The organism is Massilia phyllosphaerae (genome assembly GCF_034659755.1).
Lineage (GTDB): Bacteria > Pseudomonadota > Gammaproteobacteria > Burkholderiales > Burkholderiaceae_D > Telluria > Telluria phyllosphaerae.
This window is the reverse complement of the sequence record NZ_JAXSQX010000005.1, coordinates 286,247-343,542: the sequence shown is the minus strand read 5'-3', so window position 1 is coordinate 343,542 and position 57,296 is coordinate 286,247. Positions and strand designations below refer to the sequence as shown.

Sequence of the window (57,296 nt, the reverse complement as noted above, 5' to 3'; positions counted from 1 at the left end):
CTGTTCGTGATCAGCCATAACCTGGGCGAACAGCGCTACATGCTGCACACGGTGCCGGTGAGCCCGGAGACCTTCGAGGCCCGTGCCGACCTGCCGGCAGCATGGGCCGGGCTGCGCGACGCCGAGCTGGCAGCCGTGACCGGCGTGCCGGATGCGGGCTTCTGCCATAACGGGCGCTTCATCGCGGCGGTGAAGTCGTATGAAGGCGCACGCGTGATGGCGCGGCAGGCGCTGGCGGCGGTGGAAGCCGAACGCCAGCCCTAAAAACCGCCCGGATAGGTCTCCGGCGGCTCGTCCGAGTGCCAGCCGCCGCCCGGATCGAGCGGCTGTACCGCCGTGGTCCGGTCGATATGGATCACCGCATCGAACTGGCACGCCATCTGGGCCGAGAAATAATGGCTGTGGCGCTCGGTCCGCGGCAGGTAGATGACGCCGATGGCACGCTCCAGCCGGCGCTGCATCAGCGCGTCGTGCGCCGGGCCTTCTTCGCGCAGCGGCAGCAGGAAGCGATCGACGCCGACTTCGTGCAGCAATGCTTCGTAGCTGCCCGGCATGCCCGGACGCACGCGCTTGTGCTCGGCCGGGGCATCCCATTCCGACGCCGCCGTCACGAAACCCTCGTAGGTGGAAAAGCCGATCAGGCGGGTGTCGCCGTCATAGGCCTTGCGCGCCAATTCGCCCACGTTCCATTCGCCGAGCTCGCCGACCTCGGTGGCACGCGCATCGCCGATGTGGGAATTGTGTTCCCACACCACGATCCTGGCCGGTTCGCCATCCTTCGACAGGTGCCGGGCCAGCGCGTCGAGCGTCTCGGCCATGTGGCTGTCACGCAGGTTCCAGGACGACACACGGCCCCGGAACATGGTGCGGTAGTATTCTTCGGCATTCTTGACCAGGCGCGCGTTTTGCTGCGCATGGAAAAGCGCTTCGTCGACGCCGTCCTTCTGCATATATTCTGCCGCGCGCTGCTGCAGCTGGTGCAATTGTTCGATCACGCCTTGTTCGCAGGACTCCGACAGGCTCAAGCTGGCGGTGTAGCCGTAATGCTGGCTGTCTTCCTGGTAGTGGTCGAAGCAGGCATAGCGTTCGCGCGCCACCTTGGCGGCCTGCGGGTCGACCTTGTCCAGGTAGGCCAGCACTTCACCGATCGAGGTGAACATGCTGTACAGGTCGAGCCCATAGAAGCCGACCTTGTGGCTGGCCGTCTTCTGGTTATGCCCGCGCAGCCACTCGACAAAGCTTTGCACGTCGGTGTTGCGCCACATCCAGTTCGGGAAGCGCTGGAACCCCGACAGCGCAGCATCGGCACTGTCGTCCTCGCCCTGGCCGCGCACGTAGCGGTTGACGCGGTAGGCATCCGGCCAGTCGGCCTCGACGGCCACCGCGTGAAACCCCTTTTCTTCGATCAGGCGCCGGGTGATGCGGGCACGCTCTTCGTGGAACTCGTGGGTGCCGTGGGTGGCTTCGCCCAGCAGCACGAAGCGCGCATCGCCGACCAGGTCGAGCAGGGCATCATAGTCGCGCTCGCCGCCATCGAGCCTGATGGCGGCGGCGCGCAGGGCAGTGAGCGTATCCTGGTCCGCCATGATCAATGCAGGAAACGGCTGGAGGAACGCGAGCGGCCGGCGTCGTCCGCTGCCCGCGACGGGGCGGCGCCGCGTTCGATGAAGGCTTTCATGCGCGCCAGGTCGTCGTCCATCTGCGCCCTCGGATCGGCACCGAGCAGAGTCGCCAGGCCGTGGCCGATGACGCCGGCCGGCGGGGTGTACGACATGCGCACCGTCACGTGGGTGCCGCCGCGGTGGGGCTCGAACTGGATCGAACCGCTTTGCGGAATCTCGGCGCCCGGCTCGCTGCGCCAGGCCAGGCGCTGCGGTCGGCTTTGTTCGGTGAGCACGGAATTCCAGGCGAACTCGCTGCCGCCCGGCCCCTTGACCACCCAGTGCGAACGGCGCCGGCCCAGGTCTTTCACCTCGACCACGTGCGACATGAAGCGCGGGAAGTTTTCGTAGTTGTTCCAGAGGTCGTATACCTCTTCCGGCGCGGCGTCGATATGGATCGATTTCTCGAAATCGATCGTCTGGCTGAGACCGCCGCTCAGTTTGCCGCCAAGGGAGCTGCCCAAGCGCTCGCTGAGCTGGCGCGTCGACAGCAGGCTGCGCAGCGGTTGCCCGGTCACGCCGCGTGCCAGCAGGGCGGCACCGGCCAGGCCCAGGACCAGGCCCAGCGGCGAGCGGCGAGCCAGTCCATACAGGCCGAGCAGACCGCCGCCGAGCACCGCCGGGTTGCGTGCTTTCGCGCGCCAGTCGGTCGCATGGAGTGTGTTGCGTAAGCCCATGCGGACGTCGTCGATGCCGCTGCTGGCGGTAGTCCTGGCGAGATCGGCGGCGCGGCTGGCGCGGCTGGTCACCCTGGATGCGAGGTCGCCGGTCGTGTCGCCGCCGCGGCCAATGGCGCTGCCGGCCTTGGAGACCACGTCACTGGCGGCATCGCCGGCGCGGCTGGCCACGCTTTTTGCCTTCGAAATCGTATCGTCGAGCACCTCGCCGGCAGCATGGCCGAGGCGCGACAGCGAGGACTTGATCGTGTCCGCCGTGCCGTCCGGCTTGGCGGCAGCGGCCAGGTCGGGGGCACGGTCGCCGGCCGCATCGGTCATGCTGTCCGCCGTTGCGCCAAGGCGCGCACCGGCGCCACGCCAGACGTTGCCGAGGGCATTCGAGGTGCGGTTGCCGGCATGGCGCACGGCTGCCACCGAGTGCGCGCGCCGGGCGCCGCCGCGGTCCGGGTCGAGTATGTACATCAACAGGGCCCCCGCGGCCGCGCCGCCGAGCAGCTTGGCAAGGTCGAGACCCAGTTCGTTATCCGTCATCTGTGTTTTCATGGTTCTGTCCTCCTGTTGGTGGATGGGACGCCCCCTGCGGCCGCCCCGCGGCCGTCAACAGCGCCTGTACTTGTTCGTCGCTGGTCTGCTCGAACGCGTCGTACCACTGTCCGACCGAGCGGAACAGCGGCGGCGCCGACAGGCAGACCAGCTCGTCGACCTGGGGCGCAAGCTTGTGCAGCGTCGCCGGCGGCGCGACCGTCACCGCCAGCACCAGCTTGCGCGGCTGCAGGCGGCGCAGCACCTGGATTGCCGCTCCCACCGTCGAACCGGTCGCGATACCGTCGTCGACCAGGATGGCGGTGCCGCCGCGCAGGTCGGGCGCGGTGCGCGTGTCGCCCGCTGCATCGTCCCCGATGCCGCGGTAGGCCCGTTCGCGGCGCTCGAGCTCGGCCAGCTCGCGCGCCGTGACCGCTTCGATATCCTGCGCCGTCACACCCATCAGCCCGGGCACGCCCGGCTGCAGCACGCGCACGCCGCCACTACCGACCGCACCCATGGCGTATTCCTCGTGGTGCGGCATGCCCAGCTTGCGCACGACCAGCACGTCGAGCCTGATGCCGAGCCGCTGCGCGATCGCGAAGCCGACCGGAACGCCGCCGCGCGGCAGGGCCAGCACGATGGCGTCCGGCGTGTGCGCATAGCCGCGCAACTGCCGTGCCAGCAATGCGCCCGCGTGCGCGCGGTCCTTGAAACGATGGATCTCCGCCATGCGGCAGCCGCTCCTGATTGCGTTCGATTGCCAATCGAGAGCGGCCAGCGTACACCACCTGTTCACCCTGGCGGCGTACGTTTCTGCAGGGATACCCGGCCACGCTGCAAGCGCATGGCCTCATTTATAAGACGCCTTACAGCATGGTTCAAGCGTGCGCGCGCGCCGCGGCGGGCCTGCCGGACGCGGGGTTGACGCAGGCCAGAATGCGAGCCGGAGCGGGGAATTCTCAGAACCGGACGCACTCTGAGGAGAGAAGGAAAGTTGGCCGGCGAGGCGGGCGCGCCGCACAGGACGTGCGGGCGCCGGCAGCAGTCAGCCTTCAGCCCTCAGCCCTCAGCCCTCAGCCGAGCTGACGGTAATGGAAGCGCAGGTGGTCTTCGACGAAGGTCTGGATGAAGTAATAGCCGTGGTCATAGCCGGCATGGCGGCGCAGCTCGAGCGGCTGGCCGGCCTTGCGGCAGGCTTCTTCGAAGGCCTCCGGGTAAAGCTGTTCGGCCAGGAATTTATCGGCCAGGCCCTGGTCGACCAGGATGCCTTTGGGGAAAGGCGCCCCCGTGCTGTTCGCCATCAGCTCGGTGGCATCGTAGGCACGCCAGGCGGCCTGGTCGGCACCGAGGTAGCCGCCGAAGGCTTTCTGGCCCCATGGGCAGCGTACCGGTGCGGCGATCGGGGCGAAGGCCGAGACCGAATGGAACAGCGTGGGGTTGCGCAGCGCCAGCATCAGCGCGCCGTGGCCGCCCATCGAGTGGCCGAAGATGCCGACGCGTGCCGGGTCGGCGGGCAGGCGGGCCAGCACCAGTTCGCGCAGTTCCAGGATGTGGCTGTACATGCGGTAGTGGCGCGACCACGGTTCCTCGGTGGCGTCCACGTAGAACCCGGCGCCCACGCCGAAGTCCCAGCTGTCGGCTTCGCCGGGAACGCCGGCGCCGCGCGGACTGGTATCCGGCGTCACCAGGATCACGCCGAGTTCGGCGGCCACGCGCTGGGCACCGGCCTTGATCATGAAGGTTTCTTCGGTACAGGTCAGGCCGGCCAGGTAGAACAGCACCGGCAGCTTGCCGGCATCCGTGCCGGGTGTGGTATCGGCGGCCCCGGGCGGCAGGTAGACCGAAAACCGCATCGGCAGGCCGATGGCGGCGGAGTCGTATTTATAAAAGCGCTGCACGCCGCCGAAGCAGGCGTGTTCACTGAGGAGTTCGGGCATGGCGGAATCCATCGGAGCTCGCAGGGACAAGTTAACGATAGCGCAAGTATGCCCGATCCGCGCCGATGGCGTCGACTCAGCGCCAGGCGCGGGCTTAGCCGCCGCCGATGCCGCGCATCACGCGGCCGGTGCCTTCGCACTCGGGGCAGGTCTTGCCGTTGTCGAGCTTGCCGCTGCCGCCGCAGCTTTCGCACAAGTCTTCAGCGGCACCCGGCGTGCCCGGTTCGGCTTCGTCGCCAGGTTTCAGATCGGGATCGGGGGTCATGCTCATGGGCGGCCTCGCTGCTGGGTGGTTGAAAGTGGACATCACTTCGATGACGCAACCATTCTAGGCTCACCCATCCGATGATGGCGCACGGGCGGCATTGCGTCGCCATTCATGCAAGGAGCATAGCTTGTCATCGAGATTTCACGCAGCCATGCGAAATTTGCTTGACTTTGGCAAATGCTGGCAAATACTCCCTAGGGCTTAACCCGTAACCATCTTAATCCTCATCAAAACCAGGAGTTGCGATGCCCCAAGATAACCTCGACCACAGCGGCAGCGACTTTGTCGTGCCTTACCAGCGACGCGATGCGCGTCAAAAAGACATTGTCGACCTCGGCATCGCGCTCCAGCAGCGCAGCAATACGATGTCCGCGCTCGAATACCTGCGTTCCCAGGATGTGGGTAACGACGTCATCGAACGCGTGCTCACCGAGCCGGGGCGCAGGCGCTCGTGGAGCGTATAATGGGGACGCAAGTCGTATGCGGGCGGCATGAACGGCATGCGGCGTGCTCGCACATGGTGGGGTGCCGGATGTGCTTTCTCCACCAGGCAGTGACGGCGTCGATTTTGCCTAGCTCACAAGTTGCCCACGCAACGGGCAACTTGTTGAAAGCCGCATCTGCGCTTGTTTCCAGCTTGTCAAGGGGGTATTTTTCCACAAACTTATGCACAGATTTTGTGGATATCTGACATATATCAATGTCTTCCTTGAGCTAGCGCAAATTGGGCCTACTAGGGCGTGCTAGTTAGCGTTATCGATGTGATTTTGCTACAAGCGCAGCTTGGCCTGGCGCGACTGCCTCTTGCGTTCGGCCACTGGATAAATGTACAGTTGAGCATCTGATCCAGTCCGCCAATGACCGCCGCCCACGCTACCGCTGGTTTCGCCGCCGTTTCCGCATCCGCCATCGCTGCTGCGGACTCTGCCGTGCCCGATCCTTTCGGCAGCCTGAACCCGGCGCAGCGCGAGGCGGTCGAGCACGGTATCGGCGCGGCCTTGCCCCAGCCGCTGTTGGTCGTGGCCGGTGCCGGCTCGGGCAAGACCAACACGCTGGCGCACCGGGTGGCACGCCTGATCCAGTCGGGGGCGGATCCGCAGCGCATCCTGCTGCTGACGTTTTCGCGCCGTGCCGCCAATGAAATGGGCCAGCGTGCCGCCGCCGTCCTGCAGCGCCTGTTCGGCACTGCGGGCGCGCCGGGCCTGATGGCCAGGCTGCCGTGGGCCGGGACCTTCCACAGCATCGGCGCGCGCCTGCTCCGTGAATACGCCGGCAACATCGGCCTGGACGCTGCTTTCACGATCAACGACCGCGGCGATTCCGAAGACCTGATGGGCATGGTGCGCCAGGAAATCGGCCTCGGCCACAATGGCGGGCAGGGCAACCAGAAACGCTTTCCGCTGAAAGGGACCTGCCTGGCGATCTATTCGCGCGTGGTCAACAGCCGCGAACCGCTGGATGCCGTGCTGCAGACGACCTTCCCCTGGTGCGCCGAATGGGAAGAACAATTGAAACGCCTGTTCGGCGCCTATGTCGACGCCAAACAGGCGCAGAACGTGCTCGACTACGACGACCTGCTGCTGTTCTGGGCCGAGATGGCCGCCGATCCCGAGCTGGGCCCGGCCATCGGCGCCCAGTTCGATCACGTGCTGGTCGACGAATACCAGGACACCAATCGCCTGCAGGCGGCCATCCTGCACGGCATGAAGCCGGACGGTGCCGGTGTGATGGTGGTCGGCGACGATGCCCAGGCCATCTATTCCTTCCGCGGCGCGACGGTGCGCAACATCATGGAGTTCCCGCAGCAATTCTCGCAGCCGGCGCGCATCGTCACGCTCGACCGCAACTACCGCTCGACGCAGCCGATCCTGGATGCCTCGAATGCCGTGATCGCCGCGGCCGTCGAGCGCCATGCCAAGACGCTGTGGACCGACAAGGCGGGCTGCGGCAAGCCGCAACTGGTGCTGATTCCCGACGAAGCCGAGCAGGCGCGCTGGGTCTGCAACCGTGTACTGGAGCAGCGCGAAGCCGGCATCAAGCTGAGCCAGCAAGCGGTGCTGTTCCGCGCCGCCAGCCACAGTGCGGCCCTGGAGCTCGAGCTGGTGCGACGGAATATCCCCTTCGTCAAATTCGGCGGCCTGAAGTTCCTTGAGGCGGCCCACATCAAGGACGTGCTGGCCGTGCTGCGCTTCGTCCAGAACCCGAGCGGGCGCCTGGCCGGGTTCCGCGTCGTCCAGCTGATTCCCGGGATCGGGCCGGCGACGGCGGCCCGTTGCATGGATGCGCTAGCGGAAGCGGCCGAGCCGGCTGCTGCACTGGCAGGCTTTGCCGTGCCGGCGCGGGCGCGCGACGACTGGGATGCCTTCGTGGCGTTGTTCGCCGCGCTGCGCGCGCCCGGCCTGCGCTGGCCGATGGAGATCGAGCTGGTCAGGAACTGGTACCAGCCCCACCTCGAGCGCCTGTACGACGACGCAACGGTGCGCGCCGCCGACCTCGAGCAACTGGTGGCATTGGCCGGCGGCTACGGCTCGCGCGAGTCGTTCCTGACCGAGCTGACCCTCGATCCGCCGGAGGCGACGAGCGACCGGGCCGGCGCGCCGCTGCTGGACGAGGATTACCTGATCCTGTCGACGATCCATTCGTCCAAGGGCCAGGAATGGAAATCGGTGACGCTGCTGAACGTGGTCGACGGCTGCATCCCATCCGACATGGCCACCGGTTCCCTCGAGGACATCGAGGAAGAGCGGCGCCTGCTGTACGTGGCAATGACACGCGCCAAGGAAAACCTGCAGCTGGTGGTGCCGAACCGCTTCTTCATCAAGCAGCAGGCCCAGTTGGGCGACCGTCACGTCTATGCCCAGCGCACGCGCTTCATCAGCCCGGCGATGCTGAAGCATTTCGAGGAAGCGGTCTGGAACGATGCCGAGACGCTGCATAGCCGCAAACCGGTGCCGGATTCGGTCCGGATGCTGGTACGCGAGCGTGCGCGCAATGCCTGGAAATGACGAGTTTTAAATCCCAGTGGAAATAAATCGTGCCCTGGATGCGCGACATCGCGATTACCGTTGGCGAGTTATCCCCCAACGCATGATTTTGTAGGAATTTACCCTACTACTACGTCCTGCTGAAAACATATGCAATCGTAAGTCATTGATTGTAAAGGATTCAGTTTTTGCCTGTTGAACGAGCATTTTGTTGAAACCCGCATCAATACTGCGCTTCCGGCTTGTCAAGAGGCGCTTTTCCACATAGTTATCCACATTTCTTGTGGATATTAGAATAAAGGCCGTGGAATCAAGAGTTTAGGCAAAGCTCCTCAAAAACGCATTAGCATTTTCGTAACGTTAATTATTGCTCAAGATTAAGGCAGACGATGCCCCGCGCATAAAGCCTTTACTAAACGAAATTTCTCTCGACTGCTATTCGTGAAATAAAATTTCACCTAGAAAATATTCGTTCAGTTGCCAAGGGCAATGCGCAGGCGCCGCAATGCTTTCAGTGCACCTGCCGCAATACCGACTCCGTTGGCGGCTGCTATCGCCGGTTCGCGCGGATTGATACGGATCAGCGGGGCACGCTGTGTCTCGCACAGGCGCCGCACCGAGGGAATGTCGGTGCCGGCGCCCAGTTCGATGACGACCGGCCGCTGCGTCCGGGCACGCCAGGCCGTGAAGCGCTCATACTGTGCTTCGCTGCGCGCTTCCAGCCAGCGGCTGTCGTTGAACATCAATATGTTGGGGCGGGCCAGCGCGCCGCAGCGCGGGCAGGCCGGCAGTGGCGGCGCCATCGTGCAGGTCGATGGGTCGACCTCGGGACTCACCGCGTCTGCCGCCCAGATGGCGTCGCGGCAGGGCCGCGTGCATTGCAGGTGGTGGATCGAGCCGTGGTATTCGACGATATGGCCGGGGTCGAAGCCGGCGCGCTGGAACTGGCCATCGACGTTGCTGGTAAATACGAAGGCGCCGTGCGGCAGGGAAGCGCCCAGCGCCTTCAGGATCGCGAAGCCCTCATGCGGCACGGTCGCCCGGTACAGCGCCAGCCTGTGACCGTAGAAACCCCATGCCAGCGCCGGATCGGCTTCGAAGCTGTGCGGGTTGGCGATCTCGGCGAAGCGGATGCCGCGTGCGGCCAGCGGCGGATAGGCGCGCCAGAAACCATGGTCGCCGCGGAAGTCGGGCAAGCCGGAATCGACCCCGATGCCGGCGCCGGCGCCGATCAGCAGGGCGTCGGCATCGCGCACGAGGTCGGCCGCGCGGGCGATTGCGGCGTCGAGGCCGGCCTCATCGTGACCGGCATGGGGATCAGGAGGCATGCGGGTTCTTTTCATCCGTAAGTCGTTCTTGCGCATCGATGCGCTGCTGCAGGCTCTCCAGCGCCGCCAGGAAACGCTCGGCGGCCACGGCCGGCTTCCACGGTTCCCACGGCCGGCAGTCGTAGACCGCGGCCAGCGGATCGTCCTGCAGCACGGCGGCGCGGATGCGCAGCGTGTCGCGCACTTCCTTGGCCGACCAGCCGGCGACGTGCACGGCTTCGCTGGCCGCGGCCAGCCGGTCGGCGCGCTTGTGGCGCTCGTGCTCGGCCGGGGTCCAGGCCGGCAAGCCGTAGCGCAGGAACACCGTCTGTTCGAGGCGCCGCGTCAGCGCGCGGAAACCGTCGCCGAGGAAAGGTTTGAGCGGCGATACGGCGTCGAAGCCGAGCAAGCCTTCCTCGGCGTCGTGCAGCAGTTCGCGCAGTTCGATGACCGGCGCCAGGGGCGCGCCGGCCGGCGCGGCGGCGCGGCGCAGCAGCATCACGCTGATAGAGTGCTGGGCCACCGACAGCGGCAAGGGCCAGGCGGTGTGGCCGCCCCAGCGATAGGTGCGGGCCAGACCGAGCGCCAGGTCGGCATCGTCCCAGTCGAAAGGGGTCGGGTTCAGCAGGTCAAGCCGCTTGCCGGAAGGCATGCGGACCCAGGCGCGCATCTCGGGCGCCATCTCAGTGTGCGATGTTCGGAAAGCTCATGCGCCGATTTTACACACGCCGTGGCGCGTTCCCCGCGAGATTGATTTGGCCGAACACCGTCCTTGCGCGCGCCACTAGACTAAGAGCGCCTAACAAAACCTCCATGGCGGCGTTGCATCGTCTCGCCGTACTAACGTACTGTCTTCGACAATGCGCCTTGCCCTGAAGGTCTTGTTAGGCGCTCTATGCAAAATGGCATGCAAAGGAACCGACATGGGCGAGCATCCGAAACGCATCGATTGCGACGTGCTGGTGGTGGGAGGCGGCATCAACGGCGCCGGGATCGCGCGCGATGCCGCCGGGCGCGGCCTGCGCGCGGTGCTGTGCGAAAAGGACGACCTGGCCCAGCACACCTCGTCCGCGTCGAGCAAGCTGATCCATGGCGGCCTGCGCTACCTCGAGCAATACGAATTCGGGCTGGTGCGCAAGGCGCTGGCCGAACGCGAGGTCCTGCTCAAGAGCGCGCCCCACATCATGCATCCGCTGCGCTTCGTGATGCCGCAGCGCAGCGGCGGCGAGGCGCGCGAAGCGCGCCTCGGCAACATGCAGGGCGAGCGTCCGGCCTGGATGATTCGTGCCGGCCTGTTCCTGTACGACCACCTGGCGCGGCGCGACTTCCTGCCGGCATCGAGCAGCATCGACTTGCGCAATGATCCGGCCGGGGCCGCGCTGCAGCGCCGCTTCGCGCGCGCCTTCGTGTATTCCGACGCCTGGGTCGACGACGCGCGCCTGGTGGTGCTGGCCGCCGTCGATGCGCGCGAGCGCGGCGCCACCATCCTCACGCGCACGCGCTGCACGGCACTGCGGCGCGCGGCCGCGCGCTGGACGGCGACGCTGGCCGGGCCCAAGGGTGAACTGGCGGTGCAGGCGCGCTGCGTGGTGAATGCGGCGGGACCGTGGGCGGCGCGCTTCCTGCAGGAGGCGGTCGGCGGGCACATGGGCGCGCTGCGTCCGCTGCGGCTGGTGAAGGGGAGCCACATCGTGGTGCCGCGCCTGTTCGAGCACGAGCAGGCCTACCTGCTGCAGCAGCCGGACGGCCGCATCGTGTTCGCGCTGCCCTACGAAGGCGCGTTCACGCTGGTCGGCACCACCGACGTCGAGTACACCGGGGATCTCGACCGGGTGGCCATCAGCGCCGCCGAGACTTTATATTTGTGCGAGGCCGCCAACCGCTGCTTCGAACGCCGCATTGGCCGCGAGGACGTGGTGTGGAGCTATGCCGGCGTGCGTCCGCTGATCGCCGACGAAGGCGCCGGTAGCGCTTCCAGCGCCAGCCGCGACTACCGGTTCGAGACCGATAGCGACGGTGCGCCGCTGTTGTCCGTGTTCGGCGGCAAGGTGACGACCTTCCGCAAGCTGGCCGAGCAGGCTGTCGACTGGATCGCGCCGGCGCTGGGGCGGCGCGTGCCGGGCTGGACGGGCCACGCCTGCCTGCCGGGCGGCGACCTGTTCGGCAAGGAGCCGGATGCGCGCGGGGTGCTGGAATTCGACGCCTGGCTGCGCACCCGCCAGCAGCAATACGCGTGGCTGGCGCCGGCGCTGCTGGCGCGCTATGCTCGCGCCTACGGCACCCGCCTCGGTACCTTGCTGGCGCATTGCCGCACGCGTGCCGACCTCGGCGCCGAAGTCGTGCCGGGGCTGTTCGAAGTGGAACTCGATTATCTGCGCCGCCAGGAATGGGCGCAGTGCGCGGACGACGTGCTGTGGCGGCGCACCAAGCTGGGCCTGCACGTGGCGCCCGGGGCGGCGGCGCAGGTCGACGGCTGGCTGCAGGCGCGCGAGGCGGCGCAGGCCCTGGCGCATGCATCGGCACAGACGTCGGCGCCTACTTCGGCACACAAGGCAGCGCCGGCTGCAACGCGGACAGCGCCGGGACCGGGCAGCACCAATCCAGTCTGACCCGGCAAGACGCTGCCGGTTGGGCGCGGGCCGCGGCACGAATCAGCGACGCGCCTGCTCCATCTTCGGCAACAGCGCCGCCAGGATCCCCAGCAGCGGCAGGAAGGACGCAATCCGGTACACCTGCGCAATACCCGCCACGTCGGCGATATGCCCCATCGCCGCCGCGCCGATGCCGCTGACGCCGAACATCAGGCCAAAGAAAATGCCGGCGATCATGCCGACCTTGCCCGGTACCAGTTCCTGCGCGAACACGACGATGGCCGAAAACGCCGACGACATCACCAGGCCGATGATCACCGACAGCACGCCGGTCCAGAACAGGTCGGCATAGGGCAGGGCCAGCGTGAACGGCGCCGCGCCCATGATCGAGACCCAGATCACGCGCTTGCGGCCGATGCGGTCGCCGATCGGGCCGCCGGCAAAGGTGCCGAGGGCAACAGCCGCCAAAAACATGAACAGGTACAGTTGCGCGGTGCCGACCGCCACGTGGAATTTTTCGATGAGATAAAAGGTGTAATAGCTCGACAGGCTGGCCATGTAGATGTATTTCGAGAACACCAGCATGGCGAGCACGGCCAGCGCCTTGACCACCTTGTCGCGCGGCAGACCCGGGCCGGCCTGGGGTCCGCTCTTGCGCGGCATGTTGCGCAGGTGGCTGCCGTACCAGCGGCTGACGCCGACCAGCACCAGCACCGCCACCAGGATGAACAGCGTGAACCAGCCGATCTTGCCCTGGCCGCGGCCGACGATGATGGCGGCCGCCAGCAGCGGCCCCAGCGCCGAGCCGAGATTGCCGCCGACCTGGAACAGCGATTGCGCGAAGCCGAAGCGGCCGCCCGAGGCCAGCCGCGCCACGCGCGAGGCTTCCGGGTGGAAGGTCGAGGAGCCGATGCCGATCATGGCGGCCGCCAGCAGCAGCACGGTAAAGCTGCCGGCCACCGCCAGCAGTCCGACCCCGGCCAGGGTCACGCACATGCCGACCGGCAGCAGGAAGGGGATCGGGCGCTTGTCGGTGTATAGGCCGATCCAAGGTTGCAGCAGCGAAGCCGTGCACTGGAAGGCGAGGGTGATCAGGCCGACCTGGGTAAAGCTGAGCGCGAATTCCTGCTTGAGCAGGGGATAGACCGCGGGCAGCACAGCCTGGACGCAATCGTTGAGCAGGTGGACGAAGGCCACCGAAAACAGGATCTGCAATACGGTGCCGGGCTGGGCGGACACGGCTTTGGAAGAAGCGGATGTGGACATGGAATGATTGTCATGGGCTCGGCCGCCCAGTGTAACAATTCAGTGACCCGGCCGCCAGCGCCTGGCCTGGCAACGCTCTCATGCACGATGGGCAAGCCGGACGCCGTCCCCGCCCGCTCTGTGCCAGACTGGATGCACCGCACTATTTTGCAAGGAGCATCGCATGAGCAACGATCAGCACACCCAGGACCGGCAAGCCGACGCGCCCAAGGCGCAGGACACGCAAGCCAGCCAGCAGGAAGCCGCCCAGGCCTTGAACGAGGTCGACGGCCTGGCCGACAAGAAACCGAGCGAACTGACGCCGGAAGAACTCCGCCTGATGGCCGACACCATGCCGGGCGAAGGGCCGGGCGACGATTGAAAGCGCGCTGTCTGTCTCTGCAATAAACGTTTTGACGCCGGTATTGATTCTGGATAATCTTCTGGCAATAAAACAAAAAGGAGACAGCATGGCAAACCCTCTATATGGTTGGGCGGCCAATTTGCGCCGCCTGGTCCTTCCTCTGGCTGCTGGCGCTGTCATGACAGCCATGACAGCCCAGGCTGCCGAACCGGTCGACGTCCAGCTGGCCGGCCGGCCCGCCGGCGCCAAGACCGCCAGCAGCCTGATGGCCCCGGTCCAGAACATCTACGGACGCAGCCACATCAGCCTGAACGGCCGCTGGCATTACATCGTCGATCCCTACGAAAACGGCTACTACGACTACCGCCACATGCCCTTCGACCAGTCGCAGACGGGCAAGGGCGGCTATTACGACGACCGCCAGCCGAAGGACAAGACCGACTGGGTGGAATACGACTTCGACCGCGCCCCGACCATGAAGGTGCCTGGCGACTGGAATTCGCAGGCCGAAAAGCTGCAACTGTACGAAGGCACCGTCTGGCTGCGCCAGCGCTTCGAAGCCGCTCCGAAGCCGGGCCGGCATTACGTGCTGTCGTTCGGTGCGGTGAACTACGAAGCCCACGTCTACCTGAACGGCAAGAAACTGGGCATGCACAAGGGTGGCTTCACGCCCTTCCAGTTCGACGTGACGGGCAAGCTGAACCAGGGCCGCAACACGGTCGTGGTCAAGGCCGACAACAAGCGCTACCAGGACGAAATCCCGACCGTCAACACCGACTGGTGGAACTACGGCGGCATCACGCGCGACGTGCTGCTGGCCGAACTGCCGGCCAGCTATATCGCCGACTACAAGGTGCAGCTGAAGAAGGGCGATCCCGGCCGCATCGAAGGCTTCGTCCAGATCGGAGGCGACGGCAAGTCCCAGCGCGTCACCCTGCGCATCCCCGAAGCCGGCATCGCCACCACCGTGCAGACCGACGCCAACGGCCGCGCCGCGATCGCCATCCCGGCCGGCAAGCTGGAGCGCTGGTCGCCCGAGCATCCGAAACTGTATGCGGTGGAATTGTCGGCAGGCGAAGACAAGGTCCAGGACCGCATCGGTTTCCGCACGATCGAGACGCGCGGGCGCGACATCCTGCTGAACGGCAAATCGGTGTTCCTGCGGGGCGTTTCGATCCACGATGAGAATCCGCTGATCCCGGGCCGCTTGCGCGGGCAGGGCGACATGCGCATGCTGCTGCAATGGGCCAAGGACATGAACTGCAATTATGTGCGCCTGGCCCACTACCCGCACAGCGAAGAGATGATCCGCCTGGCCGACGAGATGGGCCTGATGGTATGGGCCGAAGTGCCGGTGTACTGGACGATTTCGTGGAACAACCCGGACACCTATGCCAATGCCAGTACCCAGCTGAACGACCTGATCGTGCGCGACAAGAACCGCGCGAGCGTGGTGATCTGGTCGGTCGGCAACGAAACCCCGATCAGTGCGCCGCGCAACGCCTTCATGGGCAAGCTGGTGAGCACCGCGCGTGGGCTCGACGATACCCGGCTGGTGGCGGCGGCGCTGGAAATCCACCGCAGCGGCAACGACATCACGGTCGAAGATCCGCTGGCCGAGCGCATCGACCTGATCAGCTTCAACGAGTATGCCGGCTGGTACTGGGCCAGCAATGCCGAGATGCTGAACTACCGCTTCAATATCCAGCAGGACAAGCCGGTGATGATCACCGAGTTCGGCGCCGACGCGCTCGGCGGCTACCACGCCGACGCCGACACCCGCTGGAGCGAGGAATACCAGGACACGCTGTACAAGAACCAGTTCAAGATGCTGGCCGGCATTCCGGGCTTGCGCGGGCTGGTGCCCTGGATCCTGGTGGACTTCCGTTCGCCGCGCCGCCAGCATCCTTATTTCCAGGACGGCTGGAACCGCAAGGGCCTGATCTCGGACGACGGCAAGAAGAAGCAGGCGTTCTGGACCATGAAGTCCTACTACGACGAGGTCCGCAAGCGCTACGAGTCCAAATGATCGATCAGTACTCCTGCTGGGTCGGCCGGAACAGGATCTCGTTGATGTCGACGTCGTCCGGCTGGCCGATCGCGTAGGCGACCGCGCGCGCGAACGCCGTCGGCGAAATCGCGATCTCGTAGAACTTGCGGATATTGTCGGCGATGTCCGGCTCGGTGATGCTCTCCGGCAGCTCGGTATCGACGGCGCCGGGCGAGATGATGGTGGTGCGCAAGCCGTGCGCCTTGACTTCTTGGCGCAAGCCTTCCGAAATCACGCGCACCGCATGCTTGGTGGCCGAGTAGACGATGCTGCCGGGGCGCACCTTGTGGCCGGCCACCGACGACACGTTGATGATGTGCCCGGCGCGCTGGGCGATCATGTGCGGCAGCACCGCCGCGATGCCGTACATCACACCCTTGATGTTGACGTCGATCATGCGGTCCCAGTCTTCGACCTTGAGGCGTTCGAGCGGGGAGTGCGGCATCAGGCCGGCGTTGTTGAGCATGACGTCGGCCCGGCCGTATTTTTCAAGGGCAGCGTCGACCAGCGCCGTGACCTGGGCACGGTCGGTGACGTCGGTCTTGACGGCCAGCGCCTGGGCGCCGCCTGCTGCCAGCGCGGCCGCCAGCGCGTCGATGCGCTCGACGCGGCGCGCACCCAGTACCACGATGGCACCTTGCGCCGCCAGGTGGCGTGCGGTCGCTTCGCCGAGGCCGCTGCTGGCCCCGGTGATGACGACCACCTTGCCCTGGATATTGTTTTGCGTGTCCACAGTATGATCCTTTCACATTGTCGCGCTTGAGGGATGGAGCCCGAGGCGCGAGCATAGCGCATTCATCGATAAAGACCGGATGCATTGCCGCGCCGGATTTTCTCCGGGTGCGCTAGCTTGGTGCCATCAAATAGCTGGCAGATTTTTATGCAGAAAATCGCTGTCATCGGCGGCTCGGCCGGCAGTATCGACGCCCTGAAAGTGATCCTGGCAGGTTTGCCGCGCGATTTTGCCGCGGCCGTGCTGGTGGTCGTTCACATCGGGGCACGCGAAAGCGTGCTGGCGAATGTGCGCAAGCGGCATTCGGTCCTCCCGGTGCAGACCGCGCTGCAGGGCGAGCCGATCCGCGCCGGGCGAGTGCTGGTCGCGCCGCCCGATGTGCACCTGGCAATTGCCAAGGATGGCGAACGCCTGTTTGTCCGACTGTCACGCGGCCCCAAGGAAAACCATTCGCGGCCTGCCATCGATCCCTTGTTCCGCTCCGCAGCGATGCACTGCGGCGCCGGTGCGGTCGCGCTGGTACTGTCCGGTTTCCTCGATGACGGCACCATCGGCTTGCAGGCAATCAAGGCTTGCGGCGGCATCGCCGTGGTGCAGGACCCGGATGAGGCCGAAGTGCCGGACATGCCCGCCAGTGCAGTGCAGCACACGGCCGTCGATTTCGTCCGGCGGTTGGACGAGATCGCGCCGACATTGGTCGAGCTCGTACAGCGTGCGCCGGCTGCGGCGGCAAGCACCCCCACGGAACTCCCCGACTGGCTCGCCGTCGAAGACCGCATGTTTACCGAAGGTGCGGAGATGAAGGATCTGGATCAGATCGGGGCGCGGTTCGGCCTGACCTGCCCCGAATGCGGCGGCGCCATCTGGGAGATCACCAACGCCAAACCCTTGCGCTACCGTTGCCATACCGGGCACGCGTTCACCGCCAGGGTGCTCGAATCGTTACAGGGCGGCGAAGCCGAGGAGGCGCTGTGGGCCGCGGTACGGGCGCTGCACGAGCAGGAGCAGCTGTATCGGGAAATGCACCGCAAGGCGCCGCAAAAGGATGCCGGCGGGGAGTATCTGCTCAAGGCCGACCAGGCCAGGGAACATGGGCGATTGCTGCGCGACCTGATCGCCATCCGCATGGCGCTCGGACCGCCGTAACGCCGCCGGCCTTCTCATCGGCTCGTCGTTTCCTGCACGTACGCTGCGCCGCACCATTTTCGAATTGGCTAGACTGTCCAAAGGCAACGACCAATCGTGAAGGAACTCCCTTGGATTTCAAGACCACACCCGCAGCGAGGCCGGTGAGCCTCGGGCTTCAAGGCGGCGGTACCTATGGCGCATTCACCTGGGGCGTGCTCGACCGCCTGCTCGACGAGGAAAGCTTCGCCTTCGATAGCCTCAGCGGCAGCAGTTCGGGCGCCGTCAATGCGGTGGTGCTGGCCGACGGCTGGGCCCATGGCGGCGGCCGTGCCGGCGCGCAGCAGGCCTTGCGCCGCTTCTGGACCACGCTGGGCACGCTGTCCAGTTTCAGCCCGCTGCAGCCGACGCTGGCGGACCGCATGGCCGGGCGCTGGACCATGGAACGCTCGCCCATCTATCAATTGATGGAAATGGCGGGCGCCGTGATCGGTCCGGTGATGCAGCTGCCGGTCACGCTGAATCCCTTGCGCAACCTGCTGCAGACCCTGGTCAATTTCGAGCGCGTGCGCGCCTGCGAGGACCTGGAGCTGTTCATCGCCGCCACCAACGTGCGCACCGGTACCGGCCGCATCTTTACCCGCACCGAACTCGATCCGCAGAAGGTGATCGCCTCGGCCTGCCTGCCGACCGTGTTCGCCGGCGTGGAAATCGATGGCGAGACCTATTGGGACGGCAGCTACGTCGCCAACCCGCCGCTGGCGCCGCTGCTGAAGCGTCCCGCGCGCGACCTGATCGTGGTGCAGAACAACCCGATCGCCCGCAGCAACCTGCCGCGCAGCCTGGCCGACATCAGCAACCGCTCGAACGAGATCGCCTTCAACATCAGCTTCGTGCGCGAGATGAGCGCGCTGAAGCACATCAGCGCCTTGCCGGACGAGGAACGCGGGGCCGGCATGACCCATGTGCCGACACGCCTGCACCTGATCAGCGGCACCGATATCCTGACCGGGTACGCGCTGTCGAGCAAGTTCAACTCGGAACTCGCCTTCCTGACCCACCTGCACGATTGCGGCGTCAAGGCGGCCGATGCCTGGTTGCGCGAGCATGGCGCGGACGTCGGCACGCGCTCGACCTTCGACGAGATACCGGTGTTTTATCCGGACATGGTGGCATAGGCCGCGCTGTGTCGACCCCTGCGCGGCCTCACGGCCGTTCGTGCACCGGCCCGTATTCGGCCGGCACCCAGCGGTAGGCGCCGTCGGCACCCGAGCCGATCCGCCCCAGCCCCGGGAACGGCAGGTGGGCGCCGGCCACCCACCAGCGGTTCGACGCCGCCTCGCCGAGCAGGGCGCGCCGGGTCGCGATCGCGCGTGCCTGGTCCGAGTCGAATTCGATCGACACTTCCGGATGCGGGAACTGGACCGCGGCGTTATGCACGATGTCGCCCCACACCAGCAGGCGCTGCGTCGCCGATGAAAACAGATAGGCCGTGTGGCCCGGCGTATGGCCCGGTGCCGGCAGCGCGCGCACGCCCTCGCGCAGCGCGGCGCCAGGCTCGAACACTGTGAGCCTGCCCGCCGCCAGATAAGGCGCGACGGCGTCACGCGACATCCCGAACAGCGCCTGCTTGTCCTTTGGCGCCGCCGCGGCCGCCGCCGGGCTCAGCCAGTAATCCGCATCGGCCTTCGGCACGAACACCTGCGCATTCGGGAACGCCATCCTGCCGTCGGCGGTGAGCAGGCCACCGGCGTGATCCGGATGCAGGTGGGTCAGCAGGATGGTGTCGATGTCCGCCGGCGCATGCCCGGCCGCCTGCAGGTTCTTCAACAGGAAACCGAGATGGTCGCCGAACAGTTTCGCGGTGCCGGTATCCACCAGGATCAGGTGGGCGCCGGTGCGCACCAGATAGCCGTTCACGGCGGTCTGCAGCGGCATGGCGCGCGCCTGGAATGCGCCGGCCAGCGCGGCGTCGATGGTCGGGCGAGCGGCGCCGCCCAGCAAGGCGGCATCGAGATCGACGTGGCCGTCGTACAGGGCGGTGACGTCGAAGCTGCCGAGCTGCATGCGGAAATAGCCCGGCACCTGGGGGGCGTCAGATGCTTCGGGCACGGCGCCGTGTGATGCCGCCGCGCTGCCCAGCGCCAGTGCGGCGAGTGCGATCCAGCGCCGCAGGCGCGCGCCGGTAGTATTGATGCCATGGTTTCTCATGCTGAAGAGTCCTCCTGAGTCGTGGTGCCATCAGGATAGGTGAGAACTTATGTCGCCAGTGGAGAATGTATTATTCTTAGTGGCGACATTTATTCACCAATCACGGAGGCGCGATGGGAGATCAGTTGAGCGGCATTGCCGCATTCGTGCGGGCGGCGGAAGCGTCCAGTTTTGCGGTGGCGGCGGAGCAGTTGGGTTTGTCGCGTTCGGCCGTCGGCAAGGCCATCGCGCGGCTCGAGGAGCGTTTGGGTGTGCAGCTGTTTCACCGGACAACGCGCAGCCTGCGCCTCACCGACGAAGGCGCCGCCTTTTACGAGCGCTGTGCCGGGGCATTGGCGGATATCCGCGATGCCGAGGAGGGCTTCGATACGGCGAAACGGCATCCGGTCGGCCGGGTCCGTATCAGCGTGCCGGTGCTGTTGGGACGCCATTGCATCGCGCCGATCCTGGTCGAACTCGCGGCGGCGCATGCGCAGCTGGAACTCGAAGTCGCGTTTACCGATCGGCCGGTGGACCTGCTGGCGGACGGCATCGACCTGGCCGTGCGCACCGGCGCGCTGGGCGACGAGGGCGATTTGAAGGCGCGCCGCCTGGGCGTGCAGTCGATGCTGCTGTGCGCGGCGCCGGCCTACCTCGACAGGCGCGGGACGCCGCAGGGGCTGGAAGAGATCGGATCGCACGCCATGCTGGCCTACGGCAAAGGCCAGCGCGTGGTGCCCTGGCGTTTCGACGACGGCGGGCGGCGGCATGAGATCAAGCTGGCCGGACGGCTCCGCTTCGACGACCTGGAAGCGATCGCCGATGCGGCGGCCTGCGCCGGCGGGCTGGCGTGGCTGCCGTCATGGCTGGTGGCCGCGCGCCTGCGGTCCGGGCAACTGGTCGAAGTGCTGCCGGCATTGCGTGGACCGGGCTTCGAGATCCACGCCGTGTGGCCGCTCGGCCGCTACCTGCCGATGCGGGTGCGCACCGTGATCGACGCGCTGGCCGGACAGGTGCCGGCCATGCTCGACCACGGCTGACAGCGCGCGCCGTGTCGCTTATTTCGCGTTCTGCGCCAGCCAGGCATCGATCTCCGGCAGGCGCGCCGCATTCACCTTGACGCGGTCCTGGATCGACGCGATCGCCGCATCGACGTCGCCGCGCGCGCTGGCGGCCAGGTTGGCGCCGGCATAGGCGTTCAGCTTGCCGACCATGGCCGGGTCGGACGAACCGCCGGCCAGGCGCGCGAAGTAGCGGCTGCGCGAGGTGGCGTCGATACGCTGGTTGATCTTCTCCTGGTTGGCCAGGGCGAAGTCGAAGGCCATGTCCGGATGCTGCTGCGCCACCGCCGAGATCATGCCGGCGCTGGTGGTCAGGTCCGGCTCGTCGGTCAGGGCCAGCTTGAGCGCGCGTTCGGCCAGGGCGCGGTCGTCGGCGATGCCCAGCAACTGGTACAGGTTGGCCTTCAGCAGCGGCGTCTTTTCCGCTTTGGCGCGGGCGTGGAGGCTGTCCCAGGTGGCGGCGTCGGCGTGCTGCGCGACCACCGCCAGGATGGTCTTGCGCAGCGGGCCCGGCACGGCGGACGGGTCCTTGTCCATGGCGGCGTAGCGGCGGCGCGCTTCGGCGATGACCTTGGCGTCGCCCAGGTCGCTCAGCACGGCGATCAGCTGCGAGCGCAGGTTGGTGACGGTCGACGGCTCGCCCTGGCGTGCGCTCCAGCCGACTTGCGCCATCACCGGCGCCAGGCGCGCGATGGCGAAGGCGTCGAAGGCGCGCTGGCGTTCATTCCCAGCCGAATTCGTGCCCTGGTAGCGGCTGTGCAGGCCGGCGAACACGCCGGCGATGCGTGCCCACACCTGCGGCTCGGCGCCGGCCGGGGTAGCCTTGGCCAGCTCGAGCACGCTCGATGCCGGCTGCATCCCGGCCATGCCGAGCGCGGCGCTGTCGGCCAGCAGGCCGATCTGGTCGATCGGGGCCAGGGCCGCGAAGTTCTGTGCCAGCTGGGCGAATTCCTTGGGCGCGTACAGGGTGCGGTAATAGCCGCTCTGGCCGGCGTTGATGACGACGGCGCCGCAGCCCGGCACCGTGATCGTGCCTTTGCCGCCCGAAACGAGCGTGCGCGCTTCCTTGCCGTCGCCACCGATGCGGGCGATCACCGGCACGCGCCAGGCCAGCGGCTTCTTCTCCGGCCGGTCGCGCGAGAATTCTTCCTGGGTCAGGGCCACGCTGGTGCTGCCGTTGCTGCAGACCGGCGCGTCGACGCGGATCAAAGGCACGCCCGGCTGCAGCGTGAAGTCGTGGGCGATCGCGGTGACCGGCTTCTTCGCCGCCTTTTCGATCTGCTGCCACAGGTCGTCGGACACGGTGTTGCCGTAGGCATGGGCCTTCATGTAGGCACGCACGCCGTTGCGCCACGCGTCTTCGCCCACGTAGGCTTCGAGCATGCGGATCACCGCTTCGCCCTTCTGGTAGGTGATGACGTCGAAGGCCTGGCTGGCCTGCTCGACGGTCTCGATGTGCTGCACCACCGGGTGGGTGGCGGCGACCGAGTCGCGGCCCATGGCGGCATCGCGGCCGCCGACGGCATCCAGGTAGGTCTTCCATTCCGGGTGGGCGCGCGCCGTCATGCGGCTTTCCATCCAGGACGCAAAACCTTCGTTCAGCCACAGGTCGTCCCACCAGCGCATCGTGACCAGGTCGCCGAACCACTGGTGCGCCATCTCGTGGGCGGCCGTGGCGAACACTTCCTGGCGGTCGTGCTGGGTCGAGATCTTCGGATCCAGCAGCAGTGCGTATTCGAAGGTGAAGATCGCGCCCCAGTTTTCCATCGCGCCGAAGAACTGGCTCTGGCCCGGACCGGCGATGTTGTCGAGCTTGGGCAGCGGATAGCGCACGCCGAAGTAGTCGTTGTATTCGCGCAGGACGGTCTTCGAGGATTCCAGTGCGAAGGCGGCCTGGTCGAGGGCGCCGCGGCGCGTGATCACGCCCAGTTCGGTGTTGCCTTCCTTGGCGGTGGCGCGCTCGAAGTCGCCGACGCCCAGGAACAGCAGGTAGGTCGACATCTTCGGCGAGGTCGCGAAGGCGATGCGCTGGCGGCCGTCGGGCAGGGTGCCGGTGGTCGCCGCCGGCATGTTGCTGACTGCCATCTGGCCGGCCGGCACCGTGACCTCGAGCGAGAAGGTGGCCTTGTAGGCCGGCTCGTCCCACGACGGGATCATGCGGCGCGCGTCCGAGTTCTCGAACTGGGTGTACAGCGCGCGCTGCGGCTTGCCATCCGTGCCCGCATAGTCGAGCGAGAACAGGCCGACCGCCTGGGTGCCGATGGTGCCGCTGTAGTCGAGCGCCAGCTTGTACTGGCCGGGCGCCAGCGGACGTGCCAGCTTGAAGGTCGCGGTCTGGGCCTTGTCGTCGACGCTCACCGTGGCTGCCAGCGGGATGCCGCCGGCGGCCGGAGTGACGCTGGCGCCGGCGAACTTGAGGTCGGCCGCGTTCAGGGTGATGCTGTCGGTGGCCTTGGTGACGGTAAGCGTGATGGTGGCCTTGCCGCCGAAGCTGCCGGCGGCGGCGTCCGGGGTCAGGGCGATCTCGTAGTGGCTCGGGATGACGCCGCGCGGCAGCTGGGTGGTGGCTTCCACGCCGGCTTTGGCGGCGACTGGCGCGGCATGGACCTGGAGGGCGGGGACGGCGGCAAAGGCGAGGGCGACGGCTGCTGGGATGAGACTGCGATGCATGGGAAAGACCTGTCTTCTAATATGTATGTACGTCGAACTTGCACGGGCAGCGGCAAGGCCAACCTGCGAATCTAAGCGCTTCGTGCCATGGTGTCAACGCAGGCTTGCGTTATCATCGGCGCGCATCCAACCATCGACAAGACGACAGCAAGAGGAGACCCCCATGAAGCTTTACACCAGCGCCAGAGCCCCGAACCCACGCCGCGTGCTCATGTTCATCGCCGAAAAGAACATCGCCGGCATCGACCTGGTCCAGGTCGACCTGGGCCGGGGCCAGCACCGCAGCGACGCCTTCCTGGCGCTGAACCCGCTGGGCCAGGTGCCGGTACTGGAACTCGACGACGGCCGGCTGCTGTCGGAAACGCGCGCGATCTGCACCTACCTGGAGGGCCTGCAGCCGCAGCCGAACCTGATGGGCGAGGGCTTCGAGGAGCGCGCCTTCATCGAGATGATGGACCGGCGCTGCGAACTGCAACTGTTTCTCAGGATCGCCAACAGCGTGCGCCATTGCCATCCGGGCCTGGCGGCGCTGGAGCAGCCGCAGTTCGGCGAGTTCGGCGTGGCGCAGGGCCAGAAGATGCGCGAGACGGCGCGCTGGCTGGATGGGGTGCTGGCGAACCGGCCTTTCGTGGCGGGGGAGCGGTTCACGATTGCCGACATCACGGCGTTCTGCGCACTGGAGTTTGCGCGGGGCTTGATGAAGTTCCGGCCGGGGGACGAGGGGATGGGATGCTTGCAGAGCTGGCGGGATAGGGTGGCGGGGCGGGCTAGTGCCAAGGTATTCTGAGGGTTCGCCAACCTGAAACAACGTCGCCCCTGCGCAGGCAGGGGCCCAAGTTCGAGGCATAGCGCAAAACTTGGGCCCCTGCCTTCGCAGGGGCGACGTTCAATGGCAGCGGGCCAAAATAGGGAACGCTAGCCCACCCGCTTGTACCAGGGCCGATCCCCCTCGACCGCCTGGTAAGTCCGCGCATGCGCATCGGTCACCGACAAGGGCCGGTCCAGGCACAGCACGCCGAAGCGCGCCAGGCTGTCGTGGAACAGCCGCAGCACGCGCTGGCGCAGCACCGGGCCGAAATCGGCCAGCGCGTTGCAGCACACGATGGCCTGGAACTCGTTGAACGAGGCATCGGTCACCAGGCTGTACTGCGACCAGGTGATGCGCCGCCGCAGCTCGGGCTTGAGCCGGGCCTGGCCGTCGCGGATGTCGAAGTAGGAAACCAGGGACGCGGAGCCGCCACTCGCGGCGTATCGTCCTTGCGCGGCTTCAATTTCCGCGACCGGGATCGCGGCATCCAGCATCTCGGACACCATCTCTTCGTTGGCCAGCGTGGCGTGGATGTCGAGCCGGCCCAGGATGCCTTCCTCGGCCAGCAGGATCGCCAGCGTCCACGCCTCGCCCACGCCCGCGCATTCGGCCAGCCACACCCGCGGCACCGGCCAGCCGCGCAGCGACGGTGCCAGCACGCCGCGCAGGCGCGCCGCGTGCTCGGCATTGTCGAACAGCGCCGCCGGCGGCACCGACAGCGCGCGCAGCACGGCGCCGGCGGCATCGCCGTGGTGCAGCACCTGTTCCTGCAGCCCGGACAGGGTGGCGGCACCCTGGGCCGCCATGGCCATGCCCAGCTTGCGCCGGAGGGCAGGGCGGTCGTAGGCGCGGAAATCGTGGCCGAAGCGCTGGAACACCGCTTCCAGCAGCAACTCGGTTTCCAGCTCCTCGATCGCCAGCCCGGCCGCGAGGCCGGTCCAGCTGCCCACCGCTGACGCCGCCGGCAAGATTGCCGCAGTCATCGATGCAGCCATCAGTGGAGCCAGACCCGCATCATCGACAGCAGCTGCGCCACATCGACCGGCTTGGTGATGTAGTCGGAGGCGCCGGCGGCGATGCACTTGTCGCGGTCACCCTTCATCGCCTTCGCGGTCAGGGTGATGATCGGCAGCGACTTGAACTTCGGGATACGGCGGATGGCGCGCATGGTGTCGTAGCCGTCCATCTCCGGCATCATGATGTCCATCAGGACGATCTCGATGGTCGGGTCCTTTTCCAGCACCTCGATGCCGTCGCGGCCGTTCTCGGCGAACAGCACCTGCATCTGCTGGCGCTCCAGCAGCGAGGACAGGGCGAAGATGTTGCGCAGGTCGTCGTCGACGATCAGCACCTTGCGGCCGGCCAGGCCGCCATCCAGCGCGTGGATCTCTTCCAGCATCTTGCGCTGCGCGTCCGGCAGGCTGGCCTGCGAACGGTGCAGGAACAGCGCGGTCTCGTCCAGCAGGCGTTCCGGCGAGCGCGCATCCTTGACCACGATGGTCTTGGCGTAGCGTTTCAGCTTGGTGACGTCCTTGCGCGACAGTTCCTTGGCCGTGTAGATCACGATCGGCAGGTCGCGCAGCTGCGGCAGCTTGCCGATCTGGTCGAGCAGGTCGAAGCCGGAAATGTCGGGCAGGGTCAGGTCCAGCACCATGCAGTCGAACTGGTGTTCGCTCAGGGCCGTCATCGCCGCCGCGCCGGTTTCCACGGTCACGATGTGGACGTCGGCGTCGCCGATCAGCGAGACGATCGACTCGCGCTGGGCCATGTCGTCCTCGACCACCAGCAGCGAACGCTTGCCGCCCATCAGGAACTTCTGGATGCGCTTGAATTCTTCCTGCAGCGCCTCGCGGCTGACCGGCTTGTTGATGTACGAGATCGCTCCCTGGCGCAGCGCACGCTCGCGCTCGCGCAGGGCCGACAGCACGTGCACCGGGATGTGGCGCGTGCTCGGGTCGCGCTTCAGGCGGTCCAGCACGGTCAGGCCGTCGATGTCCGGCAAGTCGATGTCGAGCAGGATCGCCGACGGCAGGTAGTCGCGGGCCAGCGACAGCGCCGAATCGCCGCGGTAGGTGACGATGCCCTTGAAGTTCTTTTCGCGGGCGAAGTCGAGCAGGGTCTTGGCGAAGCGCTCGTCGTCCTCCACGATCAGCACCGACGGGTCGCCCGGGGCGATCAGGCCGCGGTCGTCCAGCAGCGTCGCGTATTCGATCACGCCGGTGGAGACGTCGGTGACGGTCACGGTCGGCACGGTGGCGACTTCGTGTTCCAGCTCGGCTTCCGGCGCGCTGGCCTGGACCGGTTGCACCACAGGGGCCGAGGAGGCCAGTTGCGGCGGCGCGAAACGGGCCGGCTGCGGCTGGCGGGTCTGCTCGTAGTTGATGAAGCCGGCGCGGTTGTACGGCAGGTACAGCGTGAAGGTCGAACCGAGGTTGACGGTCGACTCGACGCGGATCTCGCCGCCCAGCAGGCGCGCCAGTTCACGCGAGATCGACAGGCCCAGGCCGGTGCCGCCGTACTTGCGGGCGGTCGAGCCGTCGGCCTGCTGGAAGGCTTCGAAGATCAGCTGCAGCTTGTCGGACGGGATGCCGACGCCGGTATCGCGCACCGAGAACGCCAGCACCGCATCGGCGTGCAGCAGGTGCGGGTGGTCGGCGGTCCAGCCGCTGGTGACCAGGCTGATGCTCAGGGCGACCTGGCCGTGGCTGGTGAACTTGAACGCATTCGACAGCAGGTTCTTCAAGACCTGCTGCAGGCGCGTGGTGTCGGTCATCAGCGCGGTCGGCAGGTTGTCCGCCAGGTCGACCTGGAAGCCGAGGTGCTTGGCTTCGGCCATGTGGCGGAAGGTGCGGTCGACGTAGTTGCGCAGGTTGGAGAAGCGGTATTCCGACACGTCCAGCGTGACCGTGCCCGACTCGATCTTCGACAGGTCGAGAATGTCGTTAATCAGGGTCAGCAAGTCGGAACCGGAGCCGTGGATGGTCTTCGCGAATTCCACCTGCTTGCCCGACAGGTTGCCTTCCGGGTTATCGGAGAGCTGCTGCGCCAGGATCAGGAGCGAGTTCAGCGGCGTACGCAGTTCGTGCGACATATTGGCCAGGAACTCGGACTTGTACTTGGAGGACAGCGCCAGCTGGGTCGCCTTTTCTTCCAGCGCCAGTTTGGCCTGTTCCACCTCGCGGTTCTTGCGTTCCACCTCGATGTTCTGCTCGGACAGCAGGCGCGCCTTTTCCGCCAGTTCCTGGTTGGTCTGCTGCAGTTCCTGCGCCAGCGACTGCGACTGGGTCAGCAGCGACTCGGTACGGCTGTTCGCCTCGATGGTGTTCAGCACCACGCCGATCGATTCCATCAGCTGGTCGAGGAAGGACAGGTGGGTTTCGGTGAAACGGTCCAGCGACGCGATCTCGATGACGGCCTTGACCTGCTGTTCGAACAGGATCGGCAGCACCACGATGTTGGTCGGGGGCGCCGCGCCCAGGCCCGACGACACCTGGATGTAGTCGCGCGGGACGTCGGTCAGCCAGATGCGGCTCTTCTCGAGCGCGCACTGGCCCACCAGGCCTTCGCCCGGCAGGAAGGAGGTCGGCAGCTTGCGGCTGGAGCGATAGCCGTACGAGGCGATCATGCGCAGGCGTGCATCGGCATCCTGCGAATCCATCATGTAGAACACGCCGTGGTGGGCCGAGATCAGCGGCGCCAGTTCGGACAGGATCAGCTTGGTCACCGCCTGCAGGTCGCGCTGGCCCTGCAGCAGTCGCGTGAATCGCGCCAGGTTGGTCTTCAGCCAGTCCTGCTGCGCGTTCTTCTGCGTAGTCTCCTTCAGGTTGCGGATCATCTCGTTGATGTTGTCCTTCAGGTAGGACATCTCGCCGCGCGCTTCCACGGTAATCGAGCGCGAAAGATCGCCGCGCGTCACCGCCGTCGCCACTTCACCGATCGCACGCATCTGGTTGGTGAGGTTTGCCGCCAGCTGGTTCACGTTCTCGGTCAAGTCCTTCCAGGTACCGGCGACGCCGGACACGTTCGCCTGGCCGCCCAGCTTGCCTTCGGTACCCACCTCACGCGCCACGCGGGTCACCTCGGATGCGAACGAGGACAGCTGGTCCACCATCACGTTGATGGTGTCCTTCAGTTCCAGGATCTCGCCCTTCACGTCCACAGTAATCTTCTTGGACAGGTCGCCGCGCGCCACCGCGGTCGTCACCGCCGCGATGTTACGCACCTGGCCGGTCAGGTTGGATGCCATGAAGTTCACGTTGTCGGTCAAGTCCTTCCAGGTACCGCCGACGCCCGGCACGTAGGCCTGGCCGCCGAGCTTGCCTTCGGTACCCACCTCGCGCGCCACGCGGGTCACCTCGGATGCGAACGAGGACAGCTGGTCCACCATCACGTTGATGGTGTTCTTCAGTTCCAGGATCTCGCCCTTCACGTCCACGGTGATCTTCTTGGACAGGTCGCCGTTCGCCACCGCGGTCGTCACGTCCGCGATGTTACGCACCTGTGCCGTCAGGTTACCCGCCATCGAGTTGACGCCGTCGGTCAGGTCTTTCCAGGTGCCGGCGACGCCCGGCACGTTCGCCTGGCCGCCCAGCTTGCCTTCGGTACCCACTTCACGCGCCACGCGGGTCACCTCGGATGCGAAGGAGTTCAGCTGGTCCACCATCACGTTGATGGTGTTCTTCAGTTCCAGGATCTCGCCCTTCACGTCCACCGTGATCTTCTTGGACAGGTCGCCGTTCGCCACCGCGGTGGTCACGTCCGCGATGTTACGCACCTGGCCGGTCAGGTTACCGGCCATCGAGTTCACCGAGTCGGTCAAGTCCTTCCAGGTACCGGCCACGCCCTTCACCTGCGCCTGGCCGCCCAGCTTGCCCTCGGTACCGACTTCACGCGCCACGCGGGTCACCTCGGACGAGAACGAGGACAGCTGGTCCACCATCACGTTGATGGTGTTCTTCAGTTCCAGAATCTCGCCCTTCACGTCCACCGTGATCTTCTTGGACAGGTCGCCGTTCGCCACCGCGGTCGTCACGGTAGCGATGTTGCGCACCTGGCCGGTCAGGTTGGAGGCCATGAAGTTCACGTTGTCGGTCAAGTCCTTCCAGGTACCGCCGACGCCCGGCACGTAGGCCTGGCCGCCGAGTTTGCCCTCGGTACCCACCTCGCGCGCCACGCGGGTCACTTCGGATGCGAAGGAGCGCAGCTGGTCCACCATCACGTTGATGGTGTCCTTCAGCTGCAGGATCTCGCCGCGCACGTCCACGGTGATCTTCTTGGACAGGTCGCCGTTCGCCACCGCGGTGGTCACCTCGGCGATGTTACGCACCTGCGAGGTCAGGTTACCCGCCATCGAGTTCACCGAGTCGGTCAAGTCCTTCCAGGTACCGGCCACGCCCTTCACCTGCGCCTGGCCGCCCAGCTTGCCCTCGGTACCCACTTCACGTGCCACGCGCGTCACCTCGGACGAGAACGAGGACAGCTGTTCCACCATGGTGTTCGCGGTCGTCGCCGCGCGCAGGTACTGGCCTTTCAGCGGGTGTCCGTCGACTTCCAGGGCCATGGTCTGCGACAGGTCGCCTTTCGCCACGGCGCCGATGACGCGCGCCATCTCGGTGGTCGGGCGCACCAGGTCGTCGATCAGGGTGTTGACCGAGCTGATGATCGTGGCCCAGCCGCCGACCACGCCCGGTACGTCGGCGCGCTGGGTCAGGTGGCCTTCGCGGCCGACCACGCGCGACACCTCGGTCACCGTCTCGACCATTTTTTCCTTGGTCTCGATGATGTCGTTCAGGGTATCGGCGATCTTGCCGGAGACGCCAGTCCAGTCGGACGGCATACGCACCGAGAAGTCGCCTTTTTTCAAGGCCATCAGCGTGGACAGCAAGAGCTTGACATCGAGCTGTTCAGCCATGTCAGTCATGTTATTCATTGACTTGGATTCCTCTGAATGGGAAGTAGGTATGGTGGTAAGACAGGGGAGGCGGGAAACCGGCGGCAGTCCGGGGCGGGCAGGGCGGCGTTGTGGTGTGCACGTGCGGGCAAGATGTTCTAGACGGACGCGGGTTTGTTAAATTTCAGAAAAACGCCAAAGATACTCTTGTACTCGATCAAGTCAAGCTTGTTTGGAAGCAATATAGCGGCTCGGCAACGGCTTCGTGCTATTCTTGCAATAAATACTTGTGGATAGGAAATTTCGATTGGGCAATTCGCGCGATCTTAGATGAAATTCGCCACCCGGCGCGCACGATTGACAACGCACTGGTGTTCAATAACTGCGAATTGCCGAGCCAGCATGAATAAATCGATCATTTTTCGTGCTTTTTGGTTACAACTCAACTAGCATATGAGCTGTCGTTACATCAATAGCCCGGGGGACATATGACAGGCGCAGAACTGGACGAACTGTTGCATCGGGAAACGGCGGCGAGCTGGGGGGAAGCCCTGTTCGGTGTCGGCCGGCGCTATGGTTTCGAGAAAGTGCTGTTCGGTATGTCCGGTTCGCGCCATGCGCGTCTGGACAATGCCTTTATACAGAGTAATTATCCGAGCGTCTGGCGCGAGCGCTACGATGCCGAGCGCTACGCCTATGTCGACCCGACCGTCACCCATTGCCTGGCCAGTACCTTGCCGATCGTGTGGCAGCCGGACCTGTTCCGCAGCCAGACCCAGCGCACGCTGTACGAGGAAAGCTGCAGCCACGGCCTGCGTGCCGGCGTCAGTTTTCCGATCCATGGACCGAGCGGCGAATTCGGGATGCTGACGTTTGCCACCGGCGCAGCGGCGGATGGGGCGTTTACGCGTCACGCCAACGCCAGCCTGTCCGACCTGGCGCTGGTGCGCGACTATGCGTTTGCAACCGGGGTGCGGTTTTCTCCGCAGACGGGGCAGGAAGTGGCGCCGCGCCTGACCCCGCGTGAGCTCGAAGTGCTCAACTGGGTCATGGTGGGCAAGTCATCGTGGGAAATTTCAAAGATAACCAGCTGTTCCGAGGCGACGGTGAATTTCCACATGGGTAATATCAGGCAGAAATTCAACGTCAACACTCGGCAACAGGCGGTGGTGAGGGCGATCTCCCTCGGCTTGATTACCCCAGAAGATCACCATCGTTGAGCTTGCCGTTGACATAGAGCTTCAACAGCAGGGCCACCGGTGCCGGGATCGCCAACCCGGTTTCGAAACGGCTGCCGCTCGATTGCGTGACCCCGAAGCGGCCCCAGAACTTCTCCTGGCTTTCGCGCTTGCTGACCCGGTACTTTTTCAGGTCATGGATGGAGAGCGCCGCTGACGCCAGTGGTTTTACGCCTACGCCGGTAAACGGTTCTCGCAGGCTTGCTTCGGTAACGAAATCATTAGCCATCGCCGCTCCTCCAAGGAAAAATGTGTGAGAAACAAGTATTCCATGCATTATTCATTTCGAGTCCTAGCAATACTGCTAGTTCCCGTAGGCATGTAAATACGGCGAATTTTGTAACCAAGTTTATCGTTTGATCTGCATCAATAAGAACGTATAAGTTAGTGCCCACATCGTTGCGGTTTGCTCATTGTTGGCTGCACCGGCATGGCCGCCTTCAGTGTTTTCCCAGTACAAAACGTCGTGGCCCTGCTCGCACATGCGCGCCGCCATTTTGCGTGCATGGCCCGGATGGACGCGGTCGTCGCGCGTAGACGTGGTGAAAAAGACGCGTGGATATTGTTTTTCTGCCGATACGTTCTGGTAAGGCGAATATTGGCGGATGACGTCCCACTCGGCCGGATCGTCGGGATCGCCATACTCGCCCATCCACGATGCGCCGGCCAGTAACTGGTGGTATCTGCGCATGTCCAGCAGCGGCACCTGGCACACCACGCCGTTGAACAGGTCGGGACGCTGGGTCAGCACGGCGCCAACCAGCAAGCCGCCATTGCTGCCGCCCATGATACCGAGGTGCTGCGGGCTGGTGATATTGCGTCGGATCAGATCCTGCGCCACCGCGATGAAGTCGTCGAAGGCATTCTGGCGCTTGTCCTTGAGCGCGCCCTGGTGCCAGCGCGGCCCGAACTCGCCGCCGCCGCGGATATTGGCCAATACGTACACGCCGCCCTGCTCCAGCCAGGCGGCGCCGGTGATGCCGCTGTAGAAGGGCGTCAGCGAGACTTCGAAGCCGCCATAGCCGTACAACAGCGTCGGGTTGTTGCCGTCCTGCTGCGCATCCTTGCCGATCACGACGAAGTAGGGAACCATGGTGCCGTCCTTCGACTTGGCCGCGAACTGCTTGACCGTGAACGGGCTGGCGTCGAAGAAGGCCGGCATCGCCTTCAGCGGCTGGCGCGCGTTGCTGACGCTTTCGCTGCCTGCTTCGCACAGGTACAGGGTGCTCGGCGTCAGGAAGTCGGTGACGGTCAGGAAGTACTGGTCGGAGTCGAATTCGTCGACGCTGGAAACGCCGAGCGCACCCATGCCCGGGGTGGCGATGTCGCGCGTGCGCCAGTATTGGCCGCTGCGGGTCAATTCGACGATGCGGTTCTTGACCTTGTCGAGGATGGTCAGGAGGATCGTGTTGCGGGTGGCGGACACGCCGTCCAGCGACATGGTCGGGCTGGGCGTGAACAGCGCGTCGAAGGCTTGTTCGCCGGCCATGAAGCGCTCGAAGTCCATGGCCAGCAGGCTGCCCTGCGGCCAGGTGGTGGCGCCGGTGGTCCAGTCCGAGCGCAGTTCGACCACGAACTGGTCGCGCACCGTGAAGGCATTCGCATCATCGGGTTTCGGCAGTTTGACCAGCTGGCCGCCGCGGCGCAGGAACATCTCGCTGCTGTAGAAGCCGATCTGGCGCTGCACGAAGTCATGCTCGTAGTCGGGCGTCGGATCGTGCCAGGCCGAGGCCGAGAGATCGTCGGGCTCGGCTTCGTACACGGTCGTGGCGGCCTCGAGAGGGGTGCCGCGCTTCCATTCCTTGACGATGCGCGGATAGCCCGAGCTGGTCATCGAGCCTTCTCCGAAGTCGGTGGCGACGAACAGGGTGTCGATGTCGATCCAGGCGGTGCTGCTCTTGGCTTCCGGCAGGGTGAAGCCGCCGGCCACGAACTGGCGGCCGGCCAGGTCGAATTCGCGCACCACGTGGGCATCGCCGCCGCCGCGCGACAGCGAGACCAGCGCGCGCATGCCGTCGGGCTTCAGTGTCGAGACGCCGGCCCAGACCCAGTTCTCGTCTTCGTCGCGCGCCAGCTGGTCGAGGTCGAGCACGGTTTCCCATTGCGGTTCCGGCTCGCGGTAGCTGTCCAGGGTGGTGCGGCGCCAGATGCCGCGCGGGTGCTCGGCATCGCGCCAGAAGTTGTAGAACAGGCCGTTGTGGCGCCCGACGTAGGGAATCCGCTCCTTCGAATCGAGGATGGCCTTCAGGCGCGTACGCAGTGCGGCGTAGCCGGGCCGGGCCGTGAGTTCCTGTTCGCTCTCGGCGTTGCGCTCGCGTACCCAGGCGAGGGCTTCGTCGGAGGCGACTTCCTCCAGCCACAGGTTGGGGTCGTCGTGGTCCTGGCCCGGCAGCTGGCCTTGCGCGGCTTGGTCTTGCATGATGGATCCTGTTCTCGATAATGTCTTGATGACGCCATCTTAACAACAACCAGCTAGTTGCCGCATTGCAATGTAAGACGGGTGGTAGCGTCGAACCGGCGGCCGGCCTGGCACTCTACCGCCGCCTTGTCATAAGTAGTATCCTTCGGGCGTCCACTCCACGCTCATCACCATGCCTTCCGCGATCACCCCCGGCCTCCTCATCCTGCACGGCAACCAGATGGAATTGCTGCGCGCCGCCGTCTTCGACTGGCTGCGCAACCACCCGCTGGGACCGCTGGAAGAGGAAATCGTGCTGGTGCAGTCGAACGGCGTCGCCGAATGGCTGAAGATCGCGCTGGCCGAGGACATGGGCGTGTGCGCCGCCACCCGGGTGGCGCTGCCGGCGCGCTTCCTGTGGCAGTCCTACCGCGGCATGCTGGGTCCGGAGCGGGTGCCGAGCCGCTCGCCCTTCGACAAGGATGCACTCACCTGGCGCCTGATGCGCCTGCTGCCCGAGCTGCTGCAAAAGGAAAAATTCGAACCGCTGCGCCACTTCCTGCAGGACGGCGACCCGGAGCGCCGCCTGCAGCTGGCCGAGCGCCTGGCCGACCTGTACGACCAGTACCAGGTGTACCGTGCCGACTGGCTGACCGACTGGGCCGAACACCGCGACCAGTTGCGCCGTCCGGGCGGCGACCCGGTGCCGCTGGCGCCCGACCAGTGCTGGCAGGCCCAGCTCTGGCGCGAGATCCACGAAAGCATGCCGCCCGAACGGCGCTGGTCGGGCCGCGCCACCATCCACCAGCAATTCATGGCCGCGGTCGAGGAAGAGCGCCAGCCGGTGCAGCGCCTGCCGCGCCGCGTGGTGCTGTTCGGGATGTCGACCCTGCCTTACCAGACCATCCAGGCGGTGGCCGGCCTGTCGCGCTACACCCAGGTGCTGCTGGCGGTGCCGAACCCCTGCCAGTTCTACTGGGGCGACATCTGCGAAGGGCGCGAGCTGCTGCGCGCCGCCTATAAGCGCCAGCAGGCCAAGAACGGCACCAGCCTGGCCGACATCCCGCCGGAACAGATGCACGCCCACTGCCACCCGCTGCTGGCCAGCTGGGGCCGGCAGGGGCGCGACTTCATCCGGATGCTGGACGAATTCGACAACGGCGAAGCCAGCAAATTCGCCAACATGCGGGTCGATTTGTTCTCGGACGAGGAAGGCGCGTGCCTGCTGAACCAGGTGCAGGGCGCGATCCGCGACCTGGTGCCGCTGGCCGAGCATGCCTGGGAAGCGCCGCCGCCGGACGACCGCTCGATCGAATTCCACATCGCCCACAGCGCCCAGCGCGAAGTCGAGGTGCTGCACGACCAGTTGCTGTCCTGGTTCGCCGAGGACAGGGAGGAGCCGCTGCGTCCGCGCGACGTGGTCGTCATGATGCCCGACATCGAGACCTTCTCGGCCGCGATCCACGCCGTGTTCGACCAGCACAAGCGCAACGACCCGCGCTATATCCCGTTCGAGATCGGCGACGTCAAGGACCGCAGCGTGAATCCGCTGCTGGTGGCGCTCGAATGGCTGCTGCGCCTGCCGCAGCAGCGCTGCCGCCAGAGCGAGGTGCGCGACCTGCTCGACGTGCCGGCCGTGGCCAAGCGCTTCGGCATCGAGGAAGACGACCTGGCCATCCTCGGCCACTGGATCGAAGGCGCCAGCGTACGCTGGGGCCTGGATGCGCGCCACCGCGCCGGCCTCGGCCTGGGTTCGGCCGGCGAACAGAATTCCTGGCTGTTCGGCATCCGGCGCATGTTATTGGGGTATGCCACCGGGGCCGGGGCCAGCTTCAACGACATCGAGCCGTATGCGGAAGTCGGCGGACTCGATGCCGCGCTGGCCGGCTCGCTGGCCGAACTGGTCGAGGCGCTGCTGGCCTGGCGCGAGCAGCTCGATGGGAATCTCCGGCCGATGGAGTGGGGCGCCCGTGCCCGCGCGATGATGGCGCGCTTCTTCCGTGCCACCGACGACGACGACCGCCGGATGCTGCACCAGCTCGAGGACGCGCTGCAATGCTGGCTCGAGATCTGCGAGAACGCGCTGTTCGACGAACCGGTGCCGCTCGCCGTGATGCGCGAAGCCTGGCTCGGCGAGCTGGACCAGCCGGCGCTGACCCACCAGTTCGTGTCCGGCGGCGTCACCTTCTGCACCCTGATGCCGATGCGCGCCGTGCCCTTCCGCGTGGTGTGCCTGCTCGGCATGAACGACGGCGATTTCCCGCGCCGCGCCCAGCAATCCGACTTCGATCTGCTGGCGATGCCGGGGATGGGCCGCCCGGGCGACCGCTCGCGCCGCGACGACGACCGCTACCTGATGCTGGAAGCGCTGCTGGCCGCGCGCGACAAGCTGTATGTGAGCTGGGTCGGACGCAACGTGCGCGACAATACCGAGCAGCCGGCTTCGGTGCTGGTGTCGCAGCTGCGCGACTACCTCGCGGCCGGCTGGCACATGGACGTCGGCATGCTGACCACGGTGCATGCGCTGCAGCCGTTCTCGCGCCGCTACTTCGAGCGCGGCGGCCTGCTGACCTATGCCGGCGAATGGCGCTCGGCGCACCGCGAGCTCGAGGGTGGCGAACGTGAAGGCGAGGCCGGGATCGAGGACAGGCGCGAGGACAGCGTACTGCCGCCCTACGAACTGGAACCCGACTACCGCCTCAAGCTGGGCGAACTGGCCGGTTTCCTGCGCCAGCCGGCGCGCTACTTCTTCCGGCGCCGCCTCGGCGTCCACTTCGGCCAGCTCGAAGTGGTGGGCGAGGACGAGGAACCGTTCTCGCTCGACGCGCTCGAGCGCTATCTTTTAGAGGATACGCTGCTCGACGACAGCGGCACCCAGGAAACCCAGGACGAGGTGCGCCAGGTGCTGGCCACGCGCGCCGGCCGCCTGGCGCGCGAAGGCGTGCTGCCGATCGGCCTGATCGGGCGCCAGTGGCAGCAGCAGCTGGTCGACGAGCTGGTGCCGGTGCGTTCCGCCTGGCTGGCGCTGGGGGCGCGCTATCCGCAGCCGGCGCCGAAGCTGGCGGTCAGCCTCGATCTGGACGGCATTCTGCTGGACGACTGGATCGACCGCCTGCGCAGCAGCGACGAGCGCAGCGTGTGGCTGATGCAGATCTCGTCCAAGGTGCTCGACCGCAAGGGCGCGCCGCGTGGCGACAAGCTGATCGGGCCGTGGCTGCGCCAGCTGGCGGCCGGTGCCGCCGCCGGCGACCATGCGGCGCTTACCGGCTACCTGGTGGCGCGCGACGGCATCGTCGAGATGGCGCCGATCGCGCAGCACGTGGCGCTGGCCACGCTGGGGCAACTGGCCGCGCTGTGGCGGCGCAACCTCGACCATCCGCTGCCGGTGGCCTGCAAGACCGCGCTGGCGCAGCTGACGGACGGCGATCCGCGCGAAACCTACGACGGCGGCTTCGAACTCGCTGGCGAGGTGGATGACCGCTGCCTGGCGCGCCTGTGGCCGGAATTCGCGCTGCTGCGCGCGGCCGGCGGCTGGCCGGACGTGGCCGAGGCGCTGTACGGACCGCTGGTGGCCTGGCTGAATGAAGGCGTGACGGTGACCCGTTTCGAGGGAGGCGAGGCATGAGCCAGCTCCTCGACGCCCTGAACTTCCCGCTGCACGGCTCGCGCCTGATCGAAGCCAGCGCCGGCACCGGCAAGACCTGGACCATCGCCGCGCTCTACCTGCGCCTGGTCCTCGGCCATGGTACGAAAAATGGTGAGGATACCGGTAGCCTGTGGGATCAGCCGGAAGAGCCGAGCGCCTTCGTGCGCCCGCTGCTGCCGCCCGAAATCCTGGTGATGACTTTTACGCGCGCGGCCACGCGCGAGCTGTCCAACCGCGTGCGCGAGCGCCTGGTGCAGGCGGCGGCCTACTTCCGCGGCGAAGCGGAACACGACGATCCCTACCTGGAAGCGCTGTCCGACAGCTACCTCGACGATGCCGAGCGCGAACGCGCCGCGCACCGCCTGGTGCTGGCCGCCGAGACCATGGACGAAGCGGCCATCTTCACCATCGATGCCTGGTGCCAGCGCATGCTGCGCGAACACGCCTTCGACAGCGGCAGCCTGTTCGACGAGGAACTTGTCAGCGACGAGCGCGGGCTGTTCGAGGATGCCGCCCACGATTACTGGCGCCAGCAGGTCTATCCCTTGAACGGTACGGCACTCAAGGTGCTGCTGTCGGCCTTTGCCGACGTCGAGCTGCTCAAGCGCGCGGTGCGCGAGCTGGTCGGGCGTGCCGACACCTTGGGAGGCGAGAGCGAAGAACCGCTGGGCGCGCTGATCGCCCGCATCGAGCGCGAACAGAAGGCCGAGCTGGCGCGCTTGAAGGAAGGCTGGCATGACCGTGCCAACGCGATGGAGAGCTGGATCGCAGCCCAGCGCGAGCGCCATCCGAAAGCCTTCAACGGCAACAAGATGCGTCCGGATTCGCTGGTGAAGTGGTTCGAGGCGCTGCGCAGCTGGGCCGCCGACCCGGCGCGCCACCTGCCGGACCTGCCCGAGACCGCGTGGCGCCGCCTGACGCCGGACGGTATCGCCGATGCGTACAGCAAGGACTTCAGCGCCGACGTGCCCGCGTGCTTCGACCATACCTGCGCGCTGCAGGAAGGCTTGCAGGCCATCGCGCCGCTGTCGCACGCGCTGCTGCGCCATGCCGCCGGCCAGATCGCGCGCCGCATGGCCGACCTCAAGCGCCGCAACCGCCAGTTCGGCTTCGCCGACATGCTGGTACGGTTGAAGGATGCGCTGGAGGGGCCCAACGGCGAAGCGCTGCGCAAGCGCATCCTCGACCAGTTCCCGGTGGCGATGGTCGATGAATTCCAGGACACCTCGCCCGACCAGTACCGTATTTTCGACCTGCTGTACCGGGTCGAGGCGAATGACCCCACGCGCGGCCTGTTCCTGATCGGCGATCCCAAGCAGTCGATCTACGGTTTCCGCGGCGCCGACATCCACAGCTACCTGTCGGCGCGGCGCGCCACCACCGGCCGCCATTACCAGCTCGGCACCAACTACCGCTCGACCGCGCAGCTGGTGGGGGCGGTCAACCGCCTGTTCCACTACGCCGAGCAGGGCTACGCCGCGGGCGCGTTCAAGTTCAGGAACGGAGAAGAGAACCCGCTGCCTTTCGAACCGGTCGAAGCGGCCGGCCGCCGCCAGCAGCTGGTCGGCGTCGACGGCCCCTACCAGGCGCTGGCGGTGGCCGCCACCGAGCGCGACGACCTGCGCACCGAGGATTACCGCGATTTCTTCGCCCACCACTGCGCCGAGCACATCGTCACGCTGCTGAACGATGCGCGCGTCGGATTCGCCGACGACGAAGGGCATGTCGAGCGCCTGATGCCGGCCGATATCGCAATCCTGGTGCGCGACCGCCGCGAAGCGACGGCGATCCGGCGCGCGCTGGCGCAGCGCAAGGTGCCGAGCGTCTACCTGTCCGACCAGGATTCCGTGGTCGAGAGCGAGGAAGCGGCGGACGTGCTGCGTTGGCTGCAGGCGGTCGCCAATCCCCTAGATGGCTCCCTGGCGCGCGCCGCCTTCGCCACCGCCACCTGCGCGCTGCCGCTGGCCGAGCTGGCGCGCTTGGCCAGCGACGAGCAGGCTTGGGAAAGCCGGGTCGAGCAGCTGAAAGCCCTGCACCAGACCTGGCAGCGCCAGGGCGTGCTGGCGATGCTGCGCCGCTTCATCCACGAACTCGGCCTGCCGGCCAAGCTGCTGGGCCTGGGCGGCGGCGAGCGCCGCCTGACCAACCTGCTGCACCTGGCCGAACTGCTGCAGGAAGCCAGCCGCGAACTGGATGGCGAGCAGGCGCTGGTGCGCTGGTTCGCCGAGCAGATCGAGGGCATGGGCGAGGGTGGCGACGAACGCGTGCTGCGCCTGGAGAGCGACGCCGAGCTGGTGAAGGTGGTCACGGTGCACAAGTCCAAGGGCCTCGAATACCCGCTGGTCTACCTGCCGTTCGCGGTCACCGCGCGCAAGACCGACCGCCGCAACCGCGCCTTTTTCGAATACGTGGAAGAGGGCCGGCGCCGCATCGACCTGGCCCTGAGCGACGAAGCGCTGGCCGCGGTCGACCGTGCGCGCCTGGAAGAAGACCTGCGCCTGCTGTACGTGGCGCTGACGCGCGCGCGCCACTTCCTGTGGCTGGGCGTGGCCGCGGTGGCGGCCGGGCGCAAGGGCGAGAACCGCCTGCACGAATCGGCGCTCGGCTACCTGCTGACCGGCGGCGAGCCGGTGATGGCGTCCAGCATGCGCGAGCGCTGGGACAGCTTGCGAGGCAGCGGTGACAACGGCGCGGAGGGGATCGAACTGCACACCCTGGAGGCGCCGGAAGGCTGCACGGTGCTGCGCCGCGAGGACGTACGGCCTGAATTGATCGAAGCGCCGGCCTACCGCGCCGCCTTCGAACGCAACTGGGCGGTCGGCTCCTTTACGTCGCTGACGCGCCAGACCGTGGCGCCGCCGCAGCGCGCCCAGGAAGAAAACCTGATGGAAGAGGCCGAGCCGGGCACGGTGGAAGTGCTGCACGCCGACGACGCGCCCTGGCACCGCTTCCCGCGCGGCGCCGGGCCCGGCAACTTCCTGCACGAGCGCCTCGAGTGGATGGCCACCGAGGGCTTCCACCGCATCGACGAGGAGGCCTACCTGGCGATGCTGTCGCAGCGGATCGAGCGCGCCGGCTGGGCCAACCGCCGCGAGGACGCCATCGCCTGGCTGCGCACGGTCGCCACCACGACCCTGCCGCCGCTGGAAGCCTCGCTGGCGGAACTGTCGGAACAGGGTCCGCTGCTGGCCGAGATGGAATTCTGGTTCCCCAGCCGCCAGCTCGACGTCGGCGCGCTCGACCGCCTGTGCCGCAAGCGCCTGCTCGGCAACGTGCAGCGTCCGGTGCTGCCCGAGCGCCAGCTGCACGGCATGCTGAAGGGCTTCATGGACCTGGTGTTCGAGGCCGACGGCCGCTACTGGGTGCTGGACTACAAGTCGAATGCGCTCGGTCCGGGCGACGCCGCCTACACCAGGTCGGCGATGGCGGCCGGCATGGCCGGGCACCGCTACGACATCCAGGGCGCCATCTACATGCTGGCGCTGCACCGCCTGCTGCGCGCGCGTCTGGGCGACGAGTACCGGCCCGAAGAGCAGCTGGGCGGGGCGGTATTCCTGTTCCTGCGCGGGATCGCCAACCCGGCCACCCACGGTTGCTACCTGCTGGAGCCCGACCTCGAACTGCTCGATGGCCTGGACCGCCTGCTGGGCGAAGGAATGAACGGATGAACGCCGACCTCACGATCGACACCCACGCCGCCTTCTGGCAGGAAGTCGAACGCCTGACCGAGGCGGGCGAACTGCGCCGCCTGTCCGGCGCCTTTGCGCGCTTCGTGGCAACACTCGGTGCCACGTCGCCGGCGGTACTGTTGGCGGCGCTGGTGCTGTCCGAACTGGAAGGGCGCGGCCACAGCTGCCTGCTGCTGGCCGACCTGGTCGACGATCCGGTCGGGCTGCTGGGCTGGCTTGATGAAGACTGGAAGGCCTTGGCCAAGGCAGCCAAGCCGCTGCCGAAGAGCGTCAAGGGCTGGACCGCGCAACTGGCCGCCTGCGAGCCGGTATGGCACCAGGCCGACAGCTTCGACTACGGCCAGCCGCTGGTGCTGGCCGGCGCCGAGCGCGATACGCGCCTCTACCTGCGCCGCTACTGGCGCGACGAAACCCTGGTCGCGCGCACCGTCCGCGAACGCGCCCGCGAACGCCATCCGGTCGACGCGCGCCTGGTGCGCACCTGGCTCGACGTGCTGTTCGTCTCTCCGCGCGCGCGCAACCCTGCGGACGGGCCGGACTGGCAGAAGCTGGCCTGCGCGATCGCGCTGCGCGGTTCGGTCGCGATCATTACCGGCGGCCCCGGCACCGGCAAGACCTACACGGTGGCGCGCCTGCTGGCGCTGCTGTTCGCGACCGCGCCGGATGCCGCGCGCCAGCGCGTGGCGCTGGCCGCACCGACCGGCAAGGCCGCGGCGCGCCTGAAACAGTCGATCGACAAGGCGCTCGGCGAACTGGCCGAACGCGTCGGCGAAGCGCTGCCGCTGCGCGAACTGACCGCGCGCATGGGCGCCGCGCGCACGCTGCATTCGCTGCTGGGCGCGCGTCCCGACACCCGCATCTTTGCCCACAACAAGGGCAACCCGCTCGATATCGACGTGCTGATCGTCGACGAAGCCTCGATGGTCCACCTCGAGATGATGGCCTCGCTGCTGGACGCGCTGCCGCCGGGTGCCACCCTGATCCTGCTGGGCGACAAGGACCAGCTGGCGTCGGTGGAAGCCGGCGCCGTGCTGGGCGACCTGTGCCACGACGCCCAGGGCGGCCACTACGACGCCGACACCCTGGCCTACGTGATGGAAGCCAGCGGCGAGACCATTCCGCCGGAGTTTGCCGGCGACGGCGGTGCGCTGGCCCAGCAGACCGTCATGCTGCGCCACAGCCGCCGCTTCGGCGGGCCGATCGGACAGCTGGCGCTGGCGGTCAACCGCGGCGACGTCGAGGCGGCGCTCGCGGTGCTGCGCGCCGGCGGCCCGGAGGGCGAGGTAAGCTGGATCGAGCACGCCCACCAGCACCATGTGATCGCCCTTGCCGGCGATGGCTATCGTCCCTACCTGCAGCTGCTGCGCAACGGCCCCGGCGCCGCTGCCCACGAAGACTGGGTGCGCGCCGTGCTGCAGAGCTTCGAGGCCTTCCGCATCCTGTGCGCGGTGCGCGAGGGCGAGTGGGGCGTCGAGGGGTTGAACACGGCGATCGAGACGCGCCTCGACCACGCCGGCCTGATCCGGCGCGGCGGCGACTGGTACGTCGGGCGCCCGGTGATGGTGACCCGCAACGACTACGGCACCGGCGTCTTCAACGGCGACATCGGCCTGACCCTGCCCGATCCGGCGCGTCCGGACTCGCTGCGGGTCTGGTTCCTGGAAGGCGACAAGGTCCGCAGCGTGCTGGCCACGCGCCTGCGCCACGTCGAGACCGCGTATGCGATGACGGTGCACAAATCGCAGGGCTCGGAATTCGCGCACACGGTGCTGGCGCTGCCGAGGGAGGGCGGGGCGGTGCTGGCGCGCGAACTGGTCTACACCGGCATCACCCGCGCCAGCCGGCGCTTTACCCTGGTCACGCCGGGCGCGGCAGTACTGGGCGAAGCGATCCTGCGCCGGACCCACCGCGCCAGCGGCTTGCGCGGCATGGTCGAAGCGCGGCAATAAGCGCGCATGGACATCAAGCGGGCATAAGATATTAAGAACGCGCAAGGCGCAAACCGATTATTTGATTTCCAAATGGCAATAGTGATAAAGTTTTCGCTGGGAATCAAATCGGGGAGCGCTCATGCTGGTCGTTGTCTGTTTCGTCGTCGTGCTGCTGGCGGTATTCGGCGGCTTTGCGCTGCAGGACGGTCACCTGGCCGCGCTGTTCCAGCCGTATGAACTGCTGATGATCTTCGGCGGCGCACTCGGCGCCTTCGTCATCGCCAACGACCGCAAGGCGCTGTACCTCACCTGGCACAGCATACCGTCGCTGTTCCGCGGCTCGCGCTACACGCGCGCGCTCTACATGGCGCTGATGGCGCTGCTGTTCGACGTGCTGACCAAGGTGCGCAAGGAAGGGCTGATGTCGCTCGAACGCGATATCGACAACCCCGAAGCCAGCGCGCTGTTCGTCCAGCATCCGCTGGTGGCGGCCGACCCGCACCTGATGGAGTTCATCACCGACTACCTGCGCCTGATGGTGTCCGGCACCATGGACACCTTCCAGGTCGAGAACCTGATGGACAACGAAATCCAGACCTACCTCGAAGACGCCGAGATCCCGGTGCAGGCCATCCACAAGCTGGCCGACGGCATGCCGGCCTTCGGTATCGTCGCCGCGGTGATGGGCGTGGTGCACACGATGGGGTCGGTCGGCAAGCCGCCGGCCGGGCTGGGCGCGCTGATCGCAGCGGCACTGGTCGGCACCTTCCTCGGCATCCTGCTGTCGTATGGATTGGTCTCGTCGCTGTCCAGCCTGCTGCACCGGCGCCACCAGGAAGTGGCCAAGGCGCTGCAGTGCGTGAAGGTGACGCTGCTGGCCAGCATGAACGGCTATGCGCCGGCGATCGCGGTGGAGTTCGGGCGCAAGGTCATCTCCGTCACCGAGCGTCCGACTTTTGCCGAGCTGGAAGGGCATGTGCGCCAGCTGAAGGCGCGCTGAGCCCATCCTTGCTCATGCAATAAAGTGTGACTATTTGGCAAGAATGATTTGTTATGCTTTTCCTTTTCGCACATTTTCGCTGATGTTCGGCAAGGGAGAAGCTGTTGGAACACGAAAGCCATCAACACCACCACCCGCACGGCACCGGCGTGCGCTGGCTCGACATCATTCTCGGCGTGGCGGCGACGGTCGTCTCGCTGGTATCACTGTGGCTGGGCCTGCATTCAGCGCATTCGATGGAAAAGCTGGTCAAGGCCAACAGCTATCCTTACCTCGAGCTGATGCGTTCGACGAAATCAATGACGATGTTCCCTGGCACCGAGCGCGCGCGTGGCCTGGTCGAGTACGAGATGGCGAATAACGGTATCGGACCGGCACGCATCGAATGGGTCGAGCTGACGTTCAAGGGCAAGCCGGTGCCGGACCTGAAGGCGCTGCTCGACGCCTGCTGCGCCGGGTGGAAGCGGGACGATCTCGACAGCATGAACAGGCGCAACGGCATCGTCGGCACCCTGGTGCGTGCCGGGAGTTCGGTCAAGATGTTCACCTGGACAGAACCGTTGACGCCAACAGCCAGTTTCACCGCCTTGCATGACCAGATGCATGAAATCAAATATTCAGCCTGCTACTGCTCGGTATTCGACGAATGCTACACGCAAAGTTCCGCCACCAACCAGGTGGAACCGGTCAAGCAATGTACGCCGCCGGCAGTGCCGTTCCAGCCGAGTCTCGATAGCCACTGATGTCGCTCAAGCCGCCGCCCAGGCGGCTTCGAGTTCCTCGCGCCGCGGACCGGCGGCCACGTGCACGATCAGCGTCCTGTTCAGCGTGAGCACCGGGTGCGCCGCACGGTGGCGGGCGAACCAGAACAGCTCTTCCAGGTCGTCGTCCTCGTGCGAGGTGGTGACCACGGCCTGGTCGTCGGCATCCTCGGGCGTTGCGGCGTCGAGGGCTTCGGCCGCGGCGTCGTCGACCGCTTCGCTCCAGACTTCCGCATCCTTGCCCCAGGCCAGCAGCACGCGGCAGCCGGCTTCCACCAGCCAGCGGCTGGTATCCCAGAGCCACATCTGCGAGACGTCCTCGTCGGCGATCAGGATCGCCATGAAGGGCGTCTTGTCCATCATGTGCGGCAGGCTGCCGTCGGGGAGAAGGTGAAGGTAGTTGACGGTTTTTTGCATGGCCGGCAGCTTACCACGGCGCCATGAAAAAAGCCGGCAAGGTCGCCCTGCCGGCTTTTTTACACATACCTATATATACAGCGCGTGCAATCAGCGATGACGGCGGTGGCGCGTCACCACCACCACGTGCTTGCTGCGCGCGCGGCCGCTCGACGCCTTGGCGCGGGCGCCGCCGGCGCTGGCCTTGATGCGTGGGCCGGCGAGTGCGCTCTTGATGCGCGGTGCGCGCAGCGCGGCCTTGATGCGCGGGCCGGCAGCGGCGGTGCGCACGCGGGTGGCGCGGGCCGGGGTGGTCGCGACAGGGATCTCGTCGTTCAGCACGTGGCGGCGGATGTTGAGCGCGTCCAGCAGGCGCACCGACGAGGCGCCGGCGTTCAGCAGCACCATGGTCGCGTTCTTGCCGGCGGCTTTCACGCGCATGATCAGGCAGCGGCCCGCTTCCTGGGTGTAGCCGGTCTTCGACAGGCCGATGTCCCAGCCCTTGGCGCCGACCAGGCGGTTGGTGTTGTGGTACTCGACTTCGCGGCCCTTGATGTTGATCAGGTGATCCGAGGAAGTGGTGATGCGGGTGATTTCGCCGTAATTCGAGGCTGCGGTCGCCATCTTGACCAGGTCGGCCGCGGTCGACTGGTTGTGCGGGCTGAGGCCGGTCGGCTCTTCGATCACGGTCTGGGTCATGCCGAGCGCCATGATCTTGCGCTTGACGGCGGCGCGGAAGGCCTCGGTGCCGCCCGGGTAGGTGCGGGCAAGGGCGGCGGCGGCGCGGTTATCCGAGGACATCAGGGCCAGCTGCAGCACGTCGCGGCGCGGGATGGTGGCACCCACCGGCACGCGCGACGAGCTGTGCTTGAGCACGTCGACGTCGCTCTTTTCGATTTCGATCGGCTCGTTCATGTCCTGGTGGGCATCGAGCACGACCATGGCGGTCATGAGTTTGGTCAGGGAAGCGATCGGCGCGACGGTCGAGGCGTTCTTTTCGAACAGCACCTTGCCGGTATCGTCTTCCACCACCAGCACCGATTGCGATCCGAACGGCACCGCGAGGGCGGCCGCACTGGAAATCGTCATCAATACGGCAGCAATGAATTTTTTGATCATGTATGAATAGGGTACGGGTTAATGGTCGGGCGCCGGACGGCGGCGGAACATCAAACGAATCACCAGTAGCGGCAAGCTACTTGGGAATTTTCCATTGATTGATTACATGCCGATGGACATATAACAATGTCGCTCAAAGGAAATCAAAACCAACTGCAAGATTCTACAAGAAAAAAGGCCTCGCGTTGTCGCAAGGCCTTATTTGTACAGGGAAATTATGCAAAGAAATTACTGATGAGTGGTTAAAAATTCCTTCAAGAACAGGTCGCTTCCCATAATCCTGTATATATATACAGCCTTTATGTTCAATTCAGCATCCTGGTGAATGCCGCATTGAATCCATTATTTGTTTTGATAAATCTTATCGAATTCGCCGCCATCGTCGAAATGCCGTTTCTGTGCGGTGCGCCAGCCACCGAACACTTCATCCACGGTGAACAACTGGATCGGTTTGTAATTCGCGGCAAACTGTTTCATCACTTTCTCGTTCCGTACGCGCATGTAATGCTTGGCGCCGAGCGCCTGGCCAGCTTCCGAATACAGGAAGTTCAGGTAAGCGGTGGCCTGCTTGCGCACACCCTGGCGGTCGACCACCTTGTCGACCACTGCCACCGGCGATTCGGCCAGCACCGACATCGACGGATACACGACTTCGAAGTCGTTGCCGAATTCGGCGCGCACCAGGTTCACCTCGTTTTCGAAAGTGACCAGCGCATCGCCGATCTGGCGCTGGGTAAAGGTCGTGGTGGCGGCGCGGCCGCCGCCATCGAGTACCGGCACGTTCTTGAAGATGCGTGCCACCAGGTCGCGCGCCTGGGCTTCATTGCCGCCTTTCTTGATCACCGAGCCCCAGGCCGCGAGGTAGGTGTAGCGGCCGTTGCCCGCGGTCTTGGGATTCGGGATCACGACCTGCACGCCCGGCTTGGCCAGGTCGGCCCAGTCGCGGATCTGCTTCGGATTCCCCTTGCGCACCAGGAATACCATGGTGGAGTAATACGGGGCCGCATTATTCGGGAATTTTTTGGCCCAGTCGGCGGCGACCAGGCCGCGGTCGGCCAGCATGTCGATATCGTTGGCCTGGTTCATGGTGACGACCGACGCCGGCAAGCCGTCGGCCACGGCACGCGCCTGCTTGCTGGAACCACCGTGCGATTGCTTGATAGTGACGGTTTCGCCGCTGCTCTTTTTCCATGCCGCGATGAAGGCCGGGTTCACGTCCTTGTACAGCTCGCGGGCCACATCATACGACACGTTCAGCAGCTCGACTTCGGCGGCCTGGGCCGGCACCACCGCCGATGCGGCCGCCGTGCCGAGGGCAAACGCCAGCACGATGCGGCGCAATGGAGAGAAATGCAGAGTCTTCATGTGGGTCCTGTACATACTTGGTAAGAAGCCTGGATCATCCGTTATTGCAGGGCAAAACAAAAGTACATTTTCATCATATGCTTAAACGTCCGATTCCGCCGGCATGGCTGGCGGACCATGCCAAAGCAGAGAGTTCCCGTTTGGGTTATAGTCCGGCTTGTCGGACCTCGCAGAAGTGTCCTACCAGCTCGTATTTGACGTCAGAAGTTCATGGGTATTCAGATTTGCGGTATTGACATTCGCCAGGCGACACCGGACGACGCGACAGCAGCCTGCGCGCTGCTGCGCCAGTCGATCGAGCAGGGCTGCGCGGCGGACCACAGCCAGCGTCCCGAGCTGCTCCAGGCCTGGCTCGGCAACAAGACCACGCAAAACGTGTCGACCTGGTTTGCCTCCCCCAGCAATTACGCCGTCGTCGCCGAACAGGCCGGGCAGCTGGTCGGCCTGGCGCTGCTGACCCCGGCCGGCAAGCTGGCGCTGTGTTACGTCCAGCCCGGCCGCCTGCGCAGCGGCATCGGGAGCGAACTGCTGGCCGCGGTCGAAACGCGGGCGCGCGCCTGGAACATCAGCAAGCTGCACATGCACAGCCCGGCCTCGGCCAGCACCTTTTTCGAGCGCCACGGCTACGTCAATGCGGGCAAGGACAAAGCCTGCTTCGGCCTCGAATGCGATTTCCTCTGGAAACAGCTGGATGCGATGGAGCCGCCCGCGCGCAAACGCTTTTGCAACTGCAGTAATTGATTAAACTCAGTTAATGCATCCGCAGTGTTGCGTGAAACATTCCGTAATACAAACTGTAACGAACACGTCTTCAATCCATTTGTGCATTGCGATATAGTACGCGCATTAAAATGATGAGTTCGTTATGGCTTCCCGCAGAGACTTCCTACACCAGGGCTTGCGCCTGACTGCCGCCGGATTGGTGGCCGTGCCCCTGATCGATGCCCGCGCCGCCCGTGCCGGCGCTTCGCAAACTTCCGATGCCGTCGGCGTGGAACCGCCGCCCGACCTGTTCGATGCCCAGGTGGTCGACCCCGATTTCTGGGCCAAGCCGCGCACCCTGTCCGTGATACGCCCGCAGAGCGGTGAGCGCACCAACGTGCTGTACTGGAAAGATGGCCAGGTGATCGATTCCGCCTACCAGGAACTGTGCCACATCCTGCGCGACGTGAATGGCAAGTCATCGATCCCGATCGATCCCAAGCTGCTCGAGACCTTGTGGGCGTCGCAAGCCTTCGTCGCGCGCTACGGCCTCGACAAGCCGATGGAGATCCTGTCCGGCTACCGCACCCCGGCCTCCAACAGCCGCCTGATCGAGCAGGGCGTGCCGGCCGCGCGCCAGTCGCTGCACATGTCGGGCAAGGCCGCCGACGTGCGCATTGCCGGCCTGACCGAGGAAGTGCTGGGCGGCCTGGTGAAGAGCTTCCGCAAAGGCGGCGTCGGCTTCTATTACCGCGGCGGCCCGAAGGGCGGCTGGATCCACGCCGATACCGGCTTGAATCGTACCTGGAAGGGCTGAGACGCCCCGGCGCCGCCATGCCAATCGGATAAGCGGCGCGCATGCCCACGCGTTTTTGCTATCTTAGAGCCTGGACCTGACCTTTTTGGTAATGGAGGCGAAGATGGCAAGCGTAAATTCACCAACCATGGAACGGCGGCACCTGCCGGAACGGCGGGCGGCCGCGCGCGAAGGGCACTCGGCCATGTCGGCGGTCGACTATATCGCCATGGCGCTGCTGATCGTTGGCGGCCTGAACTGGGCCATGGTCGGCCTGTTCGACGTCGACGTGGTCGCCACCCTGTTCGGCCCCGGCAGCCCGGCCACCCGGCTGGTCTACGTGCTGGTCGGCATCGCGGCACTGTACTCGATCTATACCGCGGCCAAGATGAGCCGGCCCCGCCATTGAGGCGGCTGAGGATCGGGCTGATCTCCGACACCCATGGCCTGCTGCGTCCCGAGGCGCTCGACTTCCTTGCCGGGTCCGATCACATCGTCCATGGCGGCGATATCGGCGGACCCGACATCCTTGAGCGCCTGGGCACGCTTGCGCCTCTGACGGTGGTCCGCGGCAACAACGACACCGCCGTCTGGGCGCGCTCGATCCCGGAAACCGCGCGCCTCGAACTGGGCGGCGTGGGGCTGTTCGTCATCCACGACCTGAAAACCCTCGACCTCGATCCGGCCGCGGACGGCGTGCGCGTGGTGGTCGCCGGGCATTCGCACAAGCCGTCCTGCACGGAACGCGGCCGCGTCCTCTACGTGAACCCGGGCAGCGCCGGCCGGCGGCGCTTCAGCCTGCCCATCTCCGCCGGAGAATTGTTGATCGAAAACGGTGAGGTCGCGGTCAAGCTGATGACCTTGGTGTAGCATACGCGCCGTTTCCACTCATTCCGATAGCGCCACACCATGAACCAAGACGCCCGCGACAACGCCACCGACCGCCCCCGCTTCCGCGAGGTACCCTGGACGCCGCTGGAGACGCCGCAGGATGTCGAGCTGTGGATCGCCGAGCACAACCAGGCCATGCTGGAACTGATCCAGCCGCAGGAAACCGGGGTGGGGGTGCGCTTCCGCCTCGCGGTCGGCGGCGACATTTACATGCAGACCACGGCCGATGCCATCCTGCTCGACGTCGAGCCGGACGCCAGCTGGGTCGCGCCGCTGATCATGGCCGCCACCAACGCCGGCCAGCCGGAAGGGCAGATCTGGGTACTGCCGGACGACAAGCTGGTGCAACTGCTGCTGGGCCTGTCGACGCTGGTCGAAAGTTCGCTGATCGTGACCGGGCATAACTTCGGCAAGCACGGCCGGCGCCTGTACTAAGGCGGCGCTTCCGCTCGTGTATTGAGTACACTCGCATAAAAAAACCGGCGCCAAGGCGCCGGTTTTTTATTGACTACATATTATTACATGTTCGGATAATTCGGCCCGCCGCCGCCCTCCGGCGTCACCCACACGATGTTCTGGGTCGGATCCTTGATGTCGCAGGTCTTGCAGTGCACGCAGTTCTGGGCATTGATTTGCAGGCGGTCACCGCCTGCATCCGTCTTCACGTACTCATACACCCCCGCCGGGCAGTAGCGCGATTCCGGACCCGCGTAGCGGGCCAGGTTGACCTCCACCGGCACGTTCGGATTCTTCAGCGTCAGGTGTACCGGCTGGTCTTCGGCGTGGTTGGTGTTCGAGATGAATACCGACGACAGGCGGTCGAAAGTCAGCTTGCCGTCCGGCTTCGGATAAACAATCGGGGTGAACTCGGACGCCGGGCGCAGGCATTCGTGGTCGGCGTGCTTGTGGTGCAGCGTCCACGGCGCCTTGCCCTTGAACAGGATCTGGTCGATGCCGGTCATGATGGTGCCCAGGTACAGGCCCTTGCTCATCCACGGCTTGAAGTTGCGCGCCACGTGCAGCTCTTCGTGCAGCCAGGACTGCTCGAAGGCCGCCGGGTAGCTGGCCAGTTCGTCGTGCTGGCGTTCCTCGCCCAGCGCGGCAAAGGCGGCGTCGGCGGCCATCATGCCGGTCTTGATCGCACCATGGCTGCCCTTGATGCGGCTGGTGTTGAGGAAGCCGGCGTCGCAGCCGATCAGGGCGCCGCCCGGGAACACGAACTTCGGCAGCGATTGCAGGCCGCCGGCGGTGATGGCGCGCGCACCATACGAAATACGCTTGCCGCCTTCGAAGAAGCCGCGAATCGCCGGGTGGGTCTTGTAGCGCTGGAATTCCTCGTACGGCGACAAATACGGGTTCTGGTAGGCCAGGCCGACCACGAAGCCGACCGCGACCTGGTTGTTTTCCAGGTGGTACAGGAAGGAGCCGCCATAGGTGCTGTTGTCCAGCGGCCAGCCGGCGGTGTGCACCACCAGGCCCGGCTGGTGCTTGGCCGGATCGATTTCCCACAGTTCCTTGATGCCGATGCCGTAGGTCTGCGGGTCCTTGCCCTTGTTCAGGTCGTACTTGGCGATCAGCTGCTTGCCGAGGTGACCGCGCGAGCCTTCGGCAAAGAAGGTGTACTTGGCGTGCAGTTCCATGCCGAGCTGGAACGCATCGGTCGGTTCGCCGTGGCGGTTCACGCCCATGTTGCCGGTAGCCACGCCCTTAACCGAACCGTCGTCGTTGTACAGCACTTCGGCTGCCGGGAAGCCGGGGAAGATCTCGACGCCCAGCGCTTCGGCCTGCTGGCCGAGCCAGCGCACCACGTTGGCCAGCGAGATCACGTAGTTGCCGTGGTTGGTCAGCATCTTCGGAACCATGAACGACGGCGTGGCGTAGGACTTGGTCTCGGTCAGGAACAGCACGCGGTCTTCGGTCACCGCCGTGGTCAGGGGCGCGCCCAGTTCCTTCCAGTTCGGGAACAGTTCGGTCAGCGCGCGCGGATCCATCACCGCGCCCGACAGGATGTGGGCGCCGAGTTCGCCGCCTTTTTCCAGCACGCAGACCGACACCTCGCGGCCTTTCTCGGCGGCCAGCTGCTTGAGGCGGATCGCGCTTGCCAGGCCGGCCGGGCCGCCGCCGACGATCACGACGTCGTATTCCATCGCCTCGCGCGGGCCGTATTGTTCGAGGATGTTGTTGGGCTGAGTCATTATTATCTAGTGTTGAAAAAATTTAAGCACGAGTGTGCACTTTTTTGCTCGCGATTGCAACGCCGTGCGCTATTGTAGGGCATGTATTAGATGCGGCAATCTAAACCGCGTGAAATAGGCGAAGTGTGCAATCATAATGTCTTCGCAACAGAATAACGTTCGGCTAAGGGAGACCCACGTGGGAATCGAAGTCAATTTCGAAGGCAAGATCGCCATGGTCACCGGCGCTTCCAGCGGCCTCGGCGCCCGTTTCGCGAAGGCGCTGGCCGGCGCCGGCGCCCAGGTGGTGCTGGCCTCGCGCCGCCTCGAGCGGCTCAAGGAATTGCGTGCCGAGATCGAGGCCGACGGCGGCGCCGCCCACGTGGTGACGCTCGACGTGACCGACCTCGCCAGCATCAAGTCGGCGATCGCGCATGCCGAGACCGAGGTCGGCCCGATCGACATCCTGGTCAACAATTCCGGGGTCTCGACGACCCAGCGCCTGCTCGACGTCACCGAGGAAGACTACGGCTACATGATGGACACCAACCTGCGCGGCGCCTTCTTCATGGCCCAGCAGACCGCCAAGCGCATGATCCAGCGCGCCAAGGGCGACCCAAAAAAGCAGCACCGCATCGTCAACATCGCTTCGGTGGCCGGGCTGCGCGTACTGCCGCAGATCGGCGTGTACTGCATGAGCAAGGCCGGGGTGGTGCAGATGACCAAGGCGATGGCGGTCGAGTGGGGCCGCTACGGCATCAACGTGAATGCGATCTGCCCCGGCTACATCGCCACCGAGATGAACGAGGATTACTTCGGCACCGAGCAGGGCAAGAAGCTGATCGAGATGCTGCCGCGCCGCCGCACCGGCAAGCCGGAAGACCTCGATGGCCTACTGCTGCTGCTGGCGGCCGAGGAAGCGCACTTCATCAACGGCGCCATCATCACCGCCGACGACGGCATGACGGCGCAATGACCGGTGCAGTAGATAAGGGAGCTGCAAAGGGCGCTGCGAAGGGCGCAGCGCTGCTGATGGTCCACGGCCTGCTCGGGCCGATCGATTATTTCGAGCCGGCGCGGCTGCTGGCAGGCATCGATGTCCACGCACCCGACATGATCGGCTATGGCCGCCATCGCAGCGAGGAAGCCGGGATCGACCTGCCGGGCCAGGCGGACGCGCTGGCGCAATACCTGCGCGACGAGATTGAGCAGCCGGCCTGGCTGCTCGGGCACAGCGTCGGCGGCGCGGTGGCGATGATGGTGGCCGACCGCGTGCCGGAACTGGTGCGCGGCCTGATCAGCGTCGAGGGCAACTTCACGCTGCGCGACGCCTTCTGGTGCGCGCGCATCGCCGCGCTGGAGGAGGAAGAGTGGGCAGCCGAGTACGGCGCGATGGAAGACGCGCCCGCCGCCTGGCTCGAAAAGAGCGGCATCGAAGCCTATGACGAACGCATCGCCTGGGCGCGCGACATCCTGAACAACCAGCCGTACACGACCGTGCAGCGCATGGCGCGTTCGACCGTCGCGGAAACCGGCAAGCCCGATTGGCCCGACCTGGTGCGGCGCGTGCTGGTGCGCGGCACTCCACTGTATCTACTGGGCGGCGAACAGTCGGCCGCCGGCTGGGACGTGCCCGAATGGGTGCTGGCGGCGGCGCGCCAGGTACTGGTGCAGCCGAAGACCGGGCACATGATGATGCTCGAGGATCCGCGGAATTTCTGTCGTATCGTCGGGTCCATCATCGGCGGCGACGAGAGTAGCGCGGGCGCCGCGCCGTAACGATTTTTTTCAACGAAGCATTCTTAACGAAGTAAGGCAGCAAGTAATGAGTGACAAGAAACACGTCCACGTCATGCGCCAGGATATCCGCTGGGGCGACATGGATGCATTCGGGCATGTGAACAACACCGTCTATTTCCGTTACATGGAGACCGCGCGCATCGCCTTCCTGGAAGAGACCGCGGGACGTACCGACACCGCAAGCGAAGGACCGGTGATCGTCACCGCCTACTGCACCTTCGCCAGGCAGCTCAAGTACCCGGGCCAGATCGAGGTGCGCACCTTCGTCGGCACGCCGGGCCGGTCCAGCATCGAAGTCACGCACGAGATCCGCCTGGTCGACGAGAACGGCAACGCCGACGTCGTGCATGCCGAAGGCGGCGCCAAGGTGGTGTGGGTCAATTATGCGGCCGAGAAGTCGGTGCCGCTGCCGGAAGCGCTGAAGGCGTTGGTGCCCGCGGCGTAAAGCAACCCGGCGGGCAGGGTGCTGCCCGCTTCAGCGCGCCACACCCACCAGCTTGTGCACCAGTTCGGACGAGGTCGAGGCCGAGAATTTCTTCATCAGCTTGGCGCGGTGCATCTCCACCGTGCGCGGCGACAGGTCGGTCTCGCGCGCGATCACCTTGCTGGTCTTTCCTTCCACCAGCAGCGCCGCGATCTCGCGCTCGCGCGGGGTCAGCTCGGCCGTGACCGGGCGCTTTTCGCTGACGTCCTCGAAGGTCCAGACGCCGGCCCCGAGCGGCTTGCCGGCATCGAGCGCGCGGCCGGTCACATGGCACCAGAACAGCTCGCCATCGGCGCGGCGCATGATGCGCTCGTCCGAATAGCGGCCGCGCGCGTTCATGATCGGGATGATGCGGTCGCCGGTGCGCAGGAACTCGTCCATCGTCGGGTACAGCACCGCAAACGACTCGCCGTTCAATTGCGCACAGTCATAGCCGAACATCGCGCCCAAGGCATGGTTGCAGGACTGGATGATGCGGTCGATCGAAATGCACATGCCGACCGGCGCATGCTGGAAAATCATCTCGTAATCGATGGCGTATGATGCGTTCATGTCGGTGGGCACCTCGGTTGTCTCCCTGGGCGGTGGCCGGTAGTTCTACGGTATTGTGCTTGGAAGAGTGCTATTTTATGCTGCCATTCTACTCTGCGGTACACATCGGGCCGGGCTCGCTTGACGTTTCCGGCTTACATCTATAAACAAGGGACGGGTATGAACAAAGTTTATCCAGATGCGCGGTCTGCGCTCGAAGGCGTCGTGCAGGACGGCCAGACCATCGCCGTTGGCGGTTTCGGCCTGTGCGGCATTCCGGAGGCGCTGATCCTGGCGCTGCGCGATTCCGGCGTCAAGGACCTGACGGCGATCTCCAACAACGCCGGCGTCGACGACTTCGGCCTCGGCCAGCTTCTCACCACGCGCCAGATCAGGAAGATGATCGCGTCCTATGTCGGCGAGAACAAGGAATTCGCGCGCCAGTACCTGGCCGGCGAACTCGAACTCGAATTCACGCCCCAGGGCACGCTGGCCGAAAAGCTGCGCGCCGGCGGCGCCGGCATCCCGGCCTTCTTCACCAAGACTGGTTACGGCACCATCGTCGCCGAAGGCAAGGAAACCCGTGAATTCGATGGCGAGATGTACGTGATGGAACGCGCGCTGTTGCCGGATGTGTCGCTGGTCAAGGCCTGGATGGCCGACCGCGCCGGCAACCTGGTGTTCCGCAAGACCGCACGCAACTTCAACCCGAACGTTGCCACCGCGGGCAAGATCTGCATCGTGGAAGTCGAAAAACTGGTCGAGATCGGCGAGATCGATCCGGATCAGGTGCACACCCCGAGCATTTTCGTGCACCGCATCGTGCATAACCCGACGCCGGAAAAGCGCATCGAACAGCGCACCGTGCGCCCAGCATAAGACCAGGACGGAGACAACCATGGCATGGACTCGTGATGAAATGGCCGCGCGTGCGGCAAAGGAATTGCAGGACGGTTTCTACGTGAACCTGGGCATCGGCTTGCCGACCCTGGTCGCCAACTACGTCCCGGACGATATCGAAGTGTTCCTGCAATCGGAAAACGGCTTGCTGGGCATCGGTCCGTTCCCGACGGATGCGGACGTCGATGCCGACCTGATCAACGCCGGCAAGCAGACCGTGACCGCGCTGCCGGGCTCGGCCTACTTCAGCTCGGCCGATTCCTTCGGCATGATCCGCGGCGGCAAGATCAACCTCGCGATCCTGGGCGCGATGCAGGTGTCGGAACAAGGTGACCTGGCCAACTGGATGATTCCGGGCAAGATGGTGAAGGGCATGGGCGGCGCGATGGACCTGGTCGCCGGCGTCAAGCGCGTGGTGGTCGTGATGGAACACGTCGCCACCGCCAAGGACGGCTCGATCAGCCACAAGATCCTGAAAAAGTGCGACCTGCCGCTGACCGGCGTCGGCGTGGTCGACCGCATCATCACCGACCTCGGTGTACTCGACATCACCGATACCGGCCTCAAGCTGGTGGAACTGGCGCCGGGCGTGAGCAAGGAGCAGGTGGTGGCGGCGACCCAGGCCGAGCTGGATACGTCGGCGGTCTGAGCGCAGTCACTGGCCCACAACCGGTCCGTCCGGTGGCGGGCCGTTCGTTTATTCCAGGGTCCAGACGTACTGGACCAGCGTCCATGCTTCGACCGGCCGGCCGTCCTTCAGCGCCGGCTTGAAGCTGCATTTTTCGAGCGCGACCCGGGCCGCTTCGTCCAGACCCGCGAAACCGCTGGAGCGCTGGACTTTCGATGCGGTCACCTTGCCGTCCTGGCCGACCTTGAAGTCGAGCGCGACCGTGCCTTGGTGGCGCTCGCGCAGATCGGATTGCGGATACATGGGTTTGGCGCACGAGTTGAAATCCAGGAGCGCTTTTTGCGTCACGTCTCCGGCGTCGTGCTGGGCGATGGCCAGCGGCGCGCAACCGGCCATGGCGCAGGCCAGCGCGAAGCCGAGTGCGGCCTTGCGTGCGGGTGAATGTTGAAACATGGCTACTCCTCCTCGGCCTCTGGCCGTCGTTGATGATCCTTACTCCAGTGTCCAGACGTACTGCACGTTGGCCCACTGCGCCGCGGCGCGTCCGTCGACCGTGCCCGGCTTGAACCTGCATTCGGCGATCGCCGCGCGCGCGGCGTCGTCCATCGTCGCGTAGCCGCTCGAGCGCTCGACCCTCGATTCGGCGACGCGGCCCTCGGCGTCGATCAGGAAGGCCAGGGTCGTGGTGCCCTGGTGGCCGGCGTTAAGGTCGGCGTGCGGGTACTCCGGCTTGGCGCAGGTCGAGAAATCGGCGATCGGGC

48 protein-coding genes (2 of these 48 running past the window's edge) are annotated in these 57,296 nt (G+C 65.8%); 26 read left to right on the top strand and 22 right to left on the bottom strand.

The window, feature by feature from the left end; translation table 11 throughout:
• Positions 1–264, top strand: the 3' end of a protein-coding gene (locus tag U1H99_RS20375) for an MYG1 family protein (protein ID WP_141837399.1). Its footprint begins 693 nt before the window's first position; the window shows 264 of its 957 coding nt (coding positions 694–957); its start codon lies off the left edge, out of view; it ends in the stop codon at positions 262–264.
• On the opposite strand, the gene U1H99_RS20370 is transcribed toward U1H99_RS20375, so the two are convergent.
• The 5 genes from U1H99_RS20370 to U1H99_RS20350 all read right to left on the bottom strand — a co-directional run bounded on the left by U1H99_RS20370 (position 261) and on the right by U1H99_RS20350 (position 5,071).
• Complete coding sequence (locus tag U1H99_RS20370) at positions 261–1,586, bottom strand: erythromycin esterase family protein (protein ID WP_323143537.1); 1,326 nt, start codon at positions 1,584–1,586, stop codon at positions 261–263. The genes U1H99_RS20375 and U1H99_RS20370 overlap by 4 nt on opposite strands.
• 2 nt (positions 1,587–1,588) lie before the next feature.
• The gene (locus U1H99_RS20365) at positions 1,589–2,881 is read right to left on the bottom strand and encodes an SRPBCC family protein (RefSeq protein WP_323143536.1); all 1,293 of its coding nucleotides are present in this window, start codon (positions 2,879–2,881) and stop codon (positions 1,589–1,591) included.
• The gene (locus tag U1H99_RS20360; protein ID WP_323143535.1) at positions 2,859–3,593 is read right to left on the bottom strand and encodes a phosphoribosyltransferase; all 735 of its coding nucleotides are present in this window, start codon (positions 3,591–3,593) and stop codon (positions 2,859–2,861) included. Before U1H99_RS20360 ends, U1H99_RS20365 begins: the two co-directional genes overlap by 23 nt.
• Positions 3,594–3,936: 343 nt before the next feature.
• Positions 3,937–4,800, bottom strand: a complete 864-nt coding sequence (fghA, locus tag U1H99_RS20355; RefSeq protein WP_323143534.1) for an S-formylglutathione hydrolase — start codon at positions 4,798–4,800, stop codon at positions 3,937–3,939.
• A 94-nt stretch (positions 4,801–4,894) separates the two neighbouring features.
• Positions 4,895–5,071, bottom strand: a complete 177-nt coding sequence (locus U1H99_RS20350) for a hypothetical protein (protein ID WP_185748724.1) — start codon at positions 5,069–5,071, stop codon at positions 4,895–4,897.
• Between the two features lie 242 nt (positions 5,072–5,313).
• Here U1H99_RS20350 and U1H99_RS20345 point away from each other — a divergent pair, with 242 nt between their 5' ends.
• Positions 5,314–5,532 carry a hypothetical protein gene (locus tag U1H99_RS20345; RefSeq protein ID WP_323143533.1) on the top strand — a complete coding sequence of 73 codons (219 nt, stop codon included), beginning with the start codon at positions 5,314–5,316 and terminating at the stop codon, positions 5,530–5,532.
• A gap of 393 nt (positions 5,533–5,925) precedes the next feature.
• Positions 5,926–8,073 carry an ATP-dependent helicase gene (locus tag U1H99_RS20340; RefSeq protein ID WP_323143532.1) on the top strand — a complete coding sequence of 716 codons (2,148 nt, stop codon included), beginning with the start codon at positions 5,926–5,928 and terminating at the stop codon, positions 8,071–8,073.
• Between the two features lie 452 nt (positions 8,074–8,525).
• Here U1H99_RS20340 and U1H99_RS20335 read toward each other — a convergent pair whose 3' ends face one another.
• Entirely contained in the window at positions 8,526–9,380 is an 855-nt protein-coding gene (locus U1H99_RS20335) for an SIR2 family NAD-dependent protein deacylase (RefSeq protein WP_323143531.1), read from the bottom strand.
• Positions 9,370–10,029, bottom strand: coding sequence for a phosphohydrolase (locus U1H99_RS20330; RefSeq protein ID WP_323143530.1), 660 nt, complete (start codon positions 10,027–10,029; stop codon positions 9,370–9,372). Before U1H99_RS20330 ends, U1H99_RS20335 begins: the two co-directional genes overlap by 11 nt.
• 232 nt (positions 10,030–10,261) lie before the next feature.
• On the opposite strand from U1H99_RS20330, the gene glpD reads away from it, so the two are divergent.
• Positions 10,262–11,968 carry a glycerol-3-phosphate dehydrogenase gene (glpD, locus tag U1H99_RS20325; protein ID WP_323143529.1) on the top strand — a complete coding sequence of 569 codons (1,707 nt, stop codon included), beginning with the start codon at positions 10,262–10,264 and terminating at the stop codon, positions 11,966–11,968.
• A gap of 42 nt (positions 11,969–12,010) precedes the next feature.
• Here the strand turns inward: glpD and U1H99_RS20320 are convergent, their stop codons facing one another.
• On the bottom strand, positions 12,011–13,216 hold the full coding sequence (locus U1H99_RS20320; protein ID WP_323143528.1) for an MFS transporter: 1,206 nt from the start codon (positions 13,214–13,216) through the stop codon (positions 12,011–12,013).
• A 163-nt stretch (positions 13,217–13,379) separates the two neighbouring features.
• Between U1H99_RS20320 and U1H99_RS20315 the strand changes: the two genes are divergently transcribed.
• Both U1H99_RS20315 and U1H99_RS20310 read left to right on the top strand, forming a co-directional pair.
• Positions 13,380–13,577, top strand: a complete 198-nt coding sequence (locus U1H99_RS20315) for a hypothetical protein (protein ID WP_323143527.1) — start codon at positions 13,380–13,382, stop codon at positions 13,575–13,577.
• Positions 13,578–13,737: 160 nt separating this feature from the next.
• A complete protein-coding gene (locus tag U1H99_RS20310; RefSeq protein WP_323143526.1) occupies positions 13,738–15,588 on the top strand; it encodes a glycoside hydrolase family 2 protein in 1,851 nt (616 codons plus the stop codon).
• 4 nt (positions 15,589–15,592) lie between these two features.
• Here the strand turns inward: U1H99_RS20310 and U1H99_RS20305 are convergent, their stop codons facing one another.
• The gene (locus U1H99_RS20305; RefSeq protein ID WP_323143525.1) at positions 15,593–16,342 is read right to left on the bottom strand and encodes an SDR family oxidoreductase; all 750 of its coding nucleotides are present in this window, start codon (positions 16,340–16,342) and stop codon (positions 15,593–15,595) included.
• A 147-nt stretch (positions 16,343–16,489) separates the two neighbouring features.
• Here U1H99_RS20305 and U1H99_RS20300 point away from each other — a divergent pair, with 147 nt between their 5' ends.
• Both U1H99_RS20300 and U1H99_RS20295 read left to right on the top strand, forming a co-directional pair.
• Positions 16,490–17,488, top strand: a complete 999-nt coding sequence (locus tag U1H99_RS20300; protein ID WP_323143524.1) for a chemotaxis protein CheB — start codon at positions 16,490–16,492, stop codon at positions 17,486–17,488.
• 110 nt (positions 17,489–17,598) lie between these two features.
• A complete protein-coding gene (locus U1H99_RS20295; protein ID WP_323143523.1) occupies positions 17,599–18,645 on the top strand; it encodes a patatin-like phospholipase family protein in 1,047 nt (348 codons plus the stop codon).
• Between the two features lie 28 nt (positions 18,646–18,673).
• Here U1H99_RS20295 and U1H99_RS20290 read toward each other — a convergent pair whose 3' ends face one another.
• Positions 18,674–19,678: an MBL fold metallo-hydrolase gene (locus tag U1H99_RS20290; protein WP_323143522.1), complete on the bottom strand. Its 1,005-nt coding sequence runs from the start codon at positions 19,676–19,678 to the stop codon at positions 18,674–18,676.
• Positions 19,679–19,791: 113 nt separating this feature from the next.
• Here U1H99_RS20290 and U1H99_RS20285 point away from each other — a divergent pair, with 113 nt between their 5' ends.
• Positions 19,792–20,697: a LysR family transcriptional regulator gene (locus U1H99_RS20285; protein WP_323143521.1), complete on the top strand. Its 906-nt coding sequence runs from the start codon at positions 19,792–19,794 to the stop codon at positions 20,695–20,697.
• A gap of 18 nt (positions 20,698–20,715) precedes the next feature.
• On the opposite strand, the gene U1H99_RS20280 is transcribed toward U1H99_RS20285, so the two are convergent.
• Positions 20,716–23,388 carry a M1 family metallopeptidase gene (locus U1H99_RS20280; protein WP_323143520.1) on the bottom strand — a complete coding sequence of 891 codons (2,673 nt, stop codon included), beginning with the start codon at positions 23,386–23,388 and terminating at the stop codon, positions 20,716–20,718.
• 163 nt (positions 23,389–23,551) lie between these two features.
• Here U1H99_RS20280 and U1H99_RS20275 point away from each other — a divergent pair, with 163 nt between their 5' ends.
• Positions 23,552–24,175 (top strand): glutathione S-transferase family protein, encoded by a 624-nt coding sequence (locus U1H99_RS20275; RefSeq protein WP_323143519.1) that lies wholly within the window; start codon positions 23,552–23,554, stop codon positions 24,173–24,175.
• Between the two features lie 128 nt (positions 24,176–24,303).
• Here U1H99_RS20275 and U1H99_RS20270 read toward each other — a convergent pair whose 3' ends face one another.
• Positions 24,304–25,179: a CheR family methyltransferase gene (locus U1H99_RS20270; RefSeq protein WP_323143518.1), complete on the bottom strand. Its 876-nt coding sequence runs from the start codon at positions 25,177–25,179 to the stop codon at positions 24,304–24,306.
• 11 nt (positions 25,180–25,190) lie between these two features.
• Entirely contained in the window at positions 25,191–30,125 is a 4,935-nt protein-coding gene (locus U1H99_RS20265; protein WP_323143517.1) for a hybrid sensor histidine kinase/response regulator, read from the bottom strand.
• A gap of 449 nt (positions 30,126–30,574) precedes the next feature.
• Between U1H99_RS20265 and U1H99_RS20260 the strand changes: the two genes are divergently transcribed.
• Positions 30,575–31,306, top strand: coding sequence for a helix-turn-helix transcriptional regulator (locus U1H99_RS20260; RefSeq protein ID WP_323143516.1), 732 nt, complete (start codon positions 30,575–30,577; stop codon positions 31,304–31,306).
• Here the strand turns inward: U1H99_RS20260 and U1H99_RS20255 are convergent.
• Both U1H99_RS20255 and U1H99_RS20250 read right to left on the bottom strand, forming a co-directional pair.
• Complete coding sequence (locus tag U1H99_RS20255) at positions 31,281–31,553, bottom strand: helix-turn-helix domain-containing protein (RefSeq protein WP_323143515.1); 273 nt, start codon at positions 31,551–31,553, stop codon at positions 31,281–31,283. The two genes, U1H99_RS20260 and U1H99_RS20255, sit on opposite strands and share 26 nt — an antisense overlap.
• A 120-nt stretch (positions 31,554–31,673) precedes the next feature.
• On the bottom strand, positions 31,674–33,743 hold the full coding sequence (locus tag U1H99_RS20250) for a prolyl oligopeptidase family serine peptidase (protein WP_323143514.1): 2,070 nt from the start codon (positions 33,741–33,743) through the stop codon (positions 31,674–31,676).
• A gap of 172 nt (positions 33,744–33,915) precedes the next feature.
• On the opposite strand from U1H99_RS20250, the gene recC reads away from it, so the two are divergent.
• The 5 genes from recC to U1H99_RS20225 all read left to right on the top strand — a co-directional run bounded on the left by recC (position 33,916) and on the right by U1H99_RS20225 (position 44,731).
• Positions 33,916–37,347: an exodeoxyribonuclease V subunit gamma gene (gene recC / locus U1H99_RS20245; protein ID WP_323143513.1), complete on the top strand. Its 3,432-nt coding sequence runs from the start codon at positions 33,916–33,918 to the stop codon at positions 37,345–37,347.
• On the top strand, positions 37,344–41,036 hold the full coding sequence (gene recB, locus U1H99_RS20240; protein WP_323143512.1) for an exodeoxyribonuclease V subunit beta: 3,693 nt from the start codon (positions 37,344–37,346) through the stop codon (positions 41,034–41,036). Before recC ends, recB begins: the two co-directional genes overlap by 4 nt.
• Positions 41,033–43,006 (top strand): exodeoxyribonuclease V subunit alpha, encoded by a 1,974-nt coding sequence (recD, locus tag U1H99_RS20235; protein WP_323143511.1) that lies wholly within the window; start codon positions 41,033–41,035, stop codon positions 43,004–43,006. The genes recB and recD overlap by 4 nt, the downstream gene beginning before the upstream one ends.
• Before the next feature lie 121 nt (positions 43,007–43,127).
• On the top strand, positions 43,128–43,988 hold the full coding sequence (gene motA, locus U1H99_RS20230) for a flagellar motor stator protein MotA (protein WP_323143510.1): 861 nt from the start codon (positions 43,128–43,130) through the stop codon (positions 43,986–43,988).
• Between the two features lie 104 nt (positions 43,989–44,092).
• Positions 44,093–44,731, top strand: coding sequence for a hypothetical protein (locus U1H99_RS20225; RefSeq protein WP_323143509.1), 639 nt, complete (start codon positions 44,093–44,095; stop codon positions 44,729–44,731).
• Between the two features lie 6 nt (positions 44,732–44,737).
• Here U1H99_RS20225 and U1H99_RS20220 read toward each other — a convergent pair whose 3' ends face one another.
• The 3 genes from U1H99_RS20220 to U1H99_RS20210 form a co-directional block, all read right to left on the bottom strand.
• Positions 44,738–45,166 carry a DUF7684 family protein gene (locus U1H99_RS20220; protein WP_323143508.1) on the bottom strand — a complete coding sequence of 143 codons (429 nt, stop codon included), beginning with the start codon at positions 45,164–45,166 and terminating at the stop codon, positions 44,738–44,740.
• Positions 45,167–45,256: 90 nt separating this feature from the next.
• Positions 45,257–46,234, bottom strand: coding sequence for a serine hydrolase (locus tag U1H99_RS20215; RefSeq protein ID WP_375341633.1), 978 nt, complete (start codon positions 46,232–46,234; stop codon positions 45,257–45,259).
• Positions 46,235–46,606: 372 nt separating this feature from the next.
• Positions 46,607–47,629, bottom strand: a complete 1,023-nt coding sequence (locus U1H99_RS20210) for a sulfate ABC transporter substrate-binding protein (protein WP_323143506.1) — start codon at positions 47,627–47,629, stop codon at positions 46,607–46,609.
• A gap of 210 nt (positions 47,630–47,839) precedes the next feature.
• On the opposite strand from U1H99_RS20210, the gene U1H99_RS20205 reads away from it, so the two are divergent.
• The 5 genes from U1H99_RS20205 (at position 47,840) to U1H99_RS20185 (ending at position 50,453) form a co-directional block, all read left to right on the top strand.
• Positions 47,840–48,370 (top strand): GNAT family N-acetyltransferase, encoded by a 531-nt coding sequence (locus U1H99_RS20205; RefSeq protein WP_323143505.1) that lies wholly within the window; start codon positions 47,840–47,842, stop codon positions 48,368–48,370.
• A gap of 124 nt (positions 48,371–48,494) precedes the next feature.
• Entirely contained in the window at positions 48,495–49,148 is a 654-nt protein-coding gene (locus U1H99_RS20200; protein ID WP_323143504.1) for a YcbK family protein, read from the top strand.
• A 103-nt stretch (positions 49,149–49,251) separates the two neighbouring features.
• Entirely contained in the window at positions 49,252–49,536 is a 285-nt protein-coding gene (locus tag U1H99_RS20195; protein ID WP_323143503.1) for a DUF378 domain-containing protein, read from the top strand.
• Between the two features lie 5 nt (positions 49,537–49,541).
• Positions 49,542–49,997 (top strand): metallophosphoesterase family protein, encoded by a 456-nt coding sequence (locus tag U1H99_RS20190; RefSeq protein WP_323143721.1) that lies wholly within the window; start codon positions 49,542–49,544, stop codon positions 49,995–49,997.
• A 39-nt stretch (positions 49,998–50,036) separates the two neighbouring features.
• Entirely contained in the window at positions 50,037–50,453 is a 417-nt protein-coding gene (locus tag U1H99_RS20185; protein ID WP_323143502.1) for a hypothetical protein, read from the top strand.
• Positions 50,454–50,536: 83 nt separating this feature from the next.
• Here the strand turns inward: U1H99_RS20185 and U1H99_RS20180 are convergent, their stop codons facing one another.
• Positions 50,537–52,213 carry an electron transfer flavoprotein-ubiquinone oxidoreductase gene (locus U1H99_RS20180; RefSeq protein ID WP_323143501.1) on the bottom strand — a complete coding sequence of 559 codons (1,677 nt, stop codon included), beginning with the start codon at positions 52,211–52,213 and terminating at the stop codon, positions 50,537–50,539.
• 178 nt (positions 52,214–52,391) lie between these two features.
• Here U1H99_RS20180 and U1H99_RS20175 point away from each other — a divergent pair, with 178 nt between their 5' ends.
• Genes U1H99_RS20175 through U1H99_RS20165 form a run of 3 tightly spaced genes read left to right on the top strand, consistent with a single transcriptional unit; the run spans position 52,392 to position 54,437 of the window.
• Positions 52,392–53,168, top strand: coding sequence for an SDR family oxidoreductase (locus U1H99_RS20175; RefSeq protein WP_323143500.1), 777 nt, complete (start codon positions 52,392–52,394; stop codon positions 53,166–53,168).
• On the top strand, positions 53,165–53,971 hold the full coding sequence (locus tag U1H99_RS20170) for an alpha/beta fold hydrolase (protein ID WP_323143499.1): 807 nt from the start codon (positions 53,165–53,167) through the stop codon (positions 53,969–53,971). The genes U1H99_RS20175 and U1H99_RS20170 overlap by 4 nt, the downstream gene beginning before the upstream one ends.
• 46 nt (positions 53,972–54,017) lie before the next feature.
• Entirely contained in the window at positions 54,018–54,437 is a 420-nt protein-coding gene (locus U1H99_RS20165) for an acyl-CoA thioesterase (RefSeq protein WP_323143498.1), read from the top strand.
• Positions 54,438–54,467: 30 nt separating this feature from the next.
• On the opposite strand, the gene U1H99_RS20160 is transcribed toward U1H99_RS20165, so the two are convergent.
• Positions 54,468–55,028: a LuxR C-terminal-related transcriptional regulator gene (locus tag U1H99_RS20160; RefSeq protein ID WP_323143497.1), complete on the bottom strand. Its 561-nt coding sequence runs from the start codon at positions 55,026–55,028 to the stop codon at positions 54,468–54,470.
• Between the two features lie 159 nt (positions 55,029–55,187).
• Between U1H99_RS20160 and U1H99_RS20155 the strand changes: the two genes are divergently transcribed.
• Positions 55,188–55,886, top strand: coding sequence for a CoA transferase subunit A (locus U1H99_RS20155; protein ID WP_323143496.1), 699 nt, complete (start codon positions 55,188–55,190; stop codon positions 55,884–55,886).
• Between the two features lie 19 nt (positions 55,887–55,905).
• Positions 55,906–56,556 carry a 3-oxoacid CoA-transferase subunit B gene (locus tag U1H99_RS20150; protein WP_323143495.1) on the top strand — a complete coding sequence of 217 codons (651 nt, stop codon included), beginning with the start codon at positions 55,906–55,908 and terminating at the stop codon, positions 56,554–56,556.
• A 48-nt stretch (positions 56,557–56,604) separates the two neighbouring features.
• Here the strand turns inward: U1H99_RS20150 and U1H99_RS20145 are convergent, their stop codons facing one another.
• Both U1H99_RS20145 and U1H99_RS20140 read right to left on the bottom strand, forming a co-directional pair.
• The gene (locus U1H99_RS20145) at positions 56,605–56,988 is read right to left on the bottom strand and encodes an energy transducer TonB (RefSeq protein WP_323143494.1); all 384 of its coding nucleotides are present in this window, start codon (positions 56,986–56,988) and stop codon (positions 56,605–56,607) included.
• 39 nt (positions 56,989–57,027) lie between these two features.
• Positions 57,028–57,296, bottom strand: the 3' portion of a protein-coding gene (locus U1H99_RS20140; protein WP_323143493.1) for a TonB family protein. The gene runs 1,048 nt beyond the window's last position; only the last 269 of its 1,317 coding nucleotides appear in the window; its start codon lies off the right edge, out of view; it ends in the stop codon at positions 57,028–57,030.

Bases quoted from the DNA above. Each gene is read 5' to 3' on its own strand.
- U1H99_RS20370 (WP_323143537.1), bottom strand. From the start codon at position 1,586: ATGGCGGACCAGGATACGCTCACTGCCCTGCGCGCCGCCGCCATCAGG.
- U1H99_RS20365 (WP_323143536.1), bottom strand. From the start codon at position 2,881: ATGAAAACACAGATGACGGATAACGAACTGGGTCTCGACCTTGCCAAG.
- U1H99_RS20360 (WP_323143535.1), bottom strand. From the start codon at position 3,593: ATGGCGGAGATCCATCGTTTCAAGGACCGCGCGCACGCGGGCGCATTG.
- fghA (WP_323143534.1), bottom strand. From the start codon at position 4,800: ATGCCCGAACTCCTCAGTGAACACGCCTGCTTCGGCGGCGTGCAGCGC.
- U1H99_RS20350 (WP_185748724.1), bottom strand. From the start codon at position 5,071: ATGAGCATGACCCCCGATCCCGATCTGAAACCTGGCGACGAAGCCGAA.
- U1H99_RS20345 (WP_323143533.1), top strand. From the start codon at position 5,314: ATGCCCCAAGATAACCTCGACCACAGCGGCAGCGACTTTGTCGTGCCT.
- U1H99_RS20340 (WP_323143532.1), top strand. From the start codon at position 5,926: ATGACCGCCGCCCACGCTACCGCTGGTTTCGCCGCCGTTTCCGCATCC.
- U1H99_RS20335 (WP_323143531.1), bottom strand. From the start codon at position 9,380: ATGCCTCCTGATCCCCATGCCGGTCACGATGAGGCCGGCCTCGACGCC.
- U1H99_RS20330 (WP_323143530.1), bottom strand. From the start codon at position 10,029: ATGCGCGCCTGGGTCCGCATGCCTTCCGGCAAGCGGCTTGACCTGCTG.
- glpD (WP_323143529.1), top strand. From the start codon at position 10,262: ATGGCATGCAAAGGAACCGACATGGGCGAGCATCCGAAACGCATCGAT.
- U1H99_RS20320 (WP_323143528.1), bottom strand. From the start codon at position 13,216: ATGTCCACATCCGCTTCTTCCAAAGCCGTGTCCGCCCAGCCCGGCACC.
- U1H99_RS20315 (WP_323143527.1), top strand. From the start codon at position 13,380: ATGAGCAACGATCAGCACACCCAGGACCGGCAAGCCGACGCGCCCAAG.
- U1H99_RS20310 (WP_323143526.1), top strand. From the start codon at position 13,738: ATGACAGCCATGACAGCCCAGGCTGCCGAACCGGTCGACGTCCAGCTG.
- U1H99_RS20300 (WP_323143524.1), top strand. From the start codon at position 16,490: ATGCAGAAAATCGCTGTCATCGGCGGCTCGGCCGGCAGTATCGACGCC.
- U1H99_RS20290 (WP_323143522.1), bottom strand. From the start codon at position 19,678: ATGAGAAACCATGGCATCAATACTACCGGCGCGCGCCTGCGGCGCTGG.
- U1H99_RS20285 (WP_323143521.1), top strand. From the start codon at position 19,792: ATGGGAGATCAGTTGAGCGGCATTGCCGCATTCGTGCGGGCGGCGGAA.
- U1H99_RS20280 (WP_323143520.1), bottom strand. From the start codon at position 23,388: ATGCATCGCAGTCTCATCCCAGCAGCCGTCGCCCTCGCCTTTGCCGCC.
- U1H99_RS20275 (WP_323143519.1), top strand. From the start codon at position 23,552: ATGAAGCTTTACACCAGCGCCAGAGCCCCGAACCCACGCCGCGTGCTC.
- U1H99_RS20270 (WP_323143518.1), bottom strand. From the start codon at position 25,179: ATGACTGCGGCAATCTTGCCGGCGGCGTCAGCGGTGGGCAGCTGGACC.
- U1H99_RS20265 (WP_323143517.1), bottom strand. From the start codon at position 30,125: ATGAATAACATGACTGACATGGCTGAACAGCTCGATGTCAAGCTCTTG.
- U1H99_RS20260 (WP_323143516.1), top strand. From the start codon at position 30,575: ATGACAGGCGCAGAACTGGACGAACTGTTGCATCGGGAAACGGCGGCG.
- U1H99_RS20255 (WP_323143515.1), bottom strand. From the start codon at position 31,553: ATGGCTAATGATTTCGTTACCGAAGCAAGCCTGCGAGAACCGTTTACC.
- U1H99_RS20250 (WP_323143514.1), bottom strand. From the start codon at position 33,743: ATGCAAGACCAAGCCGCGCAAGGCCAGCTGCCGGGCCAGGACCACGAC.
- recC (WP_323143513.1), top strand. From the start codon at position 33,916: ATGCCTTCCGCGATCACCCCCGGCCTCCTCATCCTGCACGGCAACCAG.
- recB (WP_323143512.1), top strand. From the start codon at position 37,344: ATGAGCCAGCTCCTCGACGCCCTGAACTTCCCGCTGCACGGCTCGCGC.
- recD (WP_323143511.1), top strand. From the start codon at position 41,033: ATGAACGCCGACCTCACGATCGACACCCACGCCGCCTTCTGGCAGGAA.
- motA (WP_323143510.1), top strand. From the start codon at position 43,128: ATGCTGGTCGTTGTCTGTTTCGTCGTCGTGCTGCTGGCGGTATTCGGC.
- U1H99_RS20220 (WP_323143508.1), bottom strand. From the start codon at position 45,166: ATGCAAAAAACCGTCAACTACCTTCACCTTCTCCCCGACGGCAGCCTG.
- U1H99_RS20215 (WP_375341633.1), bottom strand. From the start codon at position 46,234: ATGACGATTTCCAGTGCGGCCGCCCTCGCGGTGCCGTTCGGATCGCAA.
- U1H99_RS20210 (WP_323143506.1), bottom strand. From the start codon at position 47,629: ATGAAGACTCTGCATTTCTCTCCATTGCGCCGCATCGTGCTGGCGTTT.
- U1H99_RS20205 (WP_323143505.1), top strand. From the start codon at position 47,840: ATGGGTATTCAGATTTGCGGTATTGACATTCGCCAGGCGACACCGGAC.
- U1H99_RS20200 (WP_323143504.1), top strand. From the start codon at position 48,495: ATGGCTTCCCGCAGAGACTTCCTACACCAGGGCTTGCGCCTGACTGCC.
- U1H99_RS20195 (WP_323143503.1), top strand. From the start codon at position 49,252: ATGGCAAGCGTAAATTCACCAACCATGGAACGGCGGCACCTGCCGGAA.
- U1H99_RS20185 (WP_323143502.1), top strand. From the start codon at position 50,037: ATGAACCAAGACGCCCGCGACAACGCCACCGACCGCCCCCGCTTCCGC.
- U1H99_RS20180 (WP_323143501.1), bottom strand. From the start codon at position 52,213: ATGACTCAGCCCAACAACATCCTCGAACAATACGGCCCGCGCGAGGCG.
- U1H99_RS20170 (WP_323143499.1), top strand. From the start codon at position 53,165: ATGACCGGTGCAGTAGATAAGGGAGCTGCAAAGGGCGCTGCGAAGGGC.
- U1H99_RS20165 (WP_323143498.1), top strand. From the start codon at position 54,018: ATGAGTGACAAGAAACACGTCCACGTCATGCGCCAGGATATCCGCTGG.
- U1H99_RS20160 (WP_323143497.1), bottom strand. From the start codon at position 55,028: ATGAACGCATCATACGCCATCGATTACGAGATGATTTTCCAGCATGCG.
- U1H99_RS20155 (WP_323143496.1), top strand. From the start codon at position 55,188: ATGAACAAAGTTTATCCAGATGCGCGGTCTGCGCTCGAAGGCGTCGTG.
- U1H99_RS20150 (WP_323143495.1), top strand. From the start codon at position 55,906: ATGGCATGGACTCGTGATGAAATGGCCGCGCGTGCGGCAAAGGAATTG.
- U1H99_RS20145 (WP_323143494.1), bottom strand. From the start codon at position 56,988: ATGTTTCAACATTCACCCGCACGCAAGGCCGCACTCGGCTTCGCGCTG.